Genomic DNA, 57,545 nt, shown 5'->3' with positions numbered 1-57,545 from the left:
AGCTAAAATCTCAGGTTCGGTAATTTTATGAGTTAAAAAAGCACGAGCTGTGTGGCGATGCCAGTTAGCATGATCAAGACCTAATTCGGGATGAAAGTTTTTTACTAAAGATGGGCTTAGCGGTATCCAATCATTGTTTTGGATGATCCCCAAGAGGGGGAGCTTACTCGTTTTGATTCGTTGTATGACATCGCTTAAAGCTGGTTGACTCATCATGATTTGAGTTGAAAAATATTCTAAAAAATTAAGGAATTTTTTTATCTCTTCAACTAGAAATGGACAAAGCGGAATGAGGCGTCCGAATCCATTGCGGCCGCCTACTTCTTTGTCTGAAACCATCAAAATTTGGCGTTTTAAATTAAAGTTTTTAAGAAATCCAGGGAATTCAGCAACGGGGCGTGCTGCTGTAAAAAGAAGGAGGATATGCCATAGCCAGATATTATAATGATTAAAGATTGAAATTAGATCATCTTCGGCTTGTGAAAAAATATTAAATTTCAATACAGCAAAAATCTCTGTAATGACCTGTGGTTTTGGAGCTTTACGACTACCAAAATGAGTTATTGAATCAGGGAGCGAACGTACACAGCTTTCATATGTGCTTGCTACATCTGCACAAAGTGATTTTAGAATATCAATATATTGTGCATGTAATCGTAGGATATTCTGATGACAATAAGAAACAGATGATGACTGATTGGCATCAATCCCTGTGATTAAATCTGCGAGTTGTTTATTCCCTGTTTTTGCAAGAACCGTATGATGCAGTAGAGAACTCACCTTTACGACAGACAGTTTTGGAATCAATAATTCTTGTCTTAATTTGCGTAAATATTGTTGTATATCATCGAAACTAACCGAATCCATTTTGCGGAGATCCTCAATGAATAGATTAGGGATTGGAATGTCTAAATAGATCGTCTGATTGAGCAAGCTGTCTGAATACTCAAAATCACGGTTCTCAAATACATTAAATTTACTGCTTAAGAAGAATTGATCATTTTTATTGATCATTTTTTGGCGGTTATTTAAGTTTTTAGCTCGCTTGCTTTGTATATATAGCCACTCATTCACACTATTACCGGTCAAAAATGCGAGCATTAGGATCAAAGCACTTTTATTTTGATGTTCAGAGTAGTCCACATGAAGTCTTTTCAGTAGATGGTTCACGCTAGATGGATTCGGAAAAAAACTACTCGACGTGAGTAAATGTTCTTTGCGTTGAATATGTTTTGCAACAAGCGGTAGAACATAGCTTTGACTCGTTTCTGAATGTGCTGCGAGTGGTGTAATGTTAATTGGATCAACAATTATCTGTCGATCAACAGGCTCATCAATTAAGGTTTCTATATTTAGTGCTTTAGATTTCCCCCCTTTTTTGATTTCGATACTTTCTTCAATGAATTGTTCTTCATCAAGAAACTGATGTTGAAGCTGTGTATCGATACTTGCACGTGCAATCTTCGCTTTGTTTTTTAAAACGTAGTTAAAAGTAATGCGAATATCATTGAGTAGATTGCGATCAAACTCAGGCAATTCATCCGTATCTAATGTGATCAGATGTTGAATAAATTGTTCTAAGCTCTGTGTTGGATCTTGAAGATAGGTACTCCAGAGACGTTGATACTCTTCTGTATTTTGATATTTTTTTTCAGTATCTAAGTTTTTATTTGCAGTTCTAAAACGCTGAAATAAGCGCTTTACGGTATTGAAGTGTTCTGTGTGTGCTTGTTTAAAAAGATCTGGCTTGAGCTCAGGAAGAGCAATTAAATAAATGGCCGCTTTCAAAACTAGAATATTCCAATTTTTTGCATGCGTCTGCGATTCAGATAATTGCGAAATTGAATTGATATATGAAGTGATCGGTAGATCGCTGATCTTAACTTTTTTATTAAAAGAAATTACTGACGGTTTGGGCAGATTTGACTGAAATTCTACATCGATGTCAAAGCAATCGAGATTGAGACCATCTAGAGAGTTGTCAGTCTGTTGAGAAGACAATAGTTCAATCACAAAGTTGATATGTTGTGCACGTTCAAATTGCTCATCACCGAACAATTTTTCAATTGTTCTTTTAATTGAAACCATTGTTAAATCAAAATGTTCGTTTAGATCATTAGACATTTATGATCTCCAAATTTTTTCTGTACTTAGGCAACTATCAGAGTGATCAACGAGTTCTTTTACACATCTGCTGTTGAGTGATAATTCATTAATAATATGTGTGCGCTGTTGATTAATATTTTTAATCCGCTGATTCAGTTGATTTCGTGAACATGAAAGTAGTTGTGCTAGCAATTCCAGACTCATTTGATGATGTGGCTTTAAAGATGATTCTTTGTTAATGGTTAATAGTGTTTGACGTGAAAGATGTGTGTTAATTAAATGCAATGTTTTTCGTGGATTTAACGACCGAATATCAAATTTTGAAGTTTTGATGAATTGAATAAATTCACGACTGCATAACTCTATGAGAAATGCTAATTCCTCATCTGAAAAATTTGGTTGTTGATGAATAACTAACGAAACCTCCTTAATATCCTGCTTTAAATAGCTAATATATAATTGAATATTATTGAGAATGGTGTAGCCATCAAATTCTGAGGTTTTCCACACATGGAGCTCTTTTATACGATTAGAAATATCTAAATCTGCAGCGAGACTTTTAAACATATTTAAGTAGCACAGGTTGAAACCATAAGCACGTGGATGAATGATGATTCTGCTTTTTTTGAAATTTTTTAGAGTACTTATCCGTGTTGCTGGAAACTTTAAAAGTAGTTCAGATGTCAAATCCATGTGTGCTATTGAATAAAAATAATACAGTAATATTCACGTATATTTAGAGTTTTTGAATATGGCAGGAGGCATCATTTTTTTCTTGTTTTTAAAGTTTATTTATTATTGAAAGTTTCAAATTTTCCTCCTCGAGTGGATACTCACTATTAGTTAGCTATATTTGTGAGTTGGCAAAAAATATCATATTTCTATTATGATGTTCACATAGCTGATTAGAATGAATAGATTAGGGATGAGTACAGCTGATTATTACAATAATAATGCTCAAATTTTTTTTGATAATACATACCGAGTTGACATGCAGAGTTTGTACGAACCTTTTTAAGTATTTACCTACACAATTAAAGATTTTGGACTTGGGCTGTGGATCGAGTGGTGATACTTTGGATTTCAAAAAAAAGGGTATCAAGTTGATGCAATAGATGATTCGGCTGAGCTGGTAGTTAAGGTGCGAGAGCTCACAGGGATTAATGTTAAGCAGTTAAGTTTTTCTGCGTCGCAGATTCGGCCTTGACATTTTTTAATGGTAATTAAAACCAAACTGGAATAAGTTTTTAGTAAACATGTAGACGCATTTAACTTGATTGATATCGAGAGCCAAAGATGGAAATTAAACAACTGAAACAGGTAGAAGTCATTACAGATGTTGTATGTGATGTATGCAACCAATCAACGAAATTGGAGTTTGGAACCTTATCAGCAAATTGGGGCTATGGTTCCAAGCATGATGGTGAAAAATATGAGTTGCAGTTATGTGAAAAATGTTTCTTTTATGCCCTGGCGACATTAAAAAAAGAGCGAGCAGATGAGTTTATGTTTGATGAAAATTTTGACCCTTCGACCCTAGATGGGTTTGGGTTGAAGTGAACCTATCATCGCGACAGGTTCTAAGAATCCAAAAATATACTGATCCAAATTCAAGCCGGTAGTTTCATTTTTAATGGCGAGTAAGGGATTCAGGAAAAATATTATTCTTTGCTTCGAGGTCACTGAGTTCGGAAAAGGCTTGAATACCGCCTGCAGCTTTGATTCCATCTAAAGCGACAGATAGAGCTTCCTGATCTGACGGGAATGTTTCATCCCATACGGTAGAAGTACCACTTTGGCTCACCACTTCCAGTGTCCAATCACTGTCAGGCAGTTGATAAATAAGAATTTCGACCTGCTGATTATGTTCCTGTAAAACTTGAGATAAGGGAGAGTCAATTAAACATTTTCATCATAATCGTGAGTATGGTGATGGTCTGACATCAGCGGCAGCCTTTATTGTATTTAACATCCGTCCATAGTAATGAATGAATTAAATTTTGCCTAGCAGTGGATATTATGGGGTACAAAGAATGGCTAAATTCAAAAAATAATTGCCCCGACAATAAAACAAAATAATCCAAAAATTACCCAAATCCAGACATTCGATTTGGGTTGCTCGGTATCTGATGTATAGAACGGTTGTTGTTCCTGAGCAGAATTCTCTGGGTTGCCAGCTCTATTTTTATAGGGTTGGCGCTTGGAATAGGATAGGCCTGTGCCAGGAATACCAACGCTGGTTCGGGTGCCTTTTTTGCCAATATTTAAAGAAGCACCAGGTTTGCCAATGCTTGCACTGCTGATGCCTTTATGCGTCAGATTGATTTTTAATCCAGGTAATATTTTAATACTCTTGCGAAATCTGAAGCCCATATTTTTTCCATTTACAAGAACCAGTTTGGTTTCTATCTCAGTTGTCCGGATACAGTGAAATAAGAGTTTGATTCATTCATAGGACTGATCATTTGACTTATCTAGTGAAATATCAGTATGTTCTTTAACATAAGATATTGGCTTTTAGACAATGAATCAAACATCAAATTATTACAATCAACATGCTCAAGCATTTTTTGAAAATACCTATCAGGTTGAGATGAAAAGTCTTTACACACCATTTCTAAGATATTTGCCGGAACAGGCATTGATCCTGGATTTGGGCTGTGGCTCGGGGCGGGACACTTTGGCATTTAAGAAAAAAGGCTATCAAGTTGAGGCAATTGATTATTCTGCCGAGCTGGTTGAAAAGGCGAGAGAGCTGACAGGCATCGAGGTACGTCAGCAAAGTTTTTATGAGCTGAATGAAGTAGCTAAGTATGATGGGATTTGGGCTTGTGCTTCTCTTTTGCACTGTGAAAGAGATCGCCTGACTGAAGTGCTGGCGCGCATATTTAAAGCATTAAAGCCAAATGGTGTGTGTTATATGTCTTTTAAATATGGCGATACAGACCGTGAGAAAGAAGGGCGCAGCTTTACTGACTTGAATGAGCAGCAAGCTTACGACTTACTTAAACAAATAGATCAGGCTTTACTGTTACAACAATGGATTACTGTAGATAAACGTCCAGACCGTACAGAAGAGTGGATCAACGTAATATGGAAAAAGCAATCACATGCTTTTGATTATTACCCACAGCGTTTATACAGTCGTGCCGAGTTAATGAAAGAGCCCTCTTTGATTCCTGCAGAACACGGGATTTATTTTTGGTGGTTCAAAAAAAATCCACCGGGAATCCCAACAAAAAACTGTATAACGTATCAAGAATATACTTTGTTGTATGTTGGCATATCGCCTGATAAAAAGACTAAACCAAATAGTAAATCAAACTTGAGAATACGGCTTAAAACACACTTTGCAGGTAACGCAGAAGGTTCAACGCTAAGACGAACATTGGGCATACTTCTGGCTGAGATGAGTGGGTATCCGCTTAGAAGAGTAGGGTCAGGTAATCGCATGACTTTCACGCATGCAGGTGAACAATGGCTGGATGCATGGCTTGAAGATAATGCATATGTGTCCTGGATAATTTGTGAAGAACCTTGGAATGTTGAGGAAAAGGTTTTTGAACAAACGATACTGCCACTCAATTTGAAAGGTAATCAGCACGAGTTTAAAGAAACCCTTTCAGCTATGCGTAAAAAAGCCATTCAAAATGCGAAAATGATGGAAATCGCTACGGAAGCAGGATTACAAAGACAGGTGAAGCTTCAACATGTGGCAGGATGATCGCTTTATAGAAAATAATAAACCTACACCCAACGAGCAGCTGAAATTCTTGAAGCATATTCAGCAGATATTGCAGTCAGGGACTTTTACTTCGACATATAAGTTTGCTTTGCTGATAAGTATCACGCGTCTGGCGATTGAACAGGGTCAAGATACCGGTGCTGCCTTGCATTTGGACTATCAGGATATTGCGGAAAAGTTTATTGACCTGTACTGGAAACAGTCTCTGCCGTTTCAGTTTAACCAGTATGAGCCTTTTACTATTCATCAAAGCACTGGTAAGCAGGCAAAGATCATCAGTGAAATTCAGAATGCACAGCAACAATTCAAGACCTTGGCCGCGTTGAGAAAGGATGTACTTTACTGGAACAGGCTGAAGCGAACAGTTGCGACAACGGTTAAGCAAATGCCGGTAGTATATTTACAGAATCTGAATGGTCAAACCGTAGAGTTTCTCTATCATCTGCAGGATTGCAAACAGTCACTTAAGCTGTTGCCCAAGGTGATGTATTGCTTAAGACAATTCAGTGAAATTATTGAAGAGCTGTGCCAAAAGTGCTGGATTGATTTTGTCCGACTGAACAAGCAGAACCTAGTTGTACTTGATGGCTTGCCTGACCTAGATGAATTCATGTTTGCTCCAAGTCGTAATCAATTGGGGCAGGTCGCGGACTTCTTAATCGACTTACAGCAATGCCAGTGTTTTTACTGTGGCAAAAGCCTGAAAAACTCAAAATATGCCGTGGATCATTTTATTCCCTGGTCTCTATATCCTGCCGATACCGGACATAATTTTGTCCTGGCAGATGATAAATGTAATTCACAGAAAAGTAATTATCTAGCGTCCGAGCAATTCTTAGATCAATGGAGAGAACGTAATCATCTGCATGATCAGGCGATTAGTCGGGAGATTTCGCAACTCGGTTTTTTGACCGATCTGCAGCGTTCACATCGGGTTGCAGACTGGGCCTATCAGCAGGCGATTGAGCATGAGTATTTAGTCTGGTTGGGGGGCAAAGATAAACAGATATTGGCTCATCCTATATCTGGTGTCTTTTGAGACGGTTATTCTTTGCAGAGATTCTGTTATCCAAAGACCAATATTTTCAAGAACAAATTGAATATTCAGCAAGATAGTATTCTATAGACAGCTGAATTAGAGCTTTCAGCCCTTACAGACTTTTAACTGGAGGCCTTCATTCTCACAATATGCTGCTACAAAATTTAGAATATTCACCTGTTTGGAGCTTGAATTGACAGATCACTTGGCTTGAGCACGACAATTTATGTCCTTTTCCATTTTTTACTGCTGCATGATTTAGAATTTTAGGTAAAATCATTTTTATTAATGATTTACTTATTTGGACTTCTATAACAATGACCCAAGTACAACTGCAACAATTACAAAAACAACTTTGGAATATTGCCAATACTTTGCGTGGTACCATGGGCGCCGATGAATTCCGTGATTACATTCTGGGTTTTATTTTCTTTAAATATTTATCAGAAAAATCGGTGAACTTTGCCAATGAATTGCTCGATGGCGAAGACCTCAGCTTTTTAGAATTAGATGAAAATAATGCTGAGCATGTACCGTATATCGAAGAAATTAAAAAGAATGCCATTGCCGAAGTCGGTTATGCGCTCACACCAAAACAGCTATTCCATACCTTAGCCGAGCGTGGTCGTCAGGGCGAATTCATTTTGGATGATTTAACTGCGACCTTAAAATCGATTGAACAAAGCACCTTAGGCACCGACTCTGCCGATGACTTTGCCAACCTGTTTGAAGATTTGGATCTAAACTCGACCAAGCTCGGCAATAATGCCAGTGACCGTAATGCACTGGTGGCGAAAGTCCTCAGTCATTTAGATGATATTGATTTTGATATTAGTAATACCGAAGCCGATGTACTGGGTGATGCTTACGAGTACCTGATTGGTGAATTTGCCTCAGGCGCGGGCAAAAAAGCAGGGGAATTCTATACCCCACAAACGGTATCGACTTTATTGGCAAAGATTGTCACCCAAGGCAAAGACCGTTTACGTTCAGTCTATGACCCGACTTGTGGTTCAGGTTCGTTATTGCTTCGGGTAAAACGTGAAGTGAAAGATGTCGATATGATTTACGGTCAGGAAATGAACCGTACCACCTACAACTTGGCCCGCATGAACATGATTCTGCATGATGTGCATTTTGCCAAGTTCGACATCAAGCAGGAAAATACCTTAACCCGTCCGCAGCATTTGGATAAAAGGTTTGATGCGGTGGTGGCGAATCCTCCATTCTCTGCAAAATGGTCTGCCGATCCGTTATTTTTACAAGATGAACGTTTTGCTGCGTATGGCAAACTGGCGCCAAGCTCTAAAGCCGATATGGCTTTTGTACAGCACATGCTGTATCAACTGGATGACAATGGCACCATGGCGGTGGTGTTACCGCATGGCGTCTTGTTCCGTGGTTCGAGTGAGGGCGTGATTCGTCAGTATTTGATTGAACAGTTGAACGTGGTGGATGCGATTATTGGTTTACCCGCCAATATATTCTATGGCACGTCTATTCCGACCTGTATTTTGGTGTTGAAGAAAAACCGTGAGCAGAGCGGCAATATTCTGTTTATTGACGCCAGCAATGATTTTGAAAAGCAGAAGAACCAAAACAAGTTATTGCCTGAGCATTTGGATAAGATTGTTGCGGCATTTGAACAGCGTGAAAATATTGAAAAATATGCGCATGTCGCGACCTTGCAAGAAGTCAAAGATAACGATTACAACCTGAATATTCCACGTTATGTGGATACCTTTGAAGCGGAAGCCGAGATAGATTTAGATGCGATTGCAAAACAGCTTCAAGCATTGGAACACGACAGCCAAAAAACCGATGCCATCATTGCAGATTTCTGCAATGAGCTAGGGATTGCTTCGCCGTTTGCGGAGGTGAAGTAATGTCTGTACCTAAGTTACGATTTAAAGAGTTTGATGGGGATTGGTCAAATAAGAAAATTGGAAATATTGCATCGAAGGTTGGTAGTGGCAGTACACCAAGAGGTGGTGCAGAAGCATATACCGATCATGGTATTATATTTATTAGAAGCCAAAACGTTAATAATGACCAACTTCTTCTAGATGATGTCGCTTATATCCCTGAAGAAACTCATGTAAAAATGTCAGGAAGCAAAGTCATAGCAAATGATATTTTGCTCAATATCACGGGTGCTTCTATTGGTCGTAGTTGTGTTGTTCCACACTATTTCACTGAAGCTAATGTCAATCAGCACGTCTGTATTATTCGTACACCCAATGATGATCCTATTTTTGTTCAATCATTTTTAAGTTCTGAAAATGGGCAAAATGCAATTCAGTCTAAGCAAGCTGGTGGTGGTAGAGAAGGGTTGAATTTTCAAGCTATTCGCTCAATTGATTTTCATTTTCCACCTTCAAAAGAAGAACAAACCAAAATCGCCTCTTTTCTATCAAAAGTGGATGAAAAGATTAGCCAACTCACGCAAAAACATGCGCTGCTGAGCCAATATAAACAAGGCATGATGCAAAAGCTCTTTAGTCAGCAAATTCGTTTTAAAGCGGATGATGGGAGTGAGTTTGGGGAGTGGGAAAAAGTGAAGCTTGGAAGCTTGCTAATTAAGCATGACGAAAAAACAGAATTTAATAATCAATATCCAGTGCTTACTTCATCTAGACACGGTATTTACTTTCAAAAGGATTATTTTGCGGGGCAAGATGTAGCAAGTGCAGACACTACAGGATATAACGTTGTTCCATATGATTATTTTACTTATCGACACATGTCAGATGATTTAGTATTCAAATTCAATATTAATACAATTTGTCCTAAAGGTATTGTGAGTACTCTTTATCCTGTGTTTACAGTAAAAGACGAGCATTTAAATAAATATTTTTTGCAGACTATTTTAAATGAAGGACAAGAATTTAAGAATTTTGCAATCATGCAAAAACAAGGTGGTTCAAGAACCTATATGTATTTCTCTAAATTATCAGAGCTGGTTTTAACAATCCCTTGTCTTGAAGAACAAACCAAAATAGCAAACTTCTTGTCCTCTATCGACCAAAAAATTGAAGTCGTGGCAGAGCAAATTGAACAGGCTAAAACTTGGAAAAAAGGCTTGTTGCAGCAGATGTTTGTGTAGGGGGATATAGTGAATTTAGCAACCTCACCTTTTGAACATTTCACACAACTTTTAGATTCTGCAAAAAAGTTTAAAGCGATTCCGCGAGAAAAAACTTTTTTCGATACTGCGATTCGTAACCATTACGAAAATCCCACCACTGAATTGCTTGAATTTTTCTTAAACCCTCAAGAATCCCATGAGTTTGGAGAGGTGTTCTGGAAAGGCTTTAGTGATGTTGTGGTAGGAATGAGCACCCTAGAGAATTCTAGTTTAGGTCAAGTGGAAAACTTGGAGCGAGAATGCGTTACACATAACAGCAATCGTATCGACCTAATGATTGATACCGATACGCATCTTATTTTACTGGAAGCTAAAATTTACCATCATCAAAACAATCCATTTGATGACTATGTGAAATATGCTCAAACACGCTCAAAAGACAAAACTATCCTTGGCTTGATACTCAGCATCTCTGGTAAAAGTGAAGCCCAAAATTGGTTCGGTATTTCCTACCAACAATTAGTGAATGCTGTCCGACCTTACCTTGCAGAACAAATGATGACGAATCCCATGAATAAATGGAATTTGTTTGCACGTGAGTTTTTGCTGCATCTTGAAAGTTATTATCGTATACAGAATCTAGATATGAACCGTATCCAATTTATTTTTGATCATTATCAAGAAATACAAGAGTTGCAAAAGCTGAAAACAAATACTATTCAGGAAGTTGTCGATAGTATCAGTCAGCTTCTTAATCAATCCATTGATAGTTATATCTCTAAAAACAAATATGAATCATGGGGAGGGATTCGTTTTTATAACGATGCGTGGAATAACTTAACCAATACCACTTTATTTATTAAAGAGCATCAAGGTGGAACAGTATTCGATGTGACAACTTATATTTTGAATTTACCAGAAGCATTAGAGGAGCAAGCATTTTCTATTTTGAAATGCAACGATGATTCACGCTACCTCAACTGGAAAATTGAAAAATATAAAGGTGGTACCGAACGCTGGTTATGTATCTACTGGCGAGCACCTGAAAATAATTTTGAAGCGATTCGAGATTTGATTTTGGAGAAAGCAAGTTTGTTAGATGTGATTGAAAAAACTTTAAGATAAATCAGTATATTGAATATAAAGCGAATAAGAATTTAGAGAGTAGAGGGTGAAATGACAGTACAAAGCGAATATCAACTTGAAAATGAACTGATTGCACAACTGCAAGGGCTAGGATATGCAACCGTTACCATCAAGGATGAACGCCAACTACTGTCTAATCTCAAAACCCAAGTCGAACGCGCCAATGGACTAGCGCCTCTGTCAGAAACGGAATGGAAACAGGTCATCAGTTTTTTGAACACGGGCACAGTGTTTGAACGCGCCAAGAATCTGCGTGATCTGTTCCCAGTCAAATTTGATGATGGTACCAGTAAACATCTTTTTTTCCTGTCTGATGATCCAAGCAAAAATATTTATCAGGTCACCAATCAAATCACCATCGACCACCGCGACTATAATGGCAGAACCAGCCGTTTTGATGTGACCTTACTGGTCAATGGTTTTCCTTTGGTACAGATCGAGCTGAAAAAACGCGGTATGGAAATCGCCGAAGCCTTTAATCAAACGCAACGCTATATTCGTGAAGCCTATTGGGCAGGGCAAGGATTATTTGGTTTTATTCAGTTGTTTGTGATTAGTAATGGTGCCAATACCCGCTATTACTCCAACGGCACCACAGGCATCGAGTTTGCCTTTCCCTGGGCGGATGTCAGCAATAAACACATCAATGAAATTGTCGACTTTGCAGATGCTTTTCTCAATCAGCAGCATCTGACCCAAATGCTGACCCAGTACATGGTACTGCTAGAAACCACCAAAAGCCTGATGGTGCTGCGTCCCTATCAGATTTATGCAGTACAGAAAATTGTGCAGCATGTGCAAAACTCCAATCAGAACGGCTATATCTGGCACACTACAGGTTCAGGCAAGACCCTGACTTCATTTAAAGCCAGTCAGATCATCATGCAAATGCCTGATGTGGAAAAAGTCCTGTTTGTGGTGGATCGTAACGACCTCGACACGCAAACCTCACGCGAATTTAATGCTTTTAAAGCCGAAAGCGTCGACAGCACTGATAATACATCGACCTTGGTGAAACAGCTGGATCAACGTCATGACAAACTGATTGTGACCACCATCCAAAAACTCAATCGAGCCATCAGTACCGACCGTTATTTAGAATCGATTGATTATCTTAAAAATAAAAAAGTGGTGTTTATCTTTGATGAGTGTCACCGTAGCCAATTTGGTGATACCCATCAAAACATCAAAAAATTCTTTAGTAATGCGCAGATGTTTGGTTTTACTGGTACGCCTATTTTTGAAAAGAACAGCCAAAGCAAAGCAGGTTTAAAACTCACCACAGATTACCTGTTTAATGCGTGTTTGCATAAATACGTGATTGTCGATGCCATCCGCGACCGTAACGTCTTGCAGTTCCAGATTGATTATCGTGGCAAATACACCGCCAAAGGCATGGCGACGAATGAAAGTTATGAGGAAGATGTAGAAGGCATCGATACCAAAGAACTGTATGACAACCCGCAACGCCTAGAAATGATTGCCCGCTACATTGTCAATATCCACGATACCAAAACCCGTAATCGTGAATTTACCGCAATGTTCTGTGTCAGTTCGGTCGAAACACTGACCCAATATTACGACCTCTTTGAAAAGGTGCAGGCTGAAAAGCAAATTGAAGATGAAGCACAAGGTCGGATATTTAAACCGTTGACCATTGCCACTATCTTTTCTTATGCGGCAAATGAGGCTGTACCGACTGATGACTTAAATGGCTTAATTCATGAAGAAGCCGCAGATATTCCAACTCAGGTCAATTCATCCAGTCGGGATAAGCTGGATCGCTACATTGCCAATTACAACCGACAGTTTAAAACCAACTACAATTCTGGTGATCAATTTTATGCGTACTACCGCGACATTGCACAGCGCGTAAAAAACAGACAGATTGATATTCTAATTGTGGTCAATATGTTCCTCACGGGCTTTGACTCTAAGCCGTTAAATACCTTGTATGTCGATAAAAACCTAAAATATCATGGCTTGATTCAAGCATTCTCACGCACCAACCGTGTCTATAACGATAAAAAACCATTTGGCAATATCATCTGTTTCCGCAACCTAAAACGTGCAACAGATGAAGCACTGGCACTATTTTCCAATAAAGAAACGACCAAGATTGTACTTGTTCCCAGCTATGCGGAAATCGAACAGGATTACCAAGCAGCGGTGAGCAAATTGTTTGCCTTAACGCCCAATTACCAATCAGTCGATGATCTTGTCACTGAAGAACAGCAACTCGAATTTATTAAGGCCTTCCGTGAAGTGATGCGCTATAACGCGCAATTACAAACTTTTATTGAATACGATCAAGACCAAACACAACTTGATAAGCAGCACTTTGCAAACTTCGCCTCTAAGTATGCTGACCTATGTCGTGCCGTTAGAAAGACCACCAAGAGAGACAAAGTATCGGTACTGGATGATGTCGATTTTCAACTGGATTTACTGCATAGTGATCGCATTAATGTTGGTTATATCATCAACCTGCTACAGCTTGTTGTTGATACAGACTCAGAGGACAAGCGTAAGAAGTACCAAGCGCAAATTTATGACTTAATCAGTAGCGATATTAGCTTGCACGATAAGCAAGACCTGATTCAAAAATTCATTGAAGATAACATGCCGAAGATGATCAATGGGCAGAGCGTCCAAACGGCTTTTGCTGCATTCTGGGATGCTGAAAAAGAACAGGCCTATCAGCATCTTTGTAAAGAAGAAAACCTGAAACCAGAAGCGATGAAGCAGGTTCTGGAGCATTATGAGTTCACTAAACGCTTACCACGTAAAGAAGAGTTGAAAGACTTGCCAAACTATAAGGTTAAGCTGTTTGAACGGGAGAACGTGTTTAGCAATTTGCTGGTCAAGACACGCCAGTTGATTGAGAAGTTTTATGTGGGGTTTTAAATTGTCAAAGAAGTAAAGCACCTTAATGGTGCTTTACTTCTTTAGGTGTATGCATTTGTTCCACCCTTTCTAAGACAGTGGCAGAGAACGGTGTCAACGGCATTCTAAAATTGACCCCTTTTACCTTACAAATGGCAAAGTAAAATTGACCCCTTTGATCTCGTATTAAGTTTCAACCTGAGGCTGAATCCCTATTCTTTTTTTATCCTTCAAACGATAACTCTCACTCGATATTTGTACCACATGACAGTGATGCAATAACCGATCTAACATCGCAGCGGTCAACGTGACATCATCCTCAAACGACTTAGACCATTGGCTAAATGGTAATTTACTCGTCAATATCGTACTGCCTTTTTCATAACGCTTGGCAATCACGTTAAAGAACAGATTCGCTTCTTCACGTCCAAAGGGCAAATAACCAATTTCATCGATAATCAATAATTTCGGGGCGAGTATCACGCGTTGCATATAGGTTCTCAATTTACCTTGCTGATAGGCTGTACTGAGTTGCAGCATGAGATCGGCGGCGGTAATAAACCTGGTTTTGACATTGCTCATGATGGCCTTATAGGGAATCTTTAGAAAGAAAGCCAATCATCTCAGCAAGATAATTGGCTTAAGTGAGAGTTACGATTATCCGCTTATTCGTCGGTCATCCCAATAACACGGTACTATAATCAGATTGTTTTCATGTAATCGTGACCATAATCGGACACCTAAATCCCGCTGCATATTCTGGACTGTGAAATTGGAAATCAGCAGGGTAGATTTCATATTGTCATAACGACTATATAAGACCTTATGCACCATCTCTAGGCGTTTTTCATGCCGGTCATGCAGGCCATATTCATCAATCACCAATAAATCAAAACTGGAGAAATGGTCGATGACTTCTTTCTCAGAGCGTGAAGTATCTGACCAAGTATCCATCATTTTTTGAGCAATTTCTGCACTGGTATAGTAGCGTGCAGATTTTGTACTGTTATGCAGAATGTTACGAATAATTGATGCACTCAGATGGGTTTTACCTGTACCTGGTGTACCAATCATCAACATGTTCGGGTTGTGGTCAGAAATAATCTGTTGTGCAAAGGCCTGACATAGCTTGATGGTATTGTCTTGTGCAGGGCATGCAACTACATAATTCTTGAAGCCACGATCCAGGTAGCGTTTATTGAGCCCTGAGTTTTTAATTTTTTGCTGCAGTAATCGCTGTTGCAGTTCGTCCTCATAGGTTGCATGTGACGACTGGACAGTTTCTTTGGCACACAATTTACAGAGCCTATGACCAGCAATTTCCATTAGGGGTATATGATGGGTAGGGCAAGCTGTTTCCGTTGTTTCTGCGCGAAACTGGAGCGTTTTAAGCACGGTATTCATGATTATTCTCCTAAATCCATTTGGAACTTTCTAAAAAATCCTCATTTTTTTCTTCAAAGTTTGAAGATGAAGATGAAGATGAAGATGAAGATGAAGATGAAGATGAAGATGAAGGGCATGATTCAAGCATGACTTGAGTAATACTCGGGCTCTTCTCAGGAGCTGCTTGAGCATTTACTTTTCGTTGCTTGGTTGATGCTTGAGCATTACTTGCGGATTTACCCCAACGTGCTTGAGCTGCATTTTTAGCTTTATCAGATTTCATTTGCTGATTTTGCAATGCTTGGCTTTTTAAACTGGTTAAAAAATTTGAATGAATCTGCTCAGATTTGACTTCAAACAATTCCAGGGCTATCAGCGTATTCAACAAAGTTTTAGCCTTGGTGTGTTGCGATAATTTTGTAATGCTGCATACAGTAGCTAGGTCATAAGGAATGGCACCATTTTTCCAGAAATCCATCATTAACAGCAGTGCTGCACCGATTTGCTCTGCAGTCATTCGTGCAAATTTTGCCTGTAAGTCGCCAATATAGAGTGGCATCCAAATTGAAATATCTTTATGCATGGGTTTACCTTTTTATGGGTATAGAGGGGCTAAGGTCATCAATTGGATGACCTTGTATGTTTGTTTTATGAGTGAGCGAGACTCATTAAGCGGAGACGGGCCTGTTGGGCCAAGTCATCGTAATGGGCTTGCCCTTCATCCAGCATTCGCTGCAGCCAGAGTCTTAATGCTTGGTGATCATCGAAGCATTTATTGATTTCCAGTAAAAAAGCCAGATTATGAAGTTTGGGAATCTGTAGCTCATGAATTAATTCACGAGCGACAATATCTGCTTCAGCGCTGACGACCACACCACCAAAGAAAGCTTTACTATTCATGTGCAAGCTCCTTTGTATTTAGTTTTTCCAGCATGGCTTCAAATGCACTGCCATCGCGGCGCGTAACATTGGGGATGTAACGGCTATAGACCCGGAATAGCATTTCAGTCGTTGAATGTCCCAATTGACGTGCGATCCATTCCGGATTTTCTCCTGCTGACAGCCAAAGTGTTGCTGCTGTATGACGTGTTTGATAGGCTCTTCTAGACTTCAATCCTAGAAAGCGCAAGATCGGATGCCAGACACGTTTATTCACCAGACGATAATCGAGAGGTCCACCATCACGATTGCAGAAAACAAACTCTGATTTACCATTATTTAAGCTTTTCTGTTGCAGAAAGGCTTGGTACACCCGGTCATTCATCTGGATCGTGCGGTCAGAACCATAAGTTTTGGTTCCACCAAGTACACCATTCACTAACGCTTCTCTGATATGGATTTCACGACGCTGTAAGTCGATATTTTTCCATTGTAGACCATCGATTTCACTGGTACGCATACCCGTAAAAAAGCGAATGGTGTAATAGGGGCGGAAGTCTTCACGCACTGTGGTAAGAATTTTATGCACCTCTTCCAGAGAAAAAGGTGTGACTTCAATCTTGCTTTCCTTCAGATTGTTAATATTTTTATAAGGCGACTCAAACTCGTATCGTTCAGCCGCATCATTGAGTATCATACGTAAAGGCGTCATGATTTGATTGATCCTCGATGCTTTTAGACTTGTCTGATCTTTTCCGTGAGTCACTTTGGCGAGGGAAGCACGGAAGTTCAGCAAGTCTGACTTCTTGATTTTCGAGAGAACCTGATTACCAAAAGCAGGAATCAAATAATTTTTAATAATGATTGAAACCTTATGTTGATAAGATGTTCTCCACTCAATCTGTTTTTGTTTAAACCATAATTCAGTAAACTCTTTAAAAAGAGGAACTTTAGTTTGTACAGCGATTTGCTGACTTCTTTTTTCCTTAAACTCCTCGACACGTTTACTTTTGGGGAAGTACTTTTCATATTCGAAAGTTCCCAAAGTAATTTCAGCTTCAAGCTGTTCGAGACGTTTTTTCAAAATGCGACGATTATAGGCGTTGTCTTCAAGATTGGTTGTTTCTCTGCAACGAATGCCCATGTAGCGGAAATCGGCAATCAGTTTGCCGCTTCGTTCTCGGATGGTAGCCATCAGTTAGACCTCCTGAAACTTATTGCAAAGCATCCATGCTTAAACCAGTAAATTTAAGCATTTCAGTTTCAATGCGTTCCCAAACAAAAAGAATTTTACGACCACCGAAAGGACGGATGTAGTGCACACCTTCAATAAAGACACTATCCTTCAGTTGGTTGCGAATAGTACGAGCGTCGTACTGAATTTTTTCAGCCAGTTGTTGGGCTGTAAGATAGGTATATGACATAATAAAGCCTCTGATTTTTACTAGGTAACTAGGAAAAATTATTCCTTAGGCGTAATTTATCATATTTTTATGACTTTACAAGTACTTTTTACCATTTAAGTAGGAAATTTTATGATTATTTCAAACTTGGCAGTTTTACTAGCTGAGCGAAAGTTAAAAGTAGCTGATTTAGTTAGAAGTACAGGAATAAATAAATCTACATTGCATAAGCTCTATAACGATGAATCAGTCAGAATTGATTTTGAGACAATTGATAAGATTTGTGTGGCTTTAAATGTAGAAGTTGGTGATTTATTAATTTTTAAACAAAATGAAAATAATCAATAATATACATTGTATTTTGGTCACAGATGGTCACATCAAAATGTCAGTTGGTCACAAATTCAGTCTATGATTAGGATGATCGTTAAAATTTTTTATTAACGGGTCGATTATATTTTTGAATAATTACTTCGATGGTGAAAGAACTCACTTTTTTATTGTAATTTTTTGGTCACCGATGGTCACATGAAAAAATTGATTGGTCACAAATTTAAGAAAATTAGTTCAAACCTTGAACTAAAATTCTATTTTCTAGGTCCAGTTTTTGGTTTTGGATGAGTTATAAAGTACATATAATTTGGTGAAATTTGAGGTTATTTAAAGTGATTTATAATGTGGTGGCACAAAATGGTCACATCTTGGTCACCGAAGATAGAGGTGACTAATAAAACTTATAAGTAGGCTTTAGTAAATAATTCTAATTAGATTAAAAAACATTAATTAAATCAACAATAAAAAAGCCCCCATCTTTCGATGGGGGCTTTTTGAATTTGGAGCGGGAAAGGAGACTCGAACTCCCGACCCCAACCTTGGCAAGGTTGTGCTCTACCAACTGAGCTATTCCCGCAGGGTCGAATAATTTTTTATAAAAAAACTAAACAAAAAAATCTGGAGCGGGAAAGGAGACTCGAACTCCCGACCCCAACCTTGGCAAGGTTGTGCTCTACCAACTGAGCTATTCCCGCATAGCGGTGTATAATACAGTAAAGCCCTTGAGGGTCAATAGCTTTGTGCAAAAGCTTGTATCGTTTGCATAAAATAAAAACAATTTTGGGCCAAAAATGTTTTTAAAAGCTAAAATTGATCATTTTTTGACTTATAGCAGCGGTTTGAACTCGGACAGAAGCATGTATACTCCAAAGTGTATAAACGCAATTTGATATTTGGAGCAGTCTCTTGAGTTTGGAACAGCAGCTGATTGAACGCTTACAGCAGTTAACGCCGAGTCATTTGGAAGTGGTGAATGAGTCTTCAGGCCATGGCGGCTATTTCCCAGGCAAAGAATCACATTTTAAAGCAGTCATTGTCAGTGAAGCATTTGCTGGCTTGCGTTTGGTACAGCGTCACCAAAAAGTGTATGCAGCTGCAGGAGATTTGCTTGGGCCGGGTCATATTCATGCTTTAGCCATTCATGCTTTTTTGCCTGAAGAGTGGCAAGGTCAAGCAGCGCCTAGCCCAGAGTGCGCACATGCGCCAAAAGCGGAATAAGTCATTATGGATACACATTTACTGATTAAAATTGTTCATATGACGGGTGCATCACTGGCGTGTCTGGCAGTATTTGTACGCGCTTTCACGTTATTTAAAGGGGTGCAGGGCAATATGCCAAACCCCGCAATGCGCACCTTATTTGTCGCGCTGCAGCATGGCGCAATGACGCTGATTGCATTGACTGGCATTGTGCTTTTATGGATGAAAAACTTTGATGCAGAACCTTGGTTCTATGCCAAAGTAATTTTGTTCCTTGTGCTGCTGTCATCATTGGGCAAAGCTTACCGTAAAGATGACAGCATGTTGCTGGTGCAGCGCCGTGCTGGCCTATTTATTGCTGCAGGATCTTTAGCTGCCATTATCGTTTTGATTATGTTAAAGCCTAATTTCGGCTAATTGTCAGACATAATCTGAAAAGGCCTATCAGGTCTCAGGTAGACTGAGACCTGTCTTTAAACAAAATAAAATAAGAGGGAAGTGCATGCGTACTCGCGTGGTTTTTAACCAAAAGGGTGGGGTGGGAAAATCGAGCATAACGGTGAATTTGGCTGCGATCAGCGCCCATCAAGGTTTGAAAACGCTGGTGATTGACTTAGACCCGCAAGCCAATTCTAGCCAATATCTGCTGGGTGATGATGCGACGTATTCAGCCGACAAGCCTGCATTAGAGCCGAATATTGAAAATTATTTTGAAGAAGTGCTGGGAGCGCAGCAAAGCAAAGGCTTATTGGGCAATGCTATTGGTTCGATATTAAAGGGCCGCTCTAAAGGTCTGGACAGTTATGTCCATCAGTCGCCATTCAAAAATTTGGATGTTATTCCAGCCAGTCCAAGTCTTGGCGCTTTGGCGCATGCGCTAGAGTCTAAACATAAAATTTATAAATTGCGTGATGCGCTGCAGCAGCTGGACGGCCATTATGACCGTGTGTTTATTGACACGCCGCCTGCTTTTAACTTTTTCACTTTATCTGCGCTGATTGCTGCAGACCGTGTATTAATTCCATTTGACTGTGACGTATTTTCCAAGCGTGCGCTGCAGAGCTTAATTGAAAATGTCATTGAGACTCAAGATGATCATAATGACCGCTTGGAAATTGAGGGAATTGTGGTCAATCAGTTCCAAGCGCAGGCTAAATTGCCGCGGGAAGTGGTGCAGCAGCTGAAAGATGAAGGCTTGCCAGTATTGGAAAATATGCTGCCGCCATCGGTATTGATGAAAGAATCACATCATAAAAATCAGCCCTTGATCCATTTAGCTGCAGAACATAAATTGACGCAGGCCTATCAATCATTGTTCAATGAAATTGAGAAAAAATAATTTTTGAGTACAGCATGAAAGCGATTTATTTAAGCTTATTGGCAGGCAGCGCATTGCTGCTGAGCGCATGTGCCACGACTGTTAAGCCGACTTATGTGTCGCCAGCACAGTATCAGTCTTTCAATTGTCAGCAGCTGCAAAGCGAATATAAGCGTATTCAGCAATATATTGATAATGGTGTGCAAGCGCCGAAGCGTACAGGCGTCGGTGTCGGCTTAGGTCTTGGCGGCGGCTGGGGCAGCAGCGGCGGCTGGGGTTTTGGCCCAAGTGTATCGGTCAATATGGGCCAGTCTTCTAATACTAAAAAGACAGAGCTTTCCCGTGTAATGGGCGAGCAGGAAGCAGTACTGCAGGCAGCCCAGTTTAAAGGCTGCCCAATGCTGATCCGCACCAAGCCGAAGAGCTGATTTCGGTCTTGAATCTGCTTGTTCTGAACTGCTTTTGTTCAGGCAGGCAGATTAAAATGTAATAAAATTTGTAGGCAATTCATCTTTGTTTTCACTTTGCTGCATTTGATTTTTCAAAAAAGATAAATTTAAAAATTATAATAAATATTAATTATTTATATTTTAATGAAGGTCTGTTTATATTTCATTTTCATGACATTTATTTGGTTTTTTGCATGCTGTAAATGGTCTCTGCACTCTATTTTTTGATCGGGCACGTACTTGTTTTTTGTCAATCATGTCAGATAATGTCTGCCTTGTTTTATCCAAGTTTCTGGAATTTATGATTGAAAGCTGGCTATTTTTATTAGCAGTCATTGCTGTATTGATGACTCCGGGCCCGACCAATGCATTATTGGCGAGTTCAGCACATCAGCAAGGGGCAGCCAAAACCAGTTTGTTCATACCTGCCGAATTTCTGGGATATTTTTATGCCATTAATTTATGGGCGCTGCTGATTCATCTGAGTGCGCCTATTTGGCCGCATCTGATCAGCATTTTGCATATTGTCAGTGTCGGTTATGTATTTTGGCTGGCGTTTCATCTATGGAAAGTGAAGCATTTGTATCAGCATAGCCAGCGTCATACCAGTATCCGCCCGCGCCAGCTGTTTTTCTCGACCTTAAAAAATCCCAAAGCGCTGTTATTTGCTGCCGGTATTTTGCCGATGAACACGTGGGATAATCCAACCAATTTTATTTTAGTTTTTAGCGCATTCTGTTTGGTGCTGCTGCCGGTCACCATGTTTTGGATGTCTTTTGGGCGGGCAATTCTGGCAGGAGAGAGCAGGCAAATAAAAGCCGATCTCTTATATAAAGGATCGGCCGCGATGCTGGTGCTGTGCATAGTGCCTGTGGTCATTCAATTCTTTATTTAAATGCCGCGGCAGACGGCATTAAGCAGTCTTGTTTTTCATCTTTTGGCGGATAAAACCAATAATGCCCGGCAGTACGCTGATAATAATAATACCGAAGATGAGATGCGTGAAATTATCTTTCACAATTGGCATGTTGCCAAAGAGATAACCCAGCGTAATAAATGAGCCAATCCAGCAGAATGCGCCAATGAGATTATACGTTAAGAAAAATTTATAGTTCATTTGGCCTGCCCCTGCGACAAAAGGTGCAAAGGTGCGGGCAAAAGGCACAAAACGGGCAAAAATAATGGTTTTTCCGCCGTGTTTTTCAAAGAACTTTTGTGTGTTGATCAGGTGCTGTTTATTAATAAAACGTGATTCAATTTCAAACACACGCGGGCCAATATATTTGCCAATGTGATAATTTAGGGTGTCGCCCAGCACAGCAGCAATAAACAGCAAGACACCTAATACCCATGGATCCATTGCGCCAGTAGAGGCCGCTAAAGCGCCCGCAGCAAAGAGCAAGCTGTCGCCCGGCAGAAAAGGCATCACTACGAGACCAGTTTCTACAAAAATAATCAGGAACAGAATTGCGTAAATCCAGACCCCATAGTTGGTGATGAATTCAAGCAGATGGTCATCAACATGTAATATAAAATCAATCAGTTCCATGAAGCACATATAAGCAAAAGTGTGCAGGAATCCTAGCAGTCTGCACTGTATAAGTCAGTATAAAAAAGTAAATAAATTCACTGAATGCCGTTCTATTTTTAAGATGATCAGCTGTAAGTCTGCTGATTTAATCATCGGATTAATCTTTTTATCATAGCGCGATCAATCAATTTTAAAGAATGCCGTTTCAAAATGCTTAATCCAAATCTGGATGTAAAAAATGCTGTTTAACCTCCTGCAGCGCAGGCATTGCTGAGCTTAATTGCCCGTGTGATGCTGGCTTATATTTTTATTGCTGCGGGGGGGGATGTCAGTATTTACAAATAGTGTACCCAGCATCTGAATTTAATTTGTTTTTATAAAGTTCTTGTATTGCTTTGGAGATTCAAATGAATAAACGTTTAAAAGCGGTCATAGGTGTAAGTTTAATGCTGTGTGCGGCGGGTGCATGGGCCAAAGATGATCGGGCCTTATTGCAGGAAGCCGCAAAAAATCATGTGCAGGTTTCTGCAGTGAAGCAGTTAAAAGATGAAACGGCTGTTACGCTGACAGGTACGCTGGTCAAGCATTTGAATCAAGATCATTATGAGTTTAGTGATGGAACAGGACTGATTTTATTGGATATTGACGATGATGACTGGAAAGCGTCAGGTGTTCAGGCCGGAGACAAGGTCCGCGTAGCAGGTGAAGTAGATACGCACCGCTATAAGCCGACAGATATTGAAGTCGTGAAAATAGAAAAGTTAACTGAATAATCGGGTTAAAAATATCAGTGTAATCATAGGCGTCCTGCTATGTGGAATCAGCTGGCGCCTTGCTTATGGATGTGAGCCGTATTTGAATAAAAAACAGTTAAAAAATGAATATTTATAGGCCTGTCCGAATAATGTGCGTTATGCGCGGAAAAATGTTAGAATAGCGCGCTTATTTCGTTTGCCTTACATAGTTGTTTGTCATGACTACCAATACTCAAATTACCGAAGATCGTATCCTGATTTTGGATTTCGGTTCTCAATATAGTCAGCTTATTGCACGCCGCGTACGTGAAGCTGGCGTATATTCTGAAATGTATGCTTTTGATATGTCTGAAGAGGACATTCGCGCATTTAATCCAAACGGTATTATCTTATCTGGCGGCCCAGAAAGTGTTTACGCTGAAGGCAGCCCGCGCGCGCCAGAAGTTGTATTTAACTTAGGCGTGCCTGTATTAGGTATTTGCTATGGCTTGCAAACCATGTCTGAACAGCTTGGCGGTAAAGTTGAGCCGGGCGATGTGCATGAGTTTGGCTATGCGGAAGTTGATATTCAAGTCCGTGACAAACTCATTGGCGATCTTGAAGATTCTGCAGACAAGCTGAAAGTATGGATGAGTCATGGCGATAAAGTGACTGCGATTCCAGAAGGCTTTAAAGTCACAGCAAGTACGCCAAGCTGTCCATTTGCGATGGTATCTGACGAAGCGCGCCGTTTTTACGGCATTCAGTTCCACCCAGAAGTAACGCACACTGCTAAAGGTGCAGAAATTCTGTCTAACTTCGTTCACGGTATCTGCGGCTGCCGCAACCTTTGGAACTCTGAAAACATTATCGATTTACGTGTAGAACAGCTCCGCGCGCAAATTGGTGATCAAAAAGTGCTTCTAGGCCTTTCTGGCGGTGTTGACTCATCTGTCGTGGCAGCGCTTTTACACCGTGCAATTGGCGACCAATTGACGTGTGTATTTGTAGACAACGGTTTGCTTCGTTTGAATGAAGGCGAGCAAGTGATGGACATGTTTGCGAAAAACATGGGTATCCGCGTGATCCGTGCCGATGCTGAAGAGCGCTTCTTAACTGCGCTTAAAGGTGAAGTTGATCCTGAGAAAAAACGTAAAATCATTGGCCGTGAGTTCATTGAAGTCTTTGCTGAAGAAGCGCGTAAGCTTGACGGCGTAAACTTCCTTGCTCAAGGTACAATTTACCCAGACGTGATTGAATCTGCTGCAACTAAAAACGGCAAAGCGCATGTAATTAAATCGCACCATAATGTGGGCGGTTTACCAGAAGATTTAGCATTTGAATTGGTTGAGCCAATCCGAGACTTGTTCAAAGACGAAGTTCGCCGTTTAGGCACAACTTTAGGTCTTCCTTACGAAATGCTTTACCGTCACCCATTCCCAGGTCCGGGTCTAGGTGTTCGTATTCTTGGCGAAGTGAAGAAAGAATATGCTGACATTTTACGTTTAGCAGATGACATCTTCATGCAGGAATTGCGTGCAAGCGGTTGGTATGACAAAACGGCTCAAGCATTTGCCGTGTTCCAGCCTGTGAAATCTGTGGGTGTAGTGGGGGATGGCCGCCGTTATGCATGGGTTGTTGCACTTCGTGCAGTTGAAACGGTTGACTTCATGACAGCGCGTTTTGCACACCTTCCTTATGATCTAGTAGACAAGATTTCTACCCGTATCATGAATGAAATTGCAGATGTTTCTCGTGTGGTTTATGACGTTTCATCTAAACCGCCAGCAACGATTGAATGGGAGTAAATTGGGGCTTTCTAAAAGCGACAGCTTTTAGCCAAATTTACGCCAAGGGCTGTGCCCGCGGCAGTGGTGGCTTTCAAGAAACAGCGTTTCTTGCCTAAATTATGCCGAAAGCGATGCTTGAGGCAGACTGGGATTCGATGAAGCATTGCTTCGTGCCAGTTTTACGGCAAAGGCTATGTCTGCCAGTTAGGGATTTATCAATTGAATCTCTAACTCTCAATAAAAAAGAGCGCCTCAGCGCTCTTTTTTATTATCCCGCTTTTTTATGTCTCTGCTTTTCCAACACTTTTAAAATCTGCTCCCCAATCCTTTGAATTAAAGGCATTGTCACTGAGTTGCCAGCCTGAATATACAGCGAGCTATTGGCCATTTTGGCTGGAAAGCGCATCTGATCGACAGGGTAGCCCTGAAAAGCAAAGCATTCTTTGGGTGTGAGTTTTCGAATGCCATAAGCATCTTTGACTAAAGGCACATTATGGCCGCCTGAACCCATGTTAGCTGTCAGCGTTGGGCAAACTTTACGTTTATTTTCACGAACATATACTCTTCGCCACTGATACAGTGTGTCGCGTGATACGACGCCCTCAGCCATTTTTGCATAGTGTCTATGTTCAGGCGGATAATAGTATTTTGCCTGTACAGGGCCTTTTTCTAAAAAATCATGAATGGTGCTGCTCAGCGGAATCGCTTCTGGAAAACTGAATTCGCGGTAACACGGTACTTGAATAGGATCAAATGCCACAATAAAAATTCTTGCGCGGTTTTGCGGCACGTTGGCATGAGTCATGCTGTTCAGCACCTGATGAGATACGTGGTAACCCAGTTCCTGTAATGTATTGCAGATGACTTGCAGGGTATTGCCATTATCGTGAGTCAGCAGGTTTTTTACATTTTCTAAAAATATTGCTTTGGGACGGTGTTTGCGTGCAATTTCCGCAACTTCAAAAAAAAGAGTGCCGCGTGTTTCCTGAAAGCCTTTACGGTGACCGGCAATAGAAAAGGCCTGACAAGGGAAGCCGCCGCATAAAATATCAAATTGGGCAGGAATATGCGCTTTCGTGTCAGGATGGGTAATATCGCCAAAAGGCGCATCGCCATAATTGGCTTGGTAAGTCTGCTGCGCTTTCAGATTCCATTCGCTGGAAAACGCGCAGCGCCCGCCTAAGCGCTGCATTGCCATGCGGAAACCGCCTACGCCAGCAAAGAGATCAATAAAACTAAATGATGCGCGTTTGGGTGCAGGAAAAGGCGCTGCCGGCTGGGATGATTGCATGATTGGCGCTTCCATTGCATTCTTATTGAGTACTATTTTTTTCATTCAATTTTGTTTGTCTAAAGTATTGAATTCACAATTTTTATTGGGTTTTTACTGCTGTTATGCAGTATAAAAAAAGTATAGGTGAAAATTTACTCAAAGAATAGAGACGCCCGAAGGATTGTTTTTTAAATCACGGATACGCTGCAGGGCAGCAGGGTCTGGATGCTGATTGATTTTTTCCGGTGGAGCAGACATAGAGGGATCATAGCGCACAACACGGTTTCGCCCGCGTTCTTTGGCTTGGTAGAGTGCAATATCCGCTTGTTTAATCAGCTCATCTAAGTCTTGCTGCGGCGAGTTCAGCTGGGCGACTCCAATAGAAACGGTGAATTTCAATTTCATATCAGGCTTTAGGTACAGCTGTTCTTGCGCAATGCTTTGACGGATGCGCTCAGCAATCATCAAGCTGTCTTCAATTTGTGTTTCTGGGATTAGGACAATAAATTCCTCTCCGCCGAATCGCGCCAAAATATCGTTGTGACGCATTTCTTTACGGGCCGTATTAGCAATAATCTGCAGCACTTGGTCACCCACATCATGACCATAAGTATCGTTGACCTTCTTAAAATGATCGACATCAAACATCAGCAGGCAAGTGGCCGCGGAGGTTGGCCATTCATGAATTTTATGTTCCGCTGCATAAACAAACTGGCGGCGGTTATACAGTTGAGTCAGTTCATCGGTATGCGCTAGATCATTTAAATTATTTAAATACCATTCATCCAGCAGCGTGCGCAGGAAAGAGCGTCTGCCATTTAAGGTATTATTCCAGCTGATATAGAGGCTGAATAAGCAAATTGGGCTGAAGGTTAATGCAAAAATGGTCATTTGCGGAAAGGTCATTAAGGCCGCTGCGCCAAAAGCTGCGATCAGAGCGATGCAGGCCGATGCATAAAAGGCGGGCTTAAATGTAACCTGCACGCCCATATTGGCAATGAGGATGAATATCACAGAAACAAACAGATAGTGATCGGTCCACGGGCTGTTGGAGTGCAGCAGCATATAAATCCACAGTCCCATGCTGAACACAGTGCCGATCGGGAGCACGATGTCAGCCCATAGAATATTTTGTTTATAGCGGATCAGAAAAAAGCATGCGCTCATGACTGCTGCGGCCAAGCCAAGCCGAAAGCTTGCGGAATACAGCTGCATATCCGGAATAATCAGCATGTCTGCAAAGTAATACAGCAGAAATACCAGCTGGGTGATGTAGTTGATTTGAATCAGCGAGTGGCGCTGCTGAAAATATTGATAGCGTAAATAAGAGGCTTGAAAGCATGCAGGAATTTGAGCCCGCGGGTCAGCTAGCGCCAACTCTATGACACTGCGGTGTGCTGCATTGTGCTCTTCTGGTCTGAGCAAATGCCGATCTGAAGCATAAGACTTAGAATTAAGGCTGCCTTCAGTCTGAGATGCTGACGCCATATTATTGTTCCTGCACTACGCAAGATTTATTCAATCTTTGATTATCAAAACTTTTATAAAAAAAAGCACTCCCTGAAAACAGGGAATTTTGATATTTTTTTAAACAATATGTGTGTAAATACTAGCCGAAAATCAGTAAAAAATCTTTATTTTAGGACACCGTTAGTCTGAAGGCTGGGCTAAATTTTTTTAAGTACCCAAAGAACGCATTTGCGGGCTGGAAAATCACGGGTGTTCAAATGTCAAAATTTGCTCACAAAAAAAGTATTGTCCTATTTTTACAATACTGCATATTAAGGAAGGCATATGCTTCAGCAGGATCAGGCATTACTATAGGATTAAATATGCTTAATTCAGTATTCACTCGTTTCAGGATAGAACCATGAGCAATACCAATGATACGGAACTTTCACATTCTGATGACTGTGAAAAATATGTAAATCAGTTTATTCAAAATTTCCCTCTGCGCAGTGCTGAAATTGGGCAAGGCACGGTGATTAAGCGTGCGCTGCCGAGCCGCCATAAACGTATGATTGGCGCATGGTGCTTTTTAGATCATGCCGGCCCTGTGGTTTTTCCGCAAGGAGAAGGGCTGGATGTCGGTCCGCACCCGCATATTGGCCTGCAGACATTTACGTGGATGATTGAAGGAACGATGCTGCATAGCGACAGCCTAGGCACGACCAATCAGCTGATCCGTCCGCGCCAAGTGAACTTGATGACGGCAGGCCGAGGCATTTCGCATACTGAAGTTGCGCCAGAAAATGAAACGCATATGCATGCGGCGCAGCTGTGGATTGCATTGCCGGATGACAAGCTGAATATTGAGCCGGCATTTCAAAATTATCCAGAGCTGCCTGTAGTCCAGCAGGATGGAATTGATATTACGGTATTGGTTGGTGAATATTTAAATACTAAGTCGCCGGTGGCTGTTCATACAGAATTGCTTGGTGTTGACTTGGAAGCAAAGGATAATGTCCGCAGCCGTTTGCCGCTTAATCCTGAATTCGAATATGGCTTTATGGCTTTAGAAGGGACTGCGCATATTAACGGTCATGAATTGACGGCAGATAATATGGTGGTCTTAGAGCCGGGCTTGGAGCATGTAGATATTGAAATTCATGCCAACAGCCGCGTGCTGCTGCTGGGCGGTGAACCATTTGAAACGCCAATTCTGCTCTGGTGGAATTTTGTAGGCCGTACGCAGGAAGAGCTGTGCATTGCCCGTGAGCAATGGATTAATGAAGATGAGCGTTTTGGCTCCATTCCAAGCTATGATGGCCCGCGTTTGGAAGCGCCAGTTTTCCCAGACAAAATGCACGCTTCAAAATAAGCGCGCTGAACGGACAATAATAATGCAAGAGGATAAATAATGGGTGTGATTGCAAAAGCTCAAGTAGATACATTGCCAGCGCCATGGTCAGGCCAAGTCAGCAGCGGCAAGCACCAGCTGCTGACCGATAAGCCTGAATCTTTTGGCGGCGGTGATACAGGTTTGGCGCCGTATGATTTTATATGCACTGGCTTGATTTCATGCACCATGATTACTTTGCGCATGTATGCACAGCATAAGGCAATAGATTTTGGCGAGTTCCGTGTTGAAGCAGAGTTTAATGCGAACCGTGAAGGCAAAGAGTGGATTGAACGCCGTCTGCATTTCAGCTCGCCGATGAGTGAAGAAATGCAGGAAAAGGTGCTGGCCATTTGTTCAAAAACACCTGTGACTAAAACCTTGCTGCGCAGTGTTGAAATTCATACAGCACTTGTCTAAAAAACGCTGGCTTTTGCCAGCGTTTTTTATGCGCGGCAGCCGCTGCAATATTTATAAAAACATGCGAAGAGAGACTTAAAATATGCTGACGCTGCATCATTTGGAAAAATCCCGTTCATTTCGAATTTTATGGGCTTTAGAGGAATTGGCGCTCGATTATGAGCTGAAGTATTACCGCCGTCAGGCTGACTATTCTGGGGCGCCTGAATTAAAATACGTGCATCCTCTGGGCAAAGCGCCAGTGCTGCAGCACGATGATGCAGTGATTGCAGAATCTGCTGTGATTTTAGAATATCTGCAGGAAACGTTTGATACAGCATCATTATTTAAGCCCGCGGATGAGAAATTTCGGCAGCAGTACCGTTACTGGATGCATTATGCGGAAGCCTCTTTGATGCCGTTGCTGGTGATGACATTGGTGATGGAAAAAATGCCCAGCCATGTGCCTTTGCTGGTTCGCCCTTTTGCAAAAAAAATTTGTGATGGGGTAAGAGACGGTTTTGTAGGAAAGCGTTTGCCTGCACATCTTCAGTTTTTAGAACAGCATTTCAGCCAGTATGAATTTACTGCAGGCAATTTTAGTTTTGCCGATATTCAGATGAGTTTTCCAGTCCTGGCTGTACAGGAGCGTTTGCGCGGACAATGGAAACATATTGATGCTTATGCAGCGCGTATTCAGGCAAGGCCTGCTTTTCAGCGCGCATTAGCCAAAGAGCGTGCGCTGGAAAAGCGCAATTAGATGAAAAAACGGGCATCTGCCCATTTTTTATGTTGCTTAACTCACGCGGTAGAGGCGTTCTTTAGGGAAAATGACCTTAAACAAAGAGCCTTGGTTTTCTTTAGACTCAATTTCTAAATAAGCCTGATGCTGCATAAGTACATGTTTCACAATGGCAAGACCGAGGCCAGTGCCTCCTGTTTGACGGCTGCGGGCACTGTCTACACGGTAGAAGCGCTCAGTCAGGCGCGGCAAATGTTTGGGGTCAATGCCGATGCCTGTATCCTGAACGGTAAAACAGCCTTGTTCGCCATCATCATGCCAGCCAATGGTCACTGTACCGCCTTTAGGTGTGTATTTAATGGCATTGGTAATAAGGTTGCTGAAAGCGCTGGCCAATTCAATATCTGAGCCAATCAGGTCACAGTGGCTGTCAATCTCTAAATTCAATGTATGGCCATAATCGACATTGTAGGCATGTGCATCGTCATACAGCTGATTCATTAGGCTTGGCATTTCAATGATCTGATTTTTAGCAATTTTCTTTTCATTTTCCAAGCGTGACAGCAAAAGTAGGTCATTGACCAGTGCATTCATGCGCCGTGTTTGCGCCTGCATTTGGTCAAACGCGCGTTTCCAGCGCGGATTGAGGTCTTCTTGGTCGGTGAATGTTTCGATATAGCCGCTGAGTACGGTTAACGGTGTACGCAGCTCATGCGAGATATTATCGACAAAGTCTTTGCGCATCTGTTCCAGATTGTGCATGCGTGTCACGTCATATGCCACCAGCAAACGGCTTTCGCCGCCAAAACGGGTCAGCTTGACCTGTACATAATGATCTTCCAATACTGAAGATTTCATTTTCAGGCCGTCTGGCGCCATGTTCAAATTGTTGAAATATTCAATGAAGCTCGGCTGGCGCAAGATTGTTAAAATATTGCGTCCGCGGTCCAGTTCCTGAAAGCCCAGCAGCTGCTGCGCAGCAGGGTTCCACCATTCAATTTGATGCATTTCATCAATCAGCACCACAGCTTCAGCCAAAGCAACCAGTGAAGACTGTGCCCGGTCGATCAAGCCGACCATTTCCGCCTGAACAATACGTTCCTGACGCTGGGCGCGGTAGACATTGAACAGCAATGCGCCCCAAATGCCATTTAAATTTGGCGGCACATCATAAGGGCGGTTAGAAATCCAGTCATTGACTAAATACAGTGAGCGCAATTGCAGCAAGAAAAATACAGCAAATGCGATACCGATAAAAATCCAGAAATACCCAATGCCAAAACCGATGAGGCTTGCAATAAGCAGAAAAAAAGCAAGCAGGCGCAAATCCTGCTTGGCAAATGTCCATAAGCTGCTGTAACGGAATTTTTTATGTTCGCTGGCTAACTCAGGGACAGGGTAGGGTTCGTACATAAATTTGAATTAACCTAAAACTGTATCCGCGCGGGTGGAGAAGCGGTAGCCTGTGCCGCGGACGGTTTGTACAAAACGGTCTGCATTGTAGGGTTCAAGCACTTTGCGCAAACGCCGGATGTGTACGTCAATGGTGCGGTCTTCGATGTAGACATTGCCGCCCCAGACTTGGTCCAGCAGCTGAGCGCGGGTATAAGCGCGTTCAGGATGAGTCATGAAAAATGCCAGCAGGCGGTATTCAGTTGGGCCCATTTCTAAAATATGTTCGCCAAAGCTGACGCGCTGGCTCATTGGATCTAGGACAAGGCCATTGGCATCAATGGTTTTTTCGCCGCTGAGCGCATTTGAACGGCGCAGCACGGCTTTAATGCGTGATACCAGCTCACGGGTAGAAAATGGCTTGGTCATGTAGTCATCTGCACCGGCATCCAAGCCTTGCACTTTATGATCTTCTTCACTGCGTGCCGTCAGCATGATGACTGGAATTTCAGATAAGGTTTCATCGCGTTTTAAACGGCGGCACAAATCAACACCGCTGACGCCGCCCGGCATCATCCAGTCCAGCAAAATTAATGCAGGGCGCTGGTCAACAATCATTTGATGCGCCTGACGTGCATCTTCAGCTTGCTGACACTGAAAACCTGCCATATCTAAAGCGGTATGGATCATTTCCCGAATTGGGAGTTCATCATCAACAATTAAAATGTAGTCATCTTTCACAGCGCAATACCCTATTCATGGTTGTTAACGGCTGACCGTCTTATCTTTATGACAGGCTCATTACAAAGATTAATTATGACAGTATCATTGCAGTTGTGTGTATAAACGCCATTTTTGCAAACTTTTGTCACAAATTATTGGGTATGGTTTCAGCAGCGTTACCTATTTTTATGCTTTTCGGGCATTTTATATGCGTCAGCGCGCTGCCTGATGAGGTGATATTTTACATTTTTGCTGCAGATGAATTTTCTGAAAATGATTCCAGCAATGCTAAAAAAACGATGCTGCATGATGATAAAACTTCTTCTTTAGACTGCTTGAATCCGCTCATAACCCAACGGATGGCAATTTGTGTAACGTAGCCGTTTAAACCTGTCGAGACAAAAGAAATTTCGCTTTCTGAGCGGTTGATATGAGGCATCATCAGCATCACAAAAGCTTGAATCATGCGGTCAAAACGCGACATGGTTTCATGAATTGTGGCCTGATTATGCAGTTCTTGCACCAGCATGGCATCGACATAAATAATGCGCGCCATACGCGGATTATTTTTTAAAGTGGTCAGCAGGGCATTTAAGCCAGCTTCAATCATTTTTTTAGGATCTGCGGATGCCTGCATGATGGCTTGCATGACATTTTGCTGCAGCTGATCGATCAGCTGCAGGAAGATGGTTTGGAATAAGTTTTCGCTCTTTTTAAATGACTCATAAAAATAACGTTCGGTCAGCTTGGCTTCATTGCAAATATCTTTCACTGTGACCGAGAAAAAGCCATGTGTGCCATAGGCTTCGATTCCTGCCTCAATCAGTTTTTCACGGCGCTGCTGTTTACGTTCGGTCAGTGAAAGTCCTTTAAATTGCCGTTCTTTAGTCTTTTTTTCTGTCACTGCTTTCACTTCTGTATCTGATTCAGTCATTGGTAAAGTGTGCTCACGCTTATTCCATTTGTCTGTAATCTTAACAACAAAATCAGTTTTGACCTATGGCTGCTTTTTGTGAATGTCTGGTCAAGACTGAGTCCTAAGATGATATTGACAATATATATTGTCAAAACTATATTGGGTTTGAATCTGCGGCACTTATAAAAATGATGATATTTGTTTGAGTGTTATGTGCAGGAATAAAATAGCAAAGGGACAACAGATGAAAAATTTTAAAAATAAAGTCGCAGCCATTACAGGTGCAGGTTCAGGTATTGGACAGCAGTTAGCTGTTTTGCTGGCGAAGCAAGGCTGTCATTTATCTCTAAGTGATGTAAATGAACAGGGTTTAGCAGCAACAGCAGCATTGGTTAAAGACAGCAATGTCCGTGTAACCACTAAAAAAGTCAATGTGGCTAAGCTGGAAGAGGTTCGTGCCTGGGCGCAGGATACGGTGCAGAATCACGGCTCTGTCAATATGATTTTCAACAACGCCGGCGTGGCATTGGGTTCTACCGTTGAAGGCGCAAGCTATGAAGAGCTGGAGTGGATTGTTGATATCAATTTTTGGGGTGTTGTGTACGGCACAAAAGAATTTTTGCCGATGATCAAGAAAACTGGCGATGGCCATATCATTAATATTTCCAGTCTGTTTGGCTTAACTGCGCAGCCGACTCAGTCTGCTTATAATGCGACTAAATTTGCGGTACGCGGATTTACTGAATCATTGCGTCAAGAGCTGGATATGGAAAATGTAGGCGTGAGCGCGCTGTGTGTTCATCCGGGCGGTATCCGCACCAATATTGCCAATGCAGCGAAAATGAATGACAGCTTGAAGAGCTTAGGCATGCACCCTGAGAAGTCGGCAAAAGCATTTAATAAGCTGCTGCGCTGCCCGCCAGAAGAAGCGGCGCGTCAAATTTTAGAAGCAGTGCAAAGAGATAAGCGCCGTCTGCTGATTGGCAATGATGCGAAAGCATTGGATTTAATTCAGCGTGTATTGCCGACGGGCTATCAAAAAATTACTGCTTTGGCGACAAAAATTGGTAAAAATAAGTAATATTAAAAACTTAGATTTACATTTTTAAGTAAAAAGTCCGCGTATTGCGGGCTTTTTCTTTTTGTTTAAAACTGTTTTTAATGACTGCATAGCCGAAAAGCCGTATCGAAATATCCATAGGTTGACAGCATTTAATTCATTTCAAAGCTGATCAATGTTTCAGCCGAGCTGTCAGATCAGCGAGGTTATGGTTTTTTTCTTCCAGACAAACTGATAATACAGCCCTTGCATGAAGCATAAACTGACAAAGGCGAGGGCGTAGGCATACCAGATGCCTTTTAAGCCCCACCATTCGCTGAATAGATAAGCGGCTGGCACTTCAATCAGCAAAATGGCGGCAATATTAATTATCATGGGAACAGTGACCGTTCCGCTGGCGCGCATAATGGAAGCAAAGATGGCGCTGGCGCCAAAGAATAGAATGGACCACAGTACAATGAACAGCAGCTCTTGTCCTAAAATGACGACTTGAGGGTCTGTAATGAATAGCGCCATTAAATACTTGGAGAATAAATAAGCCAAAATAACCAGTGTGCCAGTAAATAGAATATTCATGCCTAAGGCAGTACGGTTGACCTTATTGAGCAGCTCAGATTTGCCTGCGCCAATCGCTTGGGCCGCAAAAATAGAGGCTGCAATAGCAATCGAAAGCGCTGGAAACTGAATATAGTTCAGTACCTGATTGACCGCGCCATATGCTGCGGTTGCATCTGCGCCATAGCGGTTAACCAGTCCAACAATTACAAGGCCGGCAACAGAAGTGGTGACCATTTGAATGCCTGTCGGAATGCCTAAACGTAAAATAATTTTGCTTAATTCGGGCTGATAGCGGATTTGGCGCAGCAAAGCGCGATCTGGGCGCAGCGGATGATTTTTTTGATTTAAATAAAAATATAAAAAAAGCAGCGCAATACTGAAACCGATGGTTGTTGCAATAGCAGGGCCAACGATCCCCAATTTTGGAAAGCCGAATTTACCCATAATCAGCACAGGCGTAATTATGAGCCCAGTGATAATAGTCATGCCTGAAGCAATCAGCGGCGTGGTGCTGTCACCGACACCGCGTAAAATGGAAGTATAAATAATATAAATAAACAGCAAAGGGCTGCCAGCCAGCATCCATTGCACATAAGGGACAGAAAGATGCAGAACCTCTGGGTCTGTGCCTAGAGCCAGTAAAATATGTTGAGCAAATATAACGCCTAAAAAAGCAATCAGCGTACCGCCAATGAGGGTCATAAACAGCGTAGAGCCAACGACCCCTTTTACTTTATCAATATTCTTTGCGCCCCATGCCTGTCCGACCAAAACGGTTGCGCCTGCAGAGAGCCCAATAACGAAGGCCATTAAGCAAAATAGAATAGGGAAAAATACCGAGACTGCCGCAATTGCATGTACGCCGAGCATCTGTCCGACAAAGACTGTATTTACGGTGCCTGAAAGGTTTTGCAGAATATTGGTGGCGATGAGAGGGATCAGAAAAATCAGAAAGGATTTCCAAAGTTTTTGCTGAGTATCAAAAGGCCGATTTTCGGTCATTTGCAATCCTGTGCCGTATTTTTATATATAGTGACTTTATATACTGACATTAGCAGGTATTGCTTAAAAAAGCCTTAGTTGATGCGTAACTCAGGCTTTTTATTTTGATTAAGCATTTAGAGGCAGCAGAGCCTTATACCTTCGATAAAATTGCTCCCGCCTGTATTAATGTTTCATCTTTTTTGGCAAAACAAAGACGGATTAAACGTAAATCTTCTGGCGGGTTTTGATAAAAAACAGACACTGGGATAGTCGCGATTTTATGCTGTTCGGCTAAGTATTTGCACATGTCCACATCATTTAGATCTGGACGGACCGCACTGTAATCCAAGTTTTGAAAATAAGTGCCTGACGATGGGGTGAATTGGAAGCGCGAATGCTGTATGCCTGCATTAAACAGATCGCGTTTGGCCTGATAAAAACCTGCAAGCTCTGCAATATGTTCAGGATGGCTATTCATAAAGTGAGCTAAGGCCATTTGTACTGGTGTTACACCGCAGAAATTGGTGAACTGGTAGACCTGACGGAACAGTGCCATTAACTCAGGCGCTGCTGCGCAATAACCAGTTTTCCAGCCAGTCACATGGAAGGTTTTACCAAAAGAACCCACCGCAAAACTGCGTTCACGCAGCTCTGGAAACGATAATGCCGAATAGTGGCGGCGGCCGTCATAAATCAGATGTTCATAGACTTCATCTGACAGTACGACAATTTGAGTTTGTGCGACTAATGCGATCAGCTGCTGCCAATCAGCTTCAGACCAGACGGCGCCTGTTGGATTGTGCGGGGTATTGATAATAATCATGCGGGTTTTGGCATTTATCGCATGTTTAACGGCTTGCCAGTCCACATGAAAATCTGGAGCAATTAAATTGATATGTACAGGTATGCCGCCTGCCAATTTGATGCTTGGCGCATAGCTGTCATAGCTCGGATCAAAAATAATCACTTCATCGCCCGCATGCACAATGGCTTGAATGGCACTGAACAAGCCAATGGTCGCGCCCGGAGTAATGGTGATTTCTGTGACTGGGTCTAGTAGCAGCTGATCACGCTGTAAAAATAATTGGCTGAGCTGTTCACGTAAAGCCAGCAAACCATCGCCTGGCGCATATTGATTGAATCCATCCTTCGCAGCTTGCGCTAAAGCCTCCAAAAGTGCTGGCGGCGCTGGAAAATCGGGAAAGCCTTGTGACAGGTTTAAGGCATTTAAACGCTGCGCCATCGCACTCATGACACTGAAAATGGTCACGCCTTGGGCTGGAAGTTTAGATTCAAATCGAAGCATGTCTAAAGCATTGAAAAAGAGAAATAGCCAGCAGTGTAACAGTCTGCTTTACAAGCGAAAAGTCCAGATTTGTCCTTTTGTTATACGGAAAAATGCAGATAAATAGCCAGTTCTAGATAAAAACTACTAGACGAAAAAATGCGCGTTTTATAGAATGCGCGCACAAATAAAATAAACGTATAAATAAAATTAAGATGATAAAAAATATTTATTCACTCATTGAGAATCTTGGCCTCAGTGTGCAAAAGCGCGCTTTGCATATTCATTTTTCGAATGAAATTTTAAATACTCAAGTCTTTATTCAGCGCCTTGAAGGTGAGCACCGCATTAACCAAGGGCTGCGTGCAGATCTCTTATGTTTATCCACCAATGCGCATATCCCCCTAAAGCAGTTTATCGGCTGCCGTATTGCTGTAGATCAGGTCACCGATTTAGGCCAGCTGCAGCGTATGACAGCGGTGGTGACTGGCGCCAGTCAAGGCCAGAGTGATGGTGCATTGACGGTATATAAACTCACGGTTGAAGATGCTGCCGCGCTTTGGAAGAAGCGCCGGAACAGCCGAGTTTTTATGAATAAAAGTGTGCGTGAAATTACTGAAATTTTATTCAGTGAATGGCAGCAGAAAAGTGCGCTGTTTGCATCTAGCCTCAGCCTTAATACCGCTGGTTTGAGCCGTGATTATGCTGTGCGCCCATTTGTGATGCAGGCCAATGAAAGTGACTATGATTTTTTAACACGGTTATGGCGCAGTGAAGGTATTAACTGGCTGATTGATGAAACAGAACAGACTGTGCCAGTTTCCGCAGCGCCAATGCAGGCGCAGCAATTGCGTTTGATTGACCATCAGCAGGATTTCAGCGCTTTAGCCAGACAAAGCATCCGTTTTCACCGCAGCCATGCTGCCGAGCGGATGGATACCATTACCAGTTTTGTTGCGCAGCGTTATTTGCAGTCCACCGCAGTGCAGACCCAGCGCTGGCAGGCGCAGTCTTTGGCGCAAGATCAATCGAATCCAATGTTAAGCACACACTTGCAGAGTGAGCAGCAAGACAATGAAACCCTCAGTTTAGAACAGGCATGGACCCTTAGCCCGGCATGGACAACAGATTTGAATGGCGCAGATCAGGCTACAGCATCTGGAACTGGGCAGCTGGAGCAGCTGAATCAGCAGCTCAGCCAGTATCAAGCGCTGCAAGCCAAGTATTTTACTGCGCAAAGCAGCGTGCGCGATGCGCAAGTCGGCTATTGGTTCAAGCTGACGGATCATCCTGAAATTGATCAGCATGAGGGTGATGAGCGTGAATTTTTAATTTTAGGCAAAACATTTTATAACCAAAATAATTTGCCCAAAGATATCGCTGTGCAGCTGGAGCAATTGCTGCGCTCAAGCCGTTGGCAGTCTTTGGATGATGAACGTCAGGCCAATGAACTGTATGTGGTGCGCCGTACTATTCAGGTTGTTCCAGAGTATGACCCGCTGCTGCACCGTGCAATGGCCTATCCGCAGCGCGCTAAAGTCGTTGGTCCTGAAGGCGAGAGCATTTATGTCGATGCTTGGGGACGCATTAAAGTGCGTTTCGCTTTTACCCGAACGGATGACCATAGCCATGACGGCGGCGCTGGCAGCAATGACAATGATACCGACTCGGCTTGGGTGGATGTATTAACACCATGGGCGGGTGAGGGTTATGGTGCACGTTTTCACCCGCGGATTGGTGAAATTGTGGTGATTGATTTTTTTGAGGGTGATGTGGACCGTCCTTTTGTGGTGGGGCGTATTCATGAAGCAGAACGCTATCAGACCATGTTTGATGTCAAAGGCCAGCTGCCAGATACCAAAAAGCTCAGCGGTATTCGTTCACAAGAAGTGAGCGGCAGCGGTTTTAATCAGCTGCGATTTGATGATACGACTGGGCAAATCAGTACACAGCTGCAAAGCAGTCATGCAGCGACGCAACTAAATTTAGGCAATTTGAGTCATCCAAAAGACAAAGAACAAAGCAATCGCCGCGGTGAAGGTTTTGAACTGCGTACGGATGCTTTTGGTGCAGTACGCGCGGGCCGAGGCATGCTGATCAGCACCTATGCGCAGGAAAATGCGATTGCAGATCATTTGGAGGCGGCTAAAGCGCAGGCGTTGTTAAGCCAAGGTCAGGAAAGCATGAAAATGCTCAGCAGCATTGCGGTGAAACAGCAAACGGATGCGCTGAATGTCATTGGGCGTTTGCCAAAGCTGATTCAATCCTTAGAAATAAAAAGCACTTCAGAAGCATTAATGACGACCGTCAGTTTATTTAAAGATGAATTGACGCAAGATCCGCTGAATGCGTTGAAAAACTGCAAAGGTTTTATTCAAGATATCGGCGCGATCACGAAAGATGTGAAAGGCGCGGTGAAGCAGTTCAAGGCTTATTTTGAAGATGCAGAAGAAGCTTTTGATAATTTGAAAGATGTGATTGAAAACCTTGAAGAACACGGTGCAGATCAGCTGAAGGATCGGGTCGCGCAAATTAAAAAACAGCTCAAAGATGATCCGCTGAAATCGTTGAAAGAAATTGGCAAAATTGTTGAAGAGATCAAAATTAAGCCTGATGAAATGATTATTGGCGGCGGGTTTGGTCAGCCAGAAATATTTACGCCTACAAAAGCGCTGAAGCACGTTCAGGGGTTTATGGAGGGATACGCTCAAGGTTTGGAAAAGTCGCCTGACCCGCAGCAGCAGGAACAAGGCAAACTGTTTAGACAAGCTTTGATGTTATTAGCTTCGCCAAATGGCATTGCGATGACCACACCTGAAGATATTGTATTGCAAGCCTCGCAGGATGTTGCGGTGAGCGCGCAAGGCTCGGTGAATATTAGTGCCCAAAAAAATATTGTAAGTCATGCTCAAGACAAAATCAGTTTGTTTGCTGCGCAAAAAGGGTTACGTGCATATGCAGCTAAGGGCAAAGTGGAGTTGCAGGCACAGGATGACGCGATTGAGGCGATAGCCCGTAAAGTGATTAAACTCATTTCTACCGAAGATAAAATTGAATTAACAAGCCCAAAGGAAATAGTGCTTACGGCAGGCGGTTCACAGCTGAAAATCAATGGCGATGGCATATTTGCTACAACAGGCGGTAAGTTTGAGAGTAAGGCAGGGCAGCATAGTTTTGTGGGGGGAGGAAAAGTCAGTTATGACGTGCCGCAACTGCCAAATGCCCCTATTTATAGTAATAAATTAGATGTGTATGACTTATTTTGGCAGAGTGATTTTAGCCAGCTTAGTTACAAAGCTTTTATACCTGAAACGAATGCAGTAATTAGTGGAGGGATTGATGAGCATGGCCGCACTGGAAAGATTTCAACGGCTGATCCTTCAAAGGTTCAAATCTTAGTAGGTATGGATGATGAATGGGGGTTAAGTATTGATGGTTATGATGTAGATGAACTCATTGATCATAATAATAATTAAGGTAAAAAAATATGTCTAATAAAGCTTTAGCAACAGTACAAATTTTAGATGCTCTTGGAAACCCAATACCTAAGATTTACTATCAAGTTAGAAATCAGAAAACAGATCAGCATGTTGTAAAAGGTATCACTAATTCAAAGGGCTGTTTTTATGAAATTCAGCGGGACAAAGGAACGGTTTTAGATGTATATGTGAAAAATCTATTTGATGATGGTATGAAAAAAGTCAAATCTTTTACTCTGTCAAAAGATCGAATGTTAGTTAAGGTAATTAGTCCAAAATTACTTATAGATTTAAAAACTTTAGAAAATAATGGTAAACAAGGTGGTTATAAGCGCAAGACACATATAGTCCAGAACGGTGATACTTTAACATCGATTGCACAAAAGTATCAGACTACAGTTAGGGCATTAGATGTTCTAAATAAACTTGAAAATAGAAATAAAATTAGCATAGGCCAAATTATTAAATTGCCAGTTAATACGCCAGCAACAGGCAATAAAAGCAGTCAGGATAAGAAACCGCAGCCGATTAAAAAGCAGCCAGAGAAGACCAAGTCTCAAAAATCAGCACCACCTAAACATGATGAAAAGAAAGCTAATCAATCATCAGAATCTAAGTTAGATGATTATAAAAATAAGGCATTGGAAAAGCTTAATGAATGGTATGAGGATGGGAAAAAAGCTTTAACTGAAGTTATTAAAATTGAAATGAAGGAGGACAGAAGTCAGGATGGAGGTACTCCCAAATCTGATACATCAAATTTATGCAAGTCATCGCCTCAATGTATTTCAAGTGGGCAAAGTGAATTAATACGAGAAATTAATATCCGTTTAGCTGGCTTTGGCGGTGCTTTACCCACAGATCAATTTACTCCTTTAACTGAAGCTTGTATCAAACAGTTTCAGAGGGATTATATGGGGGTTCCTGAAACGGGGAAAATTTGTGGAAGCTTATTATTGGCTTTAGATAAATTCTATACAGAATATCCAGTTTCAGGGTTTATGGCAAAAGCTTCATGTAAATGTGGGAAATGTTCTGGTTATGGTAATAATCGTAAAGGAGTTACTTCTGGTAGTAATATTGCTAATGAATATCCAGGAATACATAGATCTCTAATTTGGATATTAAAATCTTTAAACTTTTATTTAAAAAATGAGTTTAAATCAAGTGGATTAGAAGTGGCATACATCGAATCAGGATATAGGTGTATTGAAAATAATAAGCAACATAAAAGAACCAGTGTTAACCATATGGGGCTAGCACTAGATATACATATAAAGAAGGACGGAGTAAGAACCAAAGAATTATTAGATATGGAATTCATTAGAAAAAAAATAATGGAAATTAAGATGGGAGCTTCAGAGCAAAGACAAACTGATAAAATATATCTTGAACCTAAAGTTTTTAATAACGGCGGTTCTGGAGCAACAACTTGGGTGCACTATGATGTTACGAGGTTCTCTCAGCCATATTTTAATGACCTTTTTTTCAAAAAGAGTGTCGCAGAATTGAATGGTGGTCCATTAGTTGAATTAGTAAAAAAAATAAATTTAGTATCGATTTTAAGTTGTTCAGGTGTATTAACTGCGGCAAGTAACAATTTAAAAACTTCTGATAAAACAATTGATGAATTGGTTGTGGAGTTGGGAAATGCAATTGCCAGTGGTGAAGGAAGTTATGAGGCTTGGAATGCAGGAGCACCTGAAGGGAAAAGAGTCAAATATGGGAAAATGAATGATTTACCAGGCACAATTACAGGAAAAACAATTAATCAATTGTTACTAGCTTCAAAAAACTATAGTTGGCAAGACAATAGGCGAAGATTTGCAACCGGAAAATATCAAACAATTCCATCAACATTAGACGCTGCAAGAAAGAGAATGAATCTCACTGGTGATGAACTTTACGATGCGAATATGCAGGAAAGAGTTTTTAAGGAACATTTATTAAGAGGACGAACTGAAATTTACAATCTTATACACAGTGGTAGCTCAACAGTTGAGAAAGCTATGATAGATGCCTCTAGAGAATGGGCTTCAATAGCTTTACCTAAAGGTAGTAAGAATAAATTTGGCGTTATTTCTGATGGTTCGGTAGGCTATCACCAATCTGGTACAAATAGAGCTAATTCACATTCAACAGCTAAGGTAAAAGAAATTTTTGACAAAATTAAAGCATATCATTCATCTAAATAGGTTTTAAAAATGAAATTAACCAAATTGTTCCTTTTTTTAATTTTTGGATTATTAAATTCTAGTTGTTCTTATTCGAGAGAGGAATCATCATTTATTAAAGATAGTCTAAAATATGATAATGTTAGTTCATGTAATGTAGAAAAAATTAAAGTAAACTTTTGTACTAATGAAAAAATAAAAATTTATAATCAAAAATTGTCGAGCATAGCTAATTTTTCAAATGACAAAATACTTATAATATTAAATGAAGATAGATATACCGGTAAAGGTGACAGTAGAAATGTAAAAGCAATTGTTGTCATAGATTCATTAAAAGGAAAAATATACCCTTTGCAACAAATCGTTGGTAATTTTGTAGATTCTAGATTGGAAGTTTTAATTAATGAAAATCCTGAAATTAAGTTCTCTAAATCCTCAAATGAAATTTGTATTTCTGGAACTACTTATGCTAGTGATGATAACAATATAAATGTTGAAAATGAATGTTATATATTTGAAAATGATAGTTTTAAAAAAATAAAAAAAGATCCTGAAATTATAGGTAGTGAAAAAAATATAGTATCAAAAAAATATGATTCTGATGTGCATTTGAAATGTATTTCAAAAAAGACAAAAGAGTGCTCTGGTCTAAATTTAATAGAAACAAAAGAACTGTTTAAAAAGTATGACTTCGTAAACCTATCGGATGGACCAAGTATGGTTCTAGATAGAGGTCGATTTCAATTAATAATTTCACCTTTTGAAGATGAAAGTGGACCAAATTTAAGAGTTATGCAAGTTAAAAATAATAAGTTAGTTGATGAAAAATTTATATATTTAAACAATAGAGTAGAAATAGATAATAATTCAATAATGACGTATTATCAAAATTCTAAAAAAATCATATATCAGTTTAAGTAGTTTTTATATAAAAGCCGACTTTCGTCGGCTTCATTTAATCACCCTTCCAACACTTCTTCCAATAACTCCTCACTCGGCGCAAAGTAATAAGCGCCATCCATAGGCGTGACAAAGTGAAGTAAACGGTCGTGAATACCATCGCCACTGGTGCCGAACATACGAACCAGCATGCTGTCGATAATGCTTAAATCATTGGTATATGCCACAAAGAACAGGCCTTGGTCACCGCGGCCATCACCATAAGGCAGTGAATGACGCAAAATCGCCATTTCTCCACCTTCAGCATCTTCAACCACCGTACGCGAAACGTGCGAGTTTTCAGGCTGTTCATCTTCATCTAACTCAATCGATTCAAGTTTAGTGCGGCCAATCACATGCTCTTGCGCATCAACTTTCAGCTTTTTCCATTTATCCAAATTATGCGCATAACGCTGCGCAAAAATAAAAGAACCGTTGGCAAATACGCCAGCATCTTCAGCCAAAAGAGCTGTTTCTGCACGGTCATCTGGAAATTGCGGGTTCTCAGTGCCATCAATAAAACCAGTTAAATCACGGCCATCGAAATTGCGGAAGCAAACACGTTCATCCAATACTTCAACTTTATCTTGAATGCCATCAAAGAACGCTTGGCTAAGCGCAAAGCAAATATCGGTTCGCTGCGCCGCAATATGAATAAAGACATCTGCTGGCGCTGCTGGCATATTAAATGAACCAGCAATAGGGGCGAGCTGTTTAAAGCCTGCAGGTACTTGCATATACAGCTGAGACCAAAGTTCAGGACCAAAAGCAACCGCTGTCTTAATCTGTGATTGCGGATGCTGTGTAATCAGACGGTCACGCGTATCAAACAAGTCATTCAGTTTTTCTTTTAATTCTTCAAGCGACAAATCTTTTAAACGAAGAACAATAAAACGCGCATGATCTGAAGGTAAGGGCAAAATCACAGATTGGGCGGTCATGCATAGCTCCTAAAATATTCGAATTTTTTACGTGGCTGAATCTATTGTGCCTGATCAATTCTGCACTGAGTAGACTTAAACTGCATTTTATTCAGTTTCAGGTACGGCCTAAAAGCTGTAAATGTCATATAATTAGGTTCCTTTTTCAACAATACCAAAACTATGTCCTTCCAAATTTGGGTGGCTTTCATGCTTGCATGCTGGGTCATTAGTGTGTCACCGGGTGCGGGTGCAATTGCCTCTATGTCGAGCGGCCTTAACTATGGTTTCAAGCGAGGTTATTGGAATGCATTTGGTTTACAGCTGGCATTATTGGTGCAAATTGGTGTTGTTGCAGCAGGGGCAGGGGTATTGTTTGCAACCACCCCTTGGGCATTTTTAATTGTGAAATGGTTTGGTGTTCTATATTTAGTGTATTTAGCTTATCTGCAGTGGACAGCACCAGCTCAGTCTATTGATATTCAAAATGATTTGCCAAATAAATCGCGTTCAAAATTGGTCCTCTACGGCTTCTTGGTCAATATGAGTAATCCCAAAGCGATTGTGTTTTTACTCGCTGTGCTGCCGCAGTTTCTAGATTTGTCTAAGCCGCAGTGGATTCAATACCTGATTATGGCGGCGACGATGATTACGATTGATCTGATTGTCATGGCTGGTTATACAGGCTTGGCGGCCAAAGTGCTGCGATTGCTGAAATCGCCTCAGCAGCAAAAATATATGAATCGAACTTTTGCAGTGTTGTTTGCTTGCGCTGCAAGTCTGCTGAGCTTGGTACATCAATGATTTAGAAGGTGAATATTCAAAGTTATAAGTTCTTGTTCAATTAATTCTATTACGATATTGTGGGGCTATTATTAAAAATAAGTCGAATAAACAATGTCAACAACACTTTGGGTTTTCATCTATATTCTTCATTGTATTGTGACTAAATGGATAATTTCATGGGGCGGCGCAGCGTATATTCAGGGCTGGAAAACATGGTTTTTCTTTAGTTCTTCTCAGTCTGAAGAGTGGACAAAAGACCAAGTAATCATGATGGCGTGGTTCTTTTGGATTGCATTTACGATCTTATTTTTAATTGGACTGTTTAATCCCGAGTTTCGTTTCTATAAGTTAAAGCACGGCCTTTAAAGCAGTAACTTTATTATTTGGGATGATTCTTTGCCTGTTCCAAAAGCATATAAATTAAATCTAATTCAGGGCAGGGGTAGCCCATAGCGCTCAAACTGGCTGTTATTTGCCCGCGGTGATGTGTGCCATGGTTAAATACATGCACTAAGGTACTTGAAAATGGCAAACAAATAGCATCACCAAGTGAGCTTATATAATTTAAATCACTGCTTAACTGCTGCGAGTCTAATTGATCCAAATAATCTAGCCAATTTTCTGCACGCGAGTTTAGTTCACTTAATATGGTTTTACGGTCGGTGATTGCAATATGATTGAGCGCCAGCTGGGGTGATGAACCAGCCGTAAAATGGGAAAACCACAAATAATGCTCACCGACCAGCAGGTGATTCAGTGTGCCTGAGATACTTTTAAAAAATAAACCGCAATCTTTGTAGAAATCGTCATCTGAAATTAAGGCAAGGTTTTGGTTCAAACGTATGGTTGCCCAGATGTTGTAGCGGGCGAGCAACTTAAAATCAGCAATTTGCATGTCTAAGCCATTTTTTATTTGAGATATATAAAGTTATATCGTTTTAAAGGGCATAAAAAAACTGCTATGAGCAGTTTTTTTATTGGTGCTTTTAGGTCAGCTTTTTAACTTTCTGCACACTAAAAATTACAGCAAATAAGATTGCCATGGTCAGTACAATGCTCAGGCCGGTTGAAACGTTCAATCCTGCGCTTGACCATAGGCCGACCGTCACTCCGGCTTGTGCAATCAGAAAAGCCCACACCACCATTTGTTTAGGTGAGTTCGCCAGTAAACGCGCAGTCAGTGCTGGAATGACTAAAAGTGCACCCATGAGCAGTGAACCCACAGCGCGTAAAGCGAGCACGGTAAATAAAGCCAGCAGCATCATAAAAATCAGCCGCTGCCATTGGGCATTGATTCCTTCACTTATGGCAACATCTGGGTCAATTGCAATTTGGATTTGCGCTTGCCAACTTTTATAAAGCACTGCCAATGCAACAACAATAACCGTGGCAAAAACGGGTAGGTCTGCCCATGTGATCGTGAGTAAATCACCAAATAAATAGCTGAGCAGCTCAGGGCGGAGTTCAGGCAAGTGCTGAATGAGCAGCAGGCCAGAGCAGAGCAGGGTCGCGGAACACAGTGCCAGCAAAGCATCATTTGGCAGGCGCGGATCATGCAGAATCCATAAGATGCCGACCAGCATGGCTGCCAGCAGTGTAACGCCAACCCAGAGGGGGAGGGCTAAAGCACCTGCAATGGCAACACCCAATAAAGTGCCGTGCGCCATTGTATCTGCAAAAAATGACATGCGGCGCCAAAGCATCAGGCAGCCCAGCGGCGCAGTTAAAAACACCAAAAGCGTACCCATAATCCAAGCGGGCAGGAGCAGCTGCAGCCATTCCATCATGCGTTAAGCCTCCGGTTCTGGGTGAATATGCGGACGCGAATCATGCTGGCATGGTGTAGCGCTGTCCCCATGAGCACAGTGGTCATGGTGGTGCTGGTAAAACACACGATTTGTGCCAAAAATGGCTTGGTATTCCGGGTGCTGCTGCACATTTTCAGGCAAGCCGCTGCAGCAGATGTGCTTGTTTAAGCAAACCACACGGTGTGTGCCTTGCATCACCCACTGCAAATCATGTGAGACCATTAAAATGGCGCAGCCGTATTTTTTTGGCAGGCTGCGCACATAGTCATACAGTTCAGCTTCAGACTGAATATCCAAACCTTGCATCGGCTCATCTAAAACTAAAATATGCGGCTGGCGCAGCAAAGCGCGGGCCAGCAGCACACGCTGACGTTCACCGCCAGACAGCTGCTGTACTTTAGATTGCTGTAATTTGCCGATGCCTGTATCTCGGATAATTTCTGCCTTTATCGAGGCATCGCATTTTTCCAGTGCGAGAAGATCACACACCCGCAGCGGCAAGCTATGTGAAGGATTGAATTTCTGCGGTACATAAGAAAATTTGAGTTTCGGCTGTGTGAGAATTTCGCCGGCGCTAGGCTTAACAATACCCAGCAGTACTTTAATTAAAGTGGATTTTCCTGCGCCATTCGGGCCAATCAGCGTCACGATTTCACCTTTATGTAAAGTAAAATCAATATTTTTTAAAATGTCGCGTTCGTCTATACGGACATAAATTTGTTTTAATTCTGCCAGTACAGCTGGGCTTAGTGTTTGAGACGGCACTGCTGACAAAGTCCTGAAATTTCAATAATACTGTGATGCGCTGTAAAAGCATCGGATGCAGAAAGCTGATCCAGCTGCTGCAGCAAGCCTTGAGAAGACGCTTCTTTTACTGTTTTGCAGTCTGAACAAATCAGAAATGCAGCCTGATGGCCTTCACGCGGATGGCAGCAGGGGATATAGGCATTAATCGATGTCAGACGGTGAATCAGGCCTTTTTCCAATAAGAAGTCTAAAGTGCGGTACACCGTAGGCGGGGCAGCAGGGCGGTCTGATTCACTTTTAATTTTTGCCAAAAGGTCATATGCGCCAACTGGGCCAGAGGCATTTAAAATCAGTTCCAGCACTTCTTTACGCAAAGGGGTGAGGCGTGCGCCAGCGGCAGCGCACATGCTTTCTGCTTCCGCAAGACGCTGTTCTACATTGTGGTGATCATGAACGCCGTGCAGTGCATCATGGTGTTCGTGAGAACAAGTGCTCATAGCGACCTCAAGTGCGAAACAATAAAGAAAAAGACTTTAAATCTTAACATGAACGCTATCAACTTACGATCAGACGTAGGTATTTTTAGCATTTTGTTATATTATAACACTTCTCGAATATTATGGTTTGCCTCATGTCCCGTTTCTATGCCCTATGTATATTGGCAATGTTCAGCTCATTTGGCTGGGCGCAAGATCTGGTGGTATCTACGCATCCAATTTATCTCATTGCAAAACAAGTCACCAATGGGGTAGAGCAGCCGAAGCTGCTGCTGGAAAATCAGACAGGACATGATGTCAGCCTGACACCTGCGCACCGTAAAATTGTGCAGGATGCAGATTTAGTGCTTTGGTTAGGCAAAGCGCATGAGGCGCCTTTAGATAAGCTGCTGTCAGAAAGCGGTAAAAGTATTGCCATATTAGATTCAGGTATTGTCAGTGTGCTGCCGCTGAGAAACCCAAGAGGCAAAGCGCTGCCAAATACCGTGGATACGCATGTATGGCTTGAACCGAACAATGCTGTGCGTATCGGTTTCTTTATTGCAGCGCTGCGTTCACAGCAAAAACCGGAAAACCGTGACAAATACTGGGCCAATGCCCGCTTATTTGCACATGAAATGCTGATCAGCGCACAGCGCTTGCATAAGGTAAACAAGCCGCAGCCATATTGGGCTTATCATGATGCGTATCAATATCTTGAACGATCATTGAATTTAAAGTTTTCTGGCGCGCTGACAGATGATCCGCATATTGCCCCGACGATCGCGCAAATCAAATTTATGAATGATACTCGTCCGCAGGCAAAAATGTGCTTATTGGCTGAGGGCCATGCCAGTAAAAATCAGTACCAAAAGCTTGGCGCGGCAGTCTTTCAGAAGGTGGATGAAAGCATGACCGGTCAGGCCGATTTTTTAATCGCGTGGAAGCAGCTGGCGGAGCAAACCCAGAATTGTGTGCTAAATGCACGGAAATGATGCAAAAAATAATCAGTTATTGTTTAGATTAAAAGCAGTTTAATGATTGAAAAAAACCAGACTTAGGTCGGGAAAAGATTGCATGTTCAGGGGTGTAACCCTATAATGCCTGCGATTAAAAATAATCATCAGCTAAACTTGTCAAGCATAAATGCTGTGAGTGTACAAAAATGAGCCGAACTAGTCGCTTGATTGATCGACGATTAGCGAAAGCTTTAGTCATCTTGCAAGCAGTAATGATTCCTGTTTCAGCCTTGATTGGATGGGTCCTTAAAGACTCAACTGGCGCAATGAGTGCTGCCTTAGGCGCACTGGTATGCTGGCTGGCGAGCTGCTACTTTTCGTGGCAGTCATTTAGAGCCGCTGGCGCGCGCGCGACCAAGCAAGTGCTGTCTAATATGTATCGTGGCATGATGGGCAAGTTTGCAATAGTGATTGTTGGATTCATTTTGATTTTGAGCAATGTGAAGCCGCTGTCACCGGCAGCATTGTTTTGTGGTTTTATCCTCGTTCAAGCCATGTCGTGGGTTGCACCTTTTTGGGTGTCACGTCTACAAAAACGAGTTTAAGCGCAGCAAAAATTGAAAAGTTTTTTCAGGAGCTGACGAGATATCAAGCAGCACGCGATATTCGTGAGTTCCATTAGTTTTTTGACATTGACCAGGTGTGATTTATGGCTGCTGAAGAACATGCCCTTACTTCGACCGAGTACATCAAGCATCACTTGACGAATATGACCTATGGCAAAATGCCAGACGGTACATGGAAGTTAGCTGAAAGTGGTGCTGAGGCTCAACAGATGGGGTTCACTGCTATTCACTTGGATTCAATGGGTTGGTCAATCGGCCTTGGTATCATTTTCTGTTTGTTGTTCTGGATCGTAGCGAAAGCTGCAAACTCTGGTGTTCCAACCAAGTTCCAGTCTGCAATTGAAATGATTATCGAGTTTGTTGACTCAAGTGTGCGCGATACCTTCCATGGAAAGTCTCGTTTAATTGCACCGCTGGCATTAACCATTTTCGTGTGGATTTTCCTCATGAACTTGATGGACTTGATCCCTGTTGACTTTATTCCTTATGTCGCTCAACAGGCGATTGCGTCTATGCTTGGTGTAGACCCTCATCATGTTTACTTTAAAATTGTTCCGACTACAGATCCTAACATTACTTTAGGTATGTCTATTTCTGTATTCTTCTTAATTATTTTCTACAGTATTCGTGAAAAGGGTGTTGGCGGCTTCGTTGGTGAGCTGGCACTTAACCCATTTAACCCAAGTAACCCAGTTGCTAAAGTGCTTTTAATTCCATTTAACTTACTTTTGGAATTAACTACTTTCTTGGCTCGACCAGTTTCATTGGCTCTACGACTGTTCGGTAATATGTATGCGGGTGAGTTGATCTTCATCTTGATCGCATTGTTACCATTCTGGATCCAGTGGGCTCTGTCTGTGCCTTGGGCGATTTTCCACATTTTGATTATTACGCTGCAAGCATTCATTTTCATGATGTTAACAATCGTGTATATGAGTATGGCAAGCGAAAAGCATTAATGGCATTGCCTAACTGTCACTGGATGGTTAGGCACAATTTTTTAATTTAATTTGGTATAAACCTAACCTCTGAGGAATTATCATGGAACTCACTTTAGGTCTAGTTGCAATTGCATCTGCTATCTTGATCGCTTTTGGTGCTTTAGGTACTGCGATTGGTTTTGGTCTTCTAGGCGGCCGTTTCTTAGAAGCTGTTGCTCGTCAACCAGAATTGGCTCCACAACTTCAAACTCGTATGTTCTTAATCGCGGGTCTTCTTGATGCTGTGCCTATGATCGGTGTTGGTATTGGCTTATTCTTCATCTTCGCTAATCCATTTGTAGGTTAATCAGCTTAATTCCTAAATTAAACTATTGAGGAATAGCAATGAATATCAACCTCACATTGATTGGCCAAGCGATTTCATTTGCGATTTTTGTCGCATTCTGCATGAAATTTGTATGGCCACCACTAATCAATGCGATTAGTGAGCGTCAGCGTAAAATCGCTGATGGCTTAAATGCTGCTGAAAAAGCCAAAGCTGACCTTGCAGATGCGCAAGCTCAAGTGAAAGCTGAATTAGACGCAGCAAAAGCACAAGCGGCTCAATTGATCGAACAAGCGAACCGTCGCGGTGCACAATTGGTAGAAGAAGCGCGTACTCAAGCATCTGCTGAAGGTGAGCGCATCCGTCAACAAGCGAAAGAATCTGTTGACACTGAAATCAATGCTGCCCGCGAAGAATTGCGTCAACAAGTGGCTGCTCTTGCAGTGACTGGTGCTGAGAAAATTCTTAGCCAGCAAGTTGATGCAGAAGCTCACAATGCCATGCTGACTCAGCTGGCTGCTAAACTTTAAGAGAGGCGGATTATGGCTGAACTCTTGACGTTGGCACGCCCATACGCTAAAGCAGCATTTGCTTACGCTTCTGAGCAAAGCGCAACTGACTCTTGGTCACAAGCGCTTGATTTGCTTAGTGCAGCTGTGCAAGACGAAGCATTTTCAGCTTATCTAAATCGCCCTGAGCTTACACCTGCTGAGCAGGTCGCTCTTTTTGCTAAAGTTTTAGGTGAAGACCAAACTGCAGCTGTGTCTAACTTTTTGACATTGCTTGCTGAAAATAACCGTTTGGTTCTTCTTCCTGAAATTGCAGCAGAATATGAGCAGCTTAAATCACAGAATAACAATACTGTGGATGTTGTGATTGAATCAGCATTCCCATTAACTTCAGTACAAGAACAATTGCTTACGCATGCATTAGAGAAGAAATTCGAAGCTGCTGTAAGCGTGACTGTTGAAGTTAACCCAGCGCTGATTGCTGGTGTAGTTATTCGTGCAGGCGACCAAGTGATAGATGACTCTGCGCTTAATAAGCTTGAAAAAATGCGTACTCGTCTTCTTGCCTAAGAAATAAGAAGACTGAACTTTAAAAAGATTGAGGTATAGCGCAATGCAACAACTGAATCCATCCGAGATCAGTGCGCTCATTAAACAGCGTATCGGCGATCTGGACACCAGCGCAACCGCTAAGAACGAAGGAACCATTGTTATGGTTTCCGACGGTATTGTGCGTATTCACGGCCTTGCTGATGCAATGTACGGTGAAATGATCGAATTCGACGGCGGCCTTTACGGTATGGCACTGAACCTAGAACAGGATTCAGTGGGCGTCGTTGTTTTAGGTAACTACTTAAGCCTTCAAGAAGGCCAAAAAGCTCGCTGCACAGGCCGCGTATTAGAAGTTCCGGTTGGTCCAGAACTTTTAGGCCGTGTAGTAGACGCTCTTGGTAATCCAATTGACGGTAAAGGCCCAATTGATGCGAAATTAACTGATGCAGTAGAAAAAGTTGCACCAGGCGTAATTTGGCGTCAGTCGGTAGATGAGCCTGTACAAACTGGTTATAAATCAGTTGATACAATGATTCCAGTTGGCCGCGGCCAACGTGAATTAATCATCGGTGACCGTCAAACTGGTAAAACAGCAATGGCGATCGATGCGATCATCGCTCAGAAAAACTCTGGCATTAAATGTGTATACGTAGCAGTTGGTCAAAAACAATCAACGATCGCTAACGTTGTGCGCAAGCTGGAAGAAACTGGCGCTATGGCGTATACAACTGTTGTAGCAGCAGCGGCAGCGGATCCAGCAGCAATGCTTTTCCTTGCTCCGTACTCAGGCTGTACAATGGGCGAATACTTCCGTGACCGCGGTGAAGACGCGCTGATCATTTATGATGATTTGTCTAAGCAAGCAGTTGCTTACCGTCAAATTTCATTGTTATTACGCCGTCCGCCAGGTCGTGAAGCGTACCCAGGTGACGTATTCTATCTTCACTCTCGTCTGCTTGAGCGTGCTTCGCGCGTTTCTGCTGACTACGTTGAGAAATTCACGAATGGTGAAGTTAAAGGCCAAACTGGTTCTTTAACAGCTTTACCAATCATTGAAACTCAAGCGGGTGACGTATCTGCATTCGTACCAACGAACGTAATTTCGATCACTGACGGTCAGATCTTCCTTGAGACTTCATTGTTCAACTCTGGTATCCGTCCTGCTGTAAACGCAGGTATTTCGGTATCACGTGTTGGCGGTTCTGCTCAAACTAAGATCATCAAAAAATTGTCAGGCGGTATCCGTACTGCACTTGCACAATACCGTGAATTGGCAGCGTTTGCTCAGTTCGCTTCTGACCTTGACGAAGCAACTCGTAAGCAATTAGAACACGGTCAACGTGTTACTGAGTTAATGAAGCAAAAACAATATGCTCCTTACTCAATCGCTGACCAAGCTGTATCAGTATATGCATCTAACGAAGGTTACATGACTGACGTTGACGTTAAGAAAATCGTAGACTTTGATGCTGCGTTGATTTCTTACTTCCGTTCTGAACATGCTGCGTTAATGCAAAAAATCGATGAAACTGGTGATTACAACAAAGACATCGAAGCTGAATTTAAAGCAGGTATTGAGAAGTTCAAAGCGACTCAAACTTACTAATATTCAACACAGTTGAATTTAGTGTCGGTTTGGTTCACGGAATCAACCTTCGAGGGCTCGAAAGGGCCTTCGAATACTAGGTTAAGCGTATGGCAAATTTAAAAGAAATTCGCGCCAAAGTAGCTAGTATCAAAAGCACGCAGAAAATTACTCGCGCGATGCAGATGGTAGCAGCTTCTAAGATGCGTCGTGCGCAAGAGCGCATGGCTCAAGGCCGTCCGTATGCCGAAAATATGCACCGTGTAATTGCTCATTTGGTACAAGCGAACCCTGAATATAAGCACCGTTATATGGTTGAACGCCCAGTTAAGCGCGTTGGCTATATCATTGTGTCTTCAGATCGCGGCCTTGCTGGCGGTTTGAACATTAACTTGTTCAAAAAAGTGGTAAAACACGTACAGCAGCAACAAGAGCAGTCAATTGAAGTTCAATTTGCTTTGATTGGTCAAAAAGCGGTTGCGTTTTTTAAAAACTACGGCGGTAAAGTACTTGGTGCGACTACGAATGTAGGCGACACGCCAAGTCTTGAACAGTTATCTGGTTCTGTACAGGTGATGTTAGACGCGTTCGATAAAGGCGAATTAGACCGCATTTATCTAGTATCTAACGGCTTTGTCAATGCCATGACTCAAAACCAAAAGATCGAACAGCTTGTTCCTTTAGCAGCTGCTGAAGAAAACAAGACCCTTAACCGTCAATACGGTTGGGACTACATCTATGAGCCAGAAGCTGAAGAGCTTTTAAATGGCTTATTGGTTCGTTATATCGAGTCTGTGGTATACCAAGGCGTGATTGAAAACATCGCGTGCGAGCAGTCAGCTCGTATGGTTGCAATGAAAGCTGCAACTGATAACGCTGGTGAAATCATCAAGAGCCTGCAACTTATTTATAACAAGCTGCGTCAAGCCGCGATTACTCAGGAAATTTCTGAGATCGTTGGTGGTGCCGCTGCCGTTTAACATTATTTTGAATTGAGGAGACAGCAATGACTGGCGGTCGTATCATTCAGATCATCGGCGCGGTTATCGACGTCGAGTTTGAACGCAATAGCGTTCCAAAGATCTATGACGCTCTACAAGTTGATGGCACTGAAACTACTTTAGAAGTTCAGCAGCAACTTGGTGATGGCGTAGTTCGTACTATTGCAATGGGTTCTACTGAAGGCCTTAAGCGTGGTTTGAACGTAACTAACACTAACGCGCCTATCTCTGTACCAGTGGGTACTGCATGTTTAGGTCGTATCATGGACGTTCTTGGTCGCCCAATCGACGAAGCAGGTCCTGTTGCGACTGAAGCGCGTTTGCCAATTCACCGTCAAGCGCCTTCTTATGCAGAACAAGCGGCTTCTACTGACCTTTTAGAAACTGGTATTAAAGTCATTGACTTACTTTGCCCGTTCGCGAAAGGCGGTAAAGTTGGTCTGTTCGGTGGTGCCGGTGTTGGTAAAACTGTAAACATGATGGAGTTGATCAACAACATCGCTAAAGCTCACTCAGGTTTATCTGTGTTTGCTGGTGTTGGTGAGCGTACTCGTGAAGGTAACGACTTCTATCACGAGATGAAAGACTCAAACGTTCTAGACAAAGTAGCAATGGTCTACGGTCAGATGAACGAGCCACCAGGTAACCGTTTACGCGTAGCGTTGACTGGTTTGACTATGGCTGAGTACTTCCGTGACGAGAAAGACGAAAACGGTAAAGGCCGTGACGTACTATTGTTCGTTGACAACATCTACCGTTATACACTAGCGGGTACTGAAGTATCAGCACTTCTAGGCCGTATGCCGTCTGCAGTAGGTTACCAGCCTACACTTGCAGAAGAGATGGGTGTTCTTCAAGAACGTATTACATCGACTAAGTCTGGTTCGATTACATCTATCCAAGCGGTATATGTACCTGCCGATGACTTAACAGATCCATCGCCTGCAACTACGTTTGCTCACTTAGACGCAACTGTAGTATTAAGCCGTGACATCGCTTCTCAAGGTATTTACCCAGCGATTGACCCGCTTGACTCTACTTCTCGTCAGCTTGATCCGCTAGTAGTTGGTCAAGAGCACTACTCAATCGCGCGTCAAGTTCAAAACGTTCTTCAACGTTATAAAGAACTTAAAGACATCATCGCGATTCTTGGTATGGACGAATTGGCTGAAGAAGACAAACTTACTGTATACCGTGCACGTAAGATCCAGCGTTTCTTCTCTCAACCATTCCACGTAGCTGAAGTATTTACTGGTGCTCCTGGTAAACTTGTACCGCTTAAAGACACAATCCGTGGCTTTAAAGGTCTTCTAGCTGGTGAATACGACCATATCCCAGAACAAGCGTTCTACATGGTTGGTGGTATTGACGAAGTTATTGCTAAAGCTGAGAAACTTTAATTAGTGACCTAATTTAGGAGATTCTCATGGCGACTATGCAGTGTGACGTTGTAAGTGTTCAAGAGTCTTTGTACTCTGGCACTGTAACTATGCTAATTGCTAAAGGTGCTGGCGGTGAGTTGGGTATTATGCCTGGCCACGCGCCGCTAGTAACTTTACTTAAGCCGGGCGCGATCCGCGTTCTGCTTGAGAACGGTACAGAAGAGTTAATCTATGTATCTGGTGGTGTTCTAGAAGTTCAACCGCACGTTGTTACGGTTCTTGCAGATACTGCAATCCGTGCTGACAACTTAGATGAAGCTGCAATTATTGAAGCGCGTAAAAACGCTGAAAACTTGCTGGCAAATCAGAAGAGCGATTTGGACTCTGCTGCTGCTTTGGCTGCTCTTGCAGAAACTGCTGCTCAGTTGGAAACCATCCGCAAAATCAAAAACCGCGCTCAATAAGACGCAGTTTGAGATTGAAAGAGCCACCCGAAAGGGTGGTTTTTTTATGCCTGAAATTTAAATAAATTTGATTATATTTTAATTAATTGTTATTTTTCATGTGCTTGAAAAATTTATATCAATGGAATTAATGATGTCTAATAAAATTTTTTTCACATTACTATTATCTTTGGGATTTGTTGGATGTGCATCGGTACCTAAAGCAGATCAAAGTGCTTCAGCAGCAGTAAAACAACTCACTGCACCACAAGAAGGCAATGCAGGGATTTATGTATATCACTCAGCTTCTGTGAAAGGTGCTGCCTTAAAGAAAGATGTATGGGTAGATGGAGAATGTTTAGGTGAAACCTCGCGTGGGGTATTTTTTTATAAAGAAGTACCTGGTAATCAAAAACATACAATTTCGACTGAATCAGAATTTTCACCTAACCATTTGGAAATTGAAACTGAAGCAGGTAAGCAATATTTTATTCAGCAATTTATTAAAATGGGCGCATTTGTGGGTGGGGCAAATTTAAAACAGGTTGATGAGCAAACAGGAAAAAAAGCAGTTAGCGAATATGCTTTTGCACAAGGTGGTAATTGCAGTAAAGCCACAATCGCATTGAAATAAAGGTTCATATGAAGATTAAAAACTACCCGAAAGGGTGGTTTTTTTATGCCTAAAG

At 41.8% G+C, this 57,545-nt stretch carries 55 protein-coding genes, 2 tRNA genes and 5 pseudogenes (1 of these 62 running past the window's edge); 37 read left to right on the top strand and 25 right to left on the bottom strand.

Annotation, left to right across the window (positions count from 1 at the left end; all coding sequences use genetic code 11):
- On the bottom strand, positions 1–2,124 hold the 5' portion of the coding sequence (locus D7V32_RS10515) for a hypothetical protein (protein ID WP_120402831.1). It extends 150 nt beyond the left edge of the window; 2,124 of the gene's 2,274 nt are visible here — the first part of the coding sequence; the start codon lies at positions 2,122–2,124; the stop codon falls past the left edge of the window.
- On the bottom strand, positions 2,125–2,799 hold the full coding sequence (locus D7V32_RS10510) for a hypothetical protein (RefSeq protein ID WP_087013839.1): 675 nt from the start codon (positions 2,797–2,799) through the stop codon (positions 2,125–2,127).
- A gap of 603 nt (positions 2,800–3,402) precedes the next feature.
- Here D7V32_RS10510 and D7V32_RS10500 point away from each other — a divergent pair.
- Positions 3,403–3,666 carry a hypothetical protein gene (locus tag D7V32_RS10500; protein ID WP_120402830.1) on the top strand — a complete coding sequence of 88 codons (264 nt, stop codon included), beginning with the start codon at positions 3,403–3,405 and terminating at the stop codon, positions 3,664–3,666.
- A gap of 70 nt (positions 3,667–3,736) precedes the next feature.
- On the opposite strand, the pseudogene D7V32_RS10495 reads toward D7V32_RS10500, so the two are convergent.
- Positions 3,737–4,050: pseudogene (locus D7V32_RS10495) on the bottom strand (hypothetical protein).
- 99 nt (positions 4,051–4,149) lie between these two features.
- Positions 4,150–4,479, bottom strand: a complete 330-nt coding sequence (locus D7V32_RS10490; RefSeq protein WP_005108364.1) for a DUF4236 domain-containing protein — start codon at positions 4,477–4,479, stop codon at positions 4,150–4,152.
- A gap of 151 nt (positions 4,480–4,630) precedes the next feature.
- Here D7V32_RS10490 and D7V32_RS17790 point away from each other — a divergent pair.
- From D7V32_RS17790 to D7V32_RS10460, 8 genes and pseudogenes are all read left to right on the top strand, one after another.
- Positions 4,631–5,209, top strand: a pseudogene (locus tag D7V32_RS17790) (class I SAM-dependent methyltransferase); the annotation flags it as partial.
- A gap of 54 nt (positions 5,210–5,263) precedes the next feature.
- Positions 5,264–5,830: a GIY-YIG nuclease family protein gene (locus D7V32_RS17785; protein ID WP_322898861.1), complete on the top strand. Its 567-nt coding sequence runs from the start codon at positions 5,264–5,266 to the stop codon at positions 5,828–5,830.
- Entirely contained in the window at positions 5,817–6,890 is a 1,074-nt protein-coding gene (locus D7V32_RS10480) for an HNH endonuclease (protein WP_120402828.1), read from the top strand. The genes D7V32_RS17785 and D7V32_RS10480 overlap by 14 nt, the downstream gene beginning before the upstream one ends.
- A 317-nt stretch (positions 6,891–7,207) precedes the next feature.
- Positions 7,208–8,776, top strand: coding sequence for a type I restriction-modification system subunit M (locus D7V32_RS10475; protein ID WP_120402827.1), 1,569 nt, complete (start codon positions 7,208–7,210; stop codon positions 8,774–8,776).
- Positions 8,776–9,282 (top strand): annotated as a pseudogene (locus tag D7V32_RS17850) (restriction endonuclease subunit S); the annotation flags it as partial. The gene D7V32_RS10475 and the pseudogene D7V32_RS17850, both read left to right, overlap by 1 nt.
- A gap of 27 nt (positions 9,283–9,309) precedes the next feature.
- Positions 9,310–9,996, top strand: a pseudogene (locus tag D7V32_RS17845) (restriction endonuclease subunit S); the annotation flags it as partial.
- 9 nt (positions 9,997–10,005) lie between these two features.
- Positions 10,006–11,103, top strand: coding sequence for a PD-(D/E)XK nuclease family protein (locus tag D7V32_RS10465; RefSeq protein WP_120402825.1), 1,098 nt, complete (start codon positions 10,006–10,008; stop codon positions 11,101–11,103).
- Between the two features lie 51 nt (positions 11,104–11,154).
- On the top strand, positions 11,155–14,031 hold the full coding sequence (locus D7V32_RS10460) for a type I restriction endonuclease subunit R (protein WP_120402824.1): 2,877 nt from the start codon (positions 11,155–11,157) through the stop codon (positions 14,029–14,031).
- 165 nt (positions 14,032–14,196) lie between these two features.
- On the opposite strand, the pseudogene D7V32_RS10455 reads toward D7V32_RS10460, so the two are convergent.
- The 6 genes and pseudogenes from D7V32_RS10455 to D7V32_RS10430 all read right to left on the bottom strand — a co-directional run.
- A pseudogene (locus tag D7V32_RS10455) lies at positions 14,197–14,616 on the bottom strand (ATP-binding protein); the annotation flags it as partial.
- Positions 14,617–14,667: 51 nt separating this feature from the next.
- Complete coding sequence (locus tag D7V32_RS10450; protein ID WP_120402822.1) at positions 14,668–15,414, bottom strand: ATP-binding protein; 747 nt, start codon at positions 15,412–15,414, stop codon at positions 14,668–14,670.
- A gap of 10 nt (positions 15,415–15,424) precedes the next feature.
- The gene (locus D7V32_RS10445) at positions 15,425–15,979 is read right to left on the bottom strand and encodes a DUF1376 domain-containing protein (protein WP_120402821.1); all 555 of its coding nucleotides are present in this window, start codon (positions 15,977–15,979) and stop codon (positions 15,425–15,427) included.
- Between the two features lie 65 nt (positions 15,980–16,044).
- The gene (locus tag D7V32_RS10440) at positions 16,045–16,296 is read right to left on the bottom strand and encodes a hypothetical protein (protein ID WP_120402820.1); all 252 of its coding nucleotides are present in this window, start codon (positions 16,294–16,296) and stop codon (positions 16,045–16,047) included.
- Positions 16,289–17,470 carry a site-specific integrase gene (locus D7V32_RS10435; protein ID WP_120402819.1) on the bottom strand — a complete coding sequence of 394 codons (1,182 nt, stop codon included), beginning with the start codon at positions 17,468–17,470 and terminating at the stop codon, positions 16,289–16,291. The genes D7V32_RS10440 and D7V32_RS10435 overlap by 8 nt, the downstream gene beginning before the upstream one ends.
- 19 nt (positions 17,471–17,489) lie before the next feature.
- Positions 17,490–17,699, bottom strand: a complete 210-nt coding sequence (locus D7V32_RS10430) for a hypothetical protein (RefSeq protein WP_000122748.1) — start codon at positions 17,697–17,699, stop codon at positions 17,490–17,492.
- A 111-nt stretch (positions 17,700–17,810) separates the two neighbouring features.
- Between D7V32_RS10430 and D7V32_RS10425 the strand changes: the two genes are divergently transcribed.
- The gene (locus D7V32_RS10425) at positions 17,811–18,026 is read left to right on the top strand and encodes a helix-turn-helix domain-containing protein (RefSeq protein WP_106985268.1); all 216 of its coding nucleotides are present in this window, start codon (positions 17,811–17,813) and stop codon (positions 18,024–18,026) included.
- 486 nt (positions 18,027–18,512) lie between these two features.
- Here the strand turns inward: D7V32_RS10425 and D7V32_RS10420 are convergent.
- Both D7V32_RS10420 and D7V32_RS10415 read right to left on the bottom strand, forming a co-directional pair.
- A tRNA-Gly gene (locus D7V32_RS10420) sits at positions 18,513–18,588 on the bottom strand.
- A gap of 42 nt (positions 18,589–18,630) precedes the next feature.
- Positions 18,631–18,706: transfer RNA gene (locus D7V32_RS10415), tRNA-Gly, on the bottom strand.
- Between the two features lie 211 nt (positions 18,707–18,917).
- On the opposite strand from D7V32_RS10415, the gene D7V32_RS10410 reads away from it, so the two are divergent.
- The 5 genes from D7V32_RS10410 (at position 18,918) to D7V32_RS10390 (ending at position 21,873) form a co-directional block, all read left to right on the top strand.
- Entirely contained in the window at positions 18,918–19,229 is a 312-nt protein-coding gene (locus tag D7V32_RS10410) for a BolA family protein (RefSeq protein ID WP_120402818.1), read from the top strand.
- A gap of 6 nt (positions 19,230–19,235) precedes the next feature.
- On the top strand, positions 19,236–19,628 hold the full coding sequence (locus D7V32_RS10405; protein WP_120402817.1) for a SirB2 family protein: 393 nt from the start codon (positions 19,236–19,238) through the stop codon (positions 19,626–19,628).
- 85 nt (positions 19,629–19,713) lie between these two features.
- A complete protein-coding gene (locus D7V32_RS10400; RefSeq protein WP_120402816.1) occupies positions 19,714–20,550 on the top strand; it encodes a ParA family protein in 837 nt (278 codons plus the stop codon).
- 14 nt (positions 20,551–20,564) lie between these two features.
- On the top strand, positions 20,565–20,957 hold the full coding sequence (locus tag D7V32_RS10395) for a hypothetical protein (protein WP_120402815.1): 393 nt from the start codon (positions 20,565–20,567) through the stop codon (positions 20,955–20,957).
- A 322-nt stretch (positions 20,958–21,279) separates the two neighbouring features.
- A complete protein-coding gene (locus D7V32_RS10390) occupies positions 21,280–21,873 on the top strand; it encodes a LysE family translocator (protein ID WP_120402814.1) in 594 nt (197 codons plus the stop codon).
- Positions 21,874–21,891: 18 nt separating this feature from the next.
- Here D7V32_RS10390 and D7V32_RS10385 read toward each other — a convergent pair whose 3' ends face one another.
- Positions 21,892–22,527 (bottom strand): DedA family protein, encoded by a 636-nt coding sequence (locus D7V32_RS10385; RefSeq protein ID WP_120402813.1) that lies wholly within the window; start codon positions 22,525–22,527, stop codon positions 21,892–21,894.
- A gap of 389 nt (positions 22,528–22,916) precedes the next feature.
- Here D7V32_RS10385 and D7V32_RS10380 point away from each other — a divergent pair, with 389 nt between their 5' ends.
- Positions 22,917–23,282 carry a NirD/YgiW/YdeI family stress tolerance protein gene (locus D7V32_RS10380; RefSeq protein WP_120402812.1) on the top strand — a complete coding sequence of 122 codons (366 nt, stop codon included), beginning with the start codon at positions 22,917–22,919 and terminating at the stop codon, positions 23,280–23,282.
- Positions 23,283–23,482: 200 nt separating this feature from the next.
- Entirely contained in the window at positions 23,483–25,051 is a 1,569-nt protein-coding gene (gene guaA, locus D7V32_RS10375; protein ID WP_120402811.1) for a glutamine-hydrolyzing GMP synthase, read from the top strand.
- A gap of 250 nt (positions 25,052–25,301) precedes the next feature.
- Here the strand turns inward: guaA and dcm are convergent, their stop codons facing one another.
- Both dcm and D7V32_RS10365 read right to left on the bottom strand, forming a co-directional pair.
- Entirely contained in the window at positions 25,302–26,369 is a 1,068-nt protein-coding gene (gene dcm / locus D7V32_RS10370; RefSeq protein WP_228200205.1) for a DNA (cytosine-5-)-methyltransferase, read from the bottom strand.
- A gap of 93 nt (positions 26,370–26,462) precedes the next feature.
- Entirely contained in the window at positions 26,463–27,794 is a 1,332-nt protein-coding gene (locus D7V32_RS10365; protein ID WP_120402810.1) for a GGDEF domain-containing protein, read from the bottom strand.
- A gap of 382 nt (positions 27,795–28,176) precedes the next feature.
- Between D7V32_RS10365 and D7V32_RS10360 the strand changes: the two genes are divergently transcribed.
- The 3 genes from D7V32_RS10360 to D7V32_RS10350 all read left to right on the top strand — a co-directional run bounded on the left by D7V32_RS10360 (position 28,177) and on the right by D7V32_RS10350 (position 30,304).
- Positions 28,177–29,127 (top strand): pirin family protein, encoded by a 951-nt coding sequence (locus tag D7V32_RS10360; RefSeq protein WP_120402809.1) that lies wholly within the window; start codon positions 28,177–28,179, stop codon positions 29,125–29,127.
- 39 nt (positions 29,128–29,166) lie between these two features.
- A complete protein-coding gene (locus D7V32_RS10355; protein WP_120402808.1) occupies positions 29,167–29,565 on the top strand; it encodes an OsmC family protein in 399 nt (132 codons plus the stop codon).
- Positions 29,566–29,647: 82 nt separating this feature from the next.
- Positions 29,648–30,304, top strand: a complete 657-nt coding sequence (locus tag D7V32_RS10350; protein WP_120402807.1) for a glutathione S-transferase family protein — start codon at positions 29,648–29,650, stop codon at positions 30,302–30,304.
- A gap of 36 nt (positions 30,305–30,340) precedes the next feature.
- Here D7V32_RS10350 and phoR read toward each other — a convergent pair whose 3' ends face one another.
- From phoR to D7V32_RS10335, 3 genes are all read right to left on the bottom strand, one after another.
- Positions 30,341–31,699 (bottom strand): phosphate regulon sensor histidine kinase PhoR, encoded by a 1,359-nt coding sequence (gene phoR / locus D7V32_RS10345; RefSeq protein WP_120402806.1) that lies wholly within the window; start codon positions 31,697–31,699, stop codon positions 30,341–30,343.
- 9 nt (positions 31,700–31,708) lie between these two features.
- Positions 31,709–32,419 carry a phosphate regulon transcriptional regulator PhoB gene (gene phoB, locus D7V32_RS10340; protein WP_120402805.1) on the bottom strand — a complete coding sequence of 237 codons (711 nt, stop codon included), beginning with the start codon at positions 32,417–32,419 and terminating at the stop codon, positions 31,709–31,711.
- Between the two features lie 223 nt (positions 32,420–32,642).
- Positions 32,643–33,335: a TetR/AcrR family transcriptional regulator gene (locus D7V32_RS10335; RefSeq protein WP_120402804.1), complete on the bottom strand. Its 693-nt coding sequence runs from the start codon at positions 33,333–33,335 to the stop codon at positions 32,643–32,645.
- Positions 33,336–33,561: 226 nt separating this feature from the next.
- Between D7V32_RS10335 and D7V32_RS10330 the strand changes: the two genes are divergently transcribed.
- On the top strand, positions 33,562–34,398 hold the full coding sequence (locus D7V32_RS10330; RefSeq protein ID WP_120402803.1) for an SDR family NAD(P)-dependent oxidoreductase: 837 nt from the start codon (positions 33,562–33,564) through the stop codon (positions 34,396–34,398).
- A 171-nt stretch (positions 34,399–34,569) separates the two neighbouring features.
- On the opposite strand, the gene D7V32_RS10325 is transcribed toward D7V32_RS10330, so the two are convergent.
- Both D7V32_RS10325 and D7V32_RS10320 read right to left on the bottom strand, forming a co-directional pair.
- The gene (locus D7V32_RS10325) at positions 34,570–35,937 is read right to left on the bottom strand and encodes an MATE family efflux transporter (protein ID WP_120402802.1); all 1,368 of its coding nucleotides are present in this window, start codon (positions 35,935–35,937) and stop codon (positions 34,570–34,572) included.
- Between the two features lie 133 nt (positions 35,938–36,070).
- Complete coding sequence (locus D7V32_RS10320; protein WP_120402801.1) at positions 36,071–37,225, bottom strand: methionine aminotransferase; 1,155 nt, start codon at positions 37,223–37,225, stop codon at positions 36,071–36,073.
- Positions 37,226–37,419: 194 nt separating this feature from the next.
- Between D7V32_RS10320 and D7V32_RS10315 the strand changes: the two genes are divergently transcribed.
- From D7V32_RS10315 to D7V32_RS10305, 3 genes are read left to right on the top strand one after another with little or no spacing between them, the layout of a single operon-like run.
- Positions 37,420–40,680 carry a type VI secretion system Vgr family protein gene (locus D7V32_RS10315; protein ID WP_120402800.1) on the top strand — a complete coding sequence of 1,087 codons (3,261 nt, stop codon included), beginning with the start codon at positions 37,420–37,422 and terminating at the stop codon, positions 40,678–40,680.
- An 11-nt stretch (positions 40,681–40,691) separates the two neighbouring features.
- Positions 40,692–42,878 carry a LysM peptidoglycan-binding domain-containing protein gene (locus D7V32_RS10310; RefSeq protein ID WP_120402799.1) on the top strand — a complete coding sequence of 729 codons (2,187 nt, stop codon included), beginning with the start codon at positions 40,692–40,694 and terminating at the stop codon, positions 42,876–42,878.
- A 9-nt stretch (positions 42,879–42,887) separates the two neighbouring features.
- Entirely contained in the window at positions 42,888–43,778 is an 891-nt protein-coding gene (locus D7V32_RS10305; protein ID WP_120402798.1) for a hypothetical protein, read from the top strand.
- Between the two features lie 38 nt (positions 43,779–43,816).
- On the opposite strand, the gene D7V32_RS10300 is transcribed toward D7V32_RS10305, so the two are convergent.
- Positions 43,817–44,737: a Dyp-type peroxidase gene (locus D7V32_RS10300; RefSeq protein ID WP_120402797.1), complete on the bottom strand. Its 921-nt coding sequence runs from the start codon at positions 44,735–44,737 to the stop codon at positions 43,817–43,819.
- A gap of 162 nt (positions 44,738–44,899) precedes the next feature.
- Between D7V32_RS10300 and D7V32_RS10295 the strand changes: the two genes are divergently transcribed.
- Both D7V32_RS10295 and D7V32_RS10290 read left to right on the top strand, forming a co-directional pair.
- Positions 44,900–45,520 carry a LysE family transporter gene (locus tag D7V32_RS10295; RefSeq protein WP_120402796.1) on the top strand — a complete coding sequence of 207 codons (621 nt, stop codon included), beginning with the start codon at positions 44,900–44,902 and terminating at the stop codon, positions 45,518–45,520.
- Between the two features lie 138 nt (positions 45,521–45,658).
- Positions 45,659–45,868: a hypothetical protein gene (locus tag D7V32_RS10290; RefSeq protein WP_228200204.1), complete on the top strand. Its 210-nt coding sequence runs from the start codon at positions 45,659–45,661 to the stop codon at positions 45,866–45,868.
- A gap of 13 nt (positions 45,869–45,881) precedes the next feature.
- Here D7V32_RS10290 and D7V32_RS10285 read toward each other — a convergent pair whose 3' ends face one another.
- The 4 genes from D7V32_RS10285 to D7V32_RS10270 all read right to left on the bottom strand — a co-directional run bounded on the left by D7V32_RS10285 (position 45,882) and on the right by D7V32_RS10270 (position 48,554).
- On the bottom strand, positions 45,882–46,397 hold the full coding sequence (locus tag D7V32_RS10285) for a DinB family protein (RefSeq protein ID WP_120402794.1): 516 nt from the start codon (positions 46,395–46,397) through the stop codon (positions 45,882–45,884).
- A gap of 91 nt (positions 46,398–46,488) precedes the next feature.
- Positions 46,489–47,289 carry a zinc ABC transporter permease subunit ZnuB gene (znuB, locus tag D7V32_RS10280; protein ID WP_120402793.1) on the bottom strand — a complete coding sequence of 267 codons (801 nt, stop codon included), beginning with the start codon at positions 47,287–47,289 and terminating at the stop codon, positions 46,489–46,491.
- Between the two features lie 3 nt (positions 47,290–47,292).
- Positions 47,293–48,075: a zinc ABC transporter ATP-binding protein ZnuC gene (gene znuC / locus D7V32_RS10275; protein ID WP_407641544.1), complete on the bottom strand. Its 783-nt coding sequence runs from the start codon at positions 48,073–48,075 to the stop codon at positions 47,293–47,295.
- Positions 48,057–48,554: a transcriptional repressor gene (locus D7V32_RS10270; protein ID WP_120402791.1), complete on the bottom strand. Its 498-nt coding sequence runs from the start codon at positions 48,552–48,554 to the stop codon at positions 48,057–48,059. The genes znuC and D7V32_RS10270 overlap by 19 nt, the downstream gene beginning before the upstream one ends.
- Positions 48,555–48,688: 134 nt before the next feature.
- Between D7V32_RS10270 and D7V32_RS10265 the strand changes: the two genes are divergently transcribed.
- From D7V32_RS10265 to D7V32_RS10215, 11 genes are all read left to right on the top strand, one after another.
- Positions 48,689–49,528: a metal ABC transporter solute-binding protein, Zn/Mn family gene (locus D7V32_RS10265; RefSeq protein ID WP_120402790.1), complete on the top strand. Its 840-nt coding sequence runs from the start codon at positions 48,689–48,691 to the stop codon at positions 49,526–49,528.
- 170 nt (positions 49,529–49,698) lie between these two features.
- Positions 49,699–50,097, top strand: coding sequence for an ATP synthase subunit I (locus tag D7V32_RS10260; RefSeq protein WP_120402789.1), 399 nt, complete (start codon positions 49,699–49,701; stop codon positions 50,095–50,097).
- Positions 50,098–50,201: 104 nt separating this feature from the next.
- Positions 50,202–51,077 carry a F0F1 ATP synthase subunit A gene (gene atpB, locus D7V32_RS10255; RefSeq protein ID WP_120402788.1) on the top strand — a complete coding sequence of 292 codons (876 nt, stop codon included), beginning with the start codon at positions 50,202–50,204 and terminating at the stop codon, positions 51,075–51,077.
- An 82-nt stretch (positions 51,078–51,159) separates the two neighbouring features.
- The gene (gene atpE, locus D7V32_RS10250) at positions 51,160–51,405 is read left to right on the top strand and encodes a F0F1 ATP synthase subunit C (protein ID WP_000424060.1); all 246 of its coding nucleotides are present in this window, start codon (positions 51,160–51,162) and stop codon (positions 51,403–51,405) included.
- A 38-nt stretch (positions 51,406–51,443) separates the two neighbouring features.
- On the top strand, positions 51,444–51,914 hold the full coding sequence (locus D7V32_RS10245) for a F0F1 ATP synthase subunit B (RefSeq protein ID WP_120402787.1): 471 nt from the start codon (positions 51,444–51,446) through the stop codon (positions 51,912–51,914).
- A gap of 12 nt (positions 51,915–51,926) precedes the next feature.
- Positions 51,927–52,463 carry a F0F1 ATP synthase subunit delta gene (locus D7V32_RS10240; RefSeq protein ID WP_120402786.1) on the top strand — a complete coding sequence of 179 codons (537 nt, stop codon included), beginning with the start codon at positions 51,927–51,929 and terminating at the stop codon, positions 52,461–52,463.
- A gap of 43 nt (positions 52,464–52,506) precedes the next feature.
- The gene (gene atpA / locus D7V32_RS10235) at positions 52,507–54,051 is read left to right on the top strand and encodes a F0F1 ATP synthase subunit alpha (RefSeq protein ID WP_120402785.1); all 1,545 of its coding nucleotides are present in this window, start codon (positions 52,507–52,509) and stop codon (positions 54,049–54,051) included.
- An 89-nt stretch (positions 54,052–54,140) separates the two neighbouring features.
- Positions 54,141–55,010 (top strand): F0F1 ATP synthase subunit gamma, encoded by an 870-nt coding sequence (gene atpG / locus D7V32_RS10230; protein WP_120402784.1) that lies wholly within the window; start codon positions 54,141–54,143, stop codon positions 55,008–55,010.
- 26 nt (positions 55,011–55,036) lie between these two features.
- Positions 55,037–56,431 carry a F0F1 ATP synthase subunit beta gene (gene atpD / locus D7V32_RS10225; protein ID WP_120402783.1) on the top strand — a complete coding sequence of 465 codons (1,395 nt, stop codon included), beginning with the start codon at positions 55,037–55,039 and terminating at the stop codon, positions 56,429–56,431.
- A 26-nt stretch (positions 56,432–56,457) separates the two neighbouring features.
- Positions 56,458–56,877, top strand: a complete 420-nt coding sequence (locus D7V32_RS10220; protein ID WP_120402782.1) for a F0F1 ATP synthase subunit epsilon — start codon at positions 56,458–56,460, stop codon at positions 56,875–56,877.
- A 133-nt stretch (positions 56,878–57,010) separates the two neighbouring features.
- Entirely contained in the window at positions 57,011–57,490 is a 480-nt protein-coding gene (locus D7V32_RS10215; protein ID WP_120402781.1) for a DUF2846 domain-containing protein, read from the top strand.
- Positions 57,491–57,545 lie beyond the last annotated feature (55 nt).

Origin of the sequence: Acinetobacter tianfuensis, assembly GCF_003611465.1 — a bacterium.
Lineage (GTDB): Bacteria > Pseudomonadota > Gammaproteobacteria > Pseudomonadales > Moraxellaceae > Acinetobacter > Acinetobacter tianfuensis.
The sequence above is the reverse complement of the archived record's forward strand: the minus strand, read 5'-3'. Positions and strand labels throughout refer to the sequence as shown.

Bases quoted from the DNA above. Each gene is read 5' to 3' on its own strand.
- D7V32_RS10220 (WP_120402782.1), top strand. From the start codon at position 56,458: ATGGCGACTATGCAGTGTGACGTTGTAAGTGTTCAAGAGTCTTTGTAC.
- atpG (WP_120402784.1), top strand. From the start codon at position 54,141: ATGGCAAATTTAAAAGAAATTCGCGCCAAAGTAGCTAGTATCAAAAGC.
- D7V32_RS10390 (WP_120402814.1), top strand. From the start codon at position 21,280: ATGATTGAAAGCTGGCTATTTTTATTAGCAGTCATTGCTGTATTGATG.
- D7V32_RS10405 (WP_120402817.1), top strand. From the start codon at position 19,236: ATGGATACACATTTACTGATTAAAATTGTTCATATGACGGGTGCATCA.
- D7V32_RS10450 (WP_120402822.1), bottom strand. From the start codon at position 15,414: ATGAATACCGTGCTTAAAACGCTCCAGTTTCGCGCAGAAACAACGGAA.
- D7V32_RS10425 (WP_106985268.1), top strand. From the start codon at position 17,811: ATGATTATTTCAAACTTGGCAGTTTTACTAGCTGAGCGAAAGTTAAAA.
- D7V32_RS10300 (WP_120402797.1), bottom strand. From the start codon at position 44,737: ATGACCGCCCAATCTGTGATTTTGCCCTTACCTTCAGATCATGCGCGT.
- atpA (WP_120402785.1), top strand. From the start codon at position 52,507: ATGCAACAACTGAATCCATCCGAGATCAGTGCGCTCATTAAACAGCGT.
- D7V32_RS10475 (WP_120402827.1), top strand. From the start codon at position 7,208: ATGACCCAAGTACAACTGCAACAATTACAAAAACAACTTTGGAATATT.
- D7V32_RS10435 (WP_120402819.1), bottom strand. From the start codon at position 17,470: ATGGCTACCATCCGAGAACGAAGCGGCAAACTGATTGCCGATTTCCGC.
- D7V32_RS10460 (WP_120402824.1), top strand. From the start codon at position 11,155: ATGACAGTACAAAGCGAATATCAACTTGAAAATGAACTGATTGCACAA.
- znuB (WP_120402793.1), bottom strand. From the start codon at position 47,289: ATGATGGAATGGCTGCAGCTGCTCCTGCCCGCTTGGATTATGGGTACG.
- guaA (WP_120402811.1), top strand. From the start codon at position 23,483: ATGACTACCAATACTCAAATTACCGAAGATCGTATCCTGATTTTGGAT.
- D7V32_RS10240 (WP_120402786.1), top strand. From the start codon at position 51,927: ATGGCTGAACTCTTGACGTTGGCACGCCCATACGCTAAAGCAGCATTT.
- D7V32_RS10440 (WP_120402820.1), bottom strand. From the start codon at position 16,296: ATGAATAGTAAAGCTTTCTTTGGTGGTGTGGTCGTCAGCGCTGAAGCA.
- D7V32_RS10350 (WP_120402807.1), top strand. From the start codon at position 29,648: ATGCTGACGCTGCATCATTTGGAAAAATCCCGTTCATTTCGAATTTTA.
- D7V32_RS10260 (WP_120402789.1), top strand. From the start codon at position 49,699: ATGAGCCGAACTAGTCGCTTGATTGATCGACGATTAGCGAAAGCTTTA.
- D7V32_RS10215 (WP_120402781.1), top strand. From the start codon at position 57,011: ATGTCTAATAAAATTTTTTTCACATTACTATTATCTTTGGGATTTGTT.
- D7V32_RS10310 (WP_120402799.1), top strand. From the start codon at position 40,692: ATGTCTAATAAAGCTTTAGCAACAGTACAAATTTTAGATGCTCTTGGA.
- D7V32_RS10320 (WP_120402801.1), bottom strand. From the start codon at position 37,225: ATGCTTCGATTTGAATCTAAACTTCCAGCCCAAGGCGTGACCATTTTC.
- phoR (WP_120402806.1), bottom strand. From the start codon at position 31,699: ATGTACGAACCCTACCCTGTCCCTGAGTTAGCCAGCGAACATAAAAAA.
- D7V32_RS10445 (WP_120402821.1), bottom strand. From the start codon at position 15,979: ATGCATAAAGATATTTCAATTTGGATGCCACTCTATATTGGCGACTTA.
- D7V32_RS10305 (WP_120402798.1), top strand. From the start codon at position 42,888: ATGAAATTAACCAAATTGTTCCTTTTTTTAATTTTTGGATTATTAAAT.
- D7V32_RS10330 (WP_120402803.1), top strand. From the start codon at position 33,562: ATGAAAAATTTTAAAAATAAAGTCGCAGCCATTACAGGTGCAGGTTCA.
- D7V32_RS10365 (WP_120402810.1), bottom strand. From the start codon at position 27,794: ATGGCGTCAGCATCTCAGACTGAAGGCAGCCTTAATTCTAAGTCTTAT.
- D7V32_RS10295 (WP_120402796.1), top strand. From the start codon at position 44,900: ATGTCCTTCCAAATTTGGGTGGCTTTCATGCTTGCATGCTGGGTCATT.
- D7V32_RS10315 (WP_120402800.1), top strand. From the start codon at position 37,420: ATGATAAAAAATATTTATTCACTCATTGAGAATCTTGGCCTCAGTGTG.
- D7V32_RS10270 (WP_120402791.1), bottom strand. From the start codon at position 48,554: ATGAGCACTTGTTCTCACGAACACCATGATGCACTGCACGGCGTTCAT.
- D7V32_RS10245 (WP_120402787.1), top strand. From the start codon at position 51,444: ATGAATATCAACCTCACATTGATTGGCCAAGCGATTTCATTTGCGATT.
- D7V32_RS17785 (WP_322898861.1), top strand. From the start codon at position 5,264: ATGAAAGAGCCCTCTTTGATTCCTGCAGAACACGGGATTTATTTTTGG.
- D7V32_RS10400 (WP_120402816.1), top strand. From the start codon at position 19,714: ATGCGTACTCGCGTGGTTTTTAACCAAAAGGGTGGGGTGGGAAAATCG.
- D7V32_RS10335 (WP_120402804.1), bottom strand. From the start codon at position 33,335: ATGACTGAATCAGATACAGAAGTGAAAGCAGTGACAGAAAAAAAGACT.
- D7V32_RS10510 (WP_087013839.1), bottom strand. From the start codon at position 2,799: ATGGATTTGACATCTGAACTACTTTTAAAGTTTCCAGCAACACGGATA.
- D7V32_RS10480 (WP_120402828.1), top strand. From the start codon at position 5,817: ATGTGGCAGGATGATCGCTTTATAGAAAATAATAAACCTACACCCAAC.
- D7V32_RS10395 (WP_120402815.1), top strand. From the start codon at position 20,565: ATGAAAGCGATTTATTTAAGCTTATTGGCAGGCAGCGCATTGCTGCTG.
- D7V32_RS10325 (WP_120402802.1), bottom strand. From the start codon at position 35,937: ATGACCGAAAATCGGCCTTTTGATACTCAGCAAAAACTTTGGAAATCC.
- D7V32_RS10385 (WP_120402813.1), bottom strand. From the start codon at position 22,527: ATGGAACTGATTGATTTTATATTACATGTTGATGACCATCTGCTTGAA.
- D7V32_RS10500 (WP_120402830.1), top strand. From the start codon at position 3,403: ATGGAAATTAAACAACTGAAACAGGTAGAAGTCATTACAGATGTTGTA.
- D7V32_RS10360 (WP_120402809.1), top strand. From the start codon at position 28,177: ATGAGCAATACCAATGATACGGAACTTTCACATTCTGATGACTGTGAA.
- dcm (WP_228200205.1), bottom strand. From the start codon at position 26,369: ATGAAAAAAATAGTACTCAATAAGAATGCAATGGAAGCGCCAATCATG.
- D7V32_RS10430 (WP_000122748.1), bottom strand. From the start codon at position 17,699: ATGTCATATACCTATCTTACAGCCCAACAACTGGCTGAAAAAATTCAG.
- D7V32_RS10355 (WP_120402808.1), top strand. From the start codon at position 29,167: ATGGGTGTGATTGCAAAAGCTCAAGTAGATACATTGCCAGCGCCATGG.
- D7V32_RS10285 (WP_120402794.1), bottom strand. From the start codon at position 46,397: ATGCAAATTGCTGATTTTAAGTTGCTCGCCCGCTACAACATCTGGGCA.
- atpB (WP_120402788.1), top strand. From the start codon at position 50,202: ATGGCTGCTGAAGAACATGCCCTTACTTCGACCGAGTACATCAAGCAT.
- atpE (WP_000424060.1), top strand. From the start codon at position 51,160: ATGGAACTCACTTTAGGTCTAGTTGCAATTGCATCTGCTATCTTGATC.
- D7V32_RS10265 (WP_120402790.1), top strand. From the start codon at position 48,689: ATGTCCCGTTTCTATGCCCTATGTATATTGGCAATGTTCAGCTCATTT.
- D7V32_RS10380 (WP_120402812.1), top strand. From the start codon at position 22,917: ATGAATAAACGTTTAAAAGCGGTCATAGGTGTAAGTTTAATGCTGTGT.
- D7V32_RS10490 (WP_005108364.1), bottom strand. From the start codon at position 4,479: ATGGGCTTCAGATTTCGCAAGAGTATTAAAATATTACCTGGATTAAAA.
- atpD (WP_120402783.1), top strand. From the start codon at position 55,037: ATGACTGGCGGTCGTATCATTCAGATCATCGGCGCGGTTATCGACGTC.